The organism is Gilvimarinus sp. DA14, from assembly GCF_024204685.1.
In the GTDB taxonomy this organism is placed as follows: domain Bacteria; phylum Pseudomonadota; class Gammaproteobacteria; order Pseudomonadales; family Cellvibrionaceae; genus Gilvimarinus.
The window spans coordinates 864,153-921,823 of record NZ_CP100350.1; the positions used below are offsets into that span (position 1 = coordinate 864,153).

56 protein-coding genes (2 of these 56 cut by a window edge) are annotated in these 57,671 nt (G+C 54.3%); 15 read left to right on the forward strand and 41 right to left on the reverse strand.

Annotation, left to right across the window (positions count from 1 at the left end; all coding sequences use genetic code 11):
* From uvrC to NHM04_RS03730, 10 genes are all read right to left on the reverse strand, one after another.
* Window positions 1-821 carry the 5' portion of an excinuclease ABC subunit UvrC gene (gene uvrC, locus NHM04_RS03685; protein ID WP_254265699.1) on the reverse strand. Its footprint begins 1,006 nt before the window's first position, so only the first 821 of its 1,827 coding nucleotides appear in the window; the start codon lies at window positions 819-821; its stop codon lies off the left edge, out of view.
* A gap of 39 nt (window positions 822-860) precedes the next feature.
* On the reverse strand, window positions 861-1,511 hold the full coding sequence (locus NHM04_RS03690; RefSeq protein WP_254265700.1) for a response regulator: 651 nt from the start codon (window positions 1,509-1,511) through the stop codon (window positions 861-863).
* A 119-nt stretch (window positions 1,512-1,630) separates the two neighbouring features.
* Window positions 1,631-2,206 carry an alpha-ketoglutarate-dependent dioxygenase AlkB gene (locus NHM04_RS03695; protein ID WP_254265701.1) on the reverse strand — a complete coding sequence of 192 codons (576 nt, stop codon included), beginning with the start codon at window positions 2,204-2,206 and terminating at the stop codon, window positions 1,631-1,633.
* A 38-nt stretch (window positions 2,207-2,244) separates the two neighbouring features.
* Window positions 2,245-3,294 (reverse strand): UDP-N-acetylmuramate dehydrogenase, encoded by a 1,050-nt coding sequence (gene murB / locus NHM04_RS03700; protein WP_254265702.1) that lies wholly within the window; start codon window positions 3,292-3,294, stop codon window positions 2,245-2,247.
* 2 nt (window positions 3,295-3,296) lie between these two features.
* Window positions 3,297-3,776: a low molecular weight protein-tyrosine-phosphatase gene (locus NHM04_RS03705; RefSeq protein WP_254265703.1), complete on the reverse strand. Its 480-nt coding sequence runs from the start codon at window positions 3,774-3,776 to the stop codon at window positions 3,297-3,299.
* A 6-nt stretch (window positions 3,777-3,782) separates the two neighbouring features.
* A complete protein-coding gene (gene kdsB, locus NHM04_RS03710) occupies window positions 3,783-4,568 on the reverse strand; it encodes a 3-deoxy-manno-octulosonate cytidylyltransferase (protein WP_254265704.1) in 786 nt (261 codons plus the stop codon).
* Window positions 4,565-5,626, reverse strand: a complete 1,062-nt coding sequence (gene lpxK / locus NHM04_RS03715) for a tetraacyldisaccharide 4'-kinase (protein WP_254265705.1) — start codon at window positions 5,624-5,626, stop codon at window positions 4,565-4,567. Before lpxK ends, kdsB begins: the two co-directional genes overlap by 4 nt.
* A 3-nt stretch (window positions 5,627-5,629) precedes the next feature.
* Entirely contained in the window at window positions 5,630-6,055 is a 426-nt protein-coding gene (locus tag NHM04_RS03720) for a biopolymer transporter ExbD (protein ID WP_254265706.1), read from the reverse strand.
* A gap of 13 nt (window positions 6,056-6,068) precedes the next feature.
* Complete coding sequence (locus NHM04_RS03725; protein WP_254266591.1) at window positions 6,069-6,698, reverse strand: MotA/TolQ/ExbB proton channel family protein; 630 nt, start codon at window positions 6,696-6,698, stop codon at window positions 6,069-6,071.
* A gap of 107 nt (window positions 6,699-6,805) precedes the next feature.
* Entirely contained in the window at window positions 6,806-9,094 is a 2,289-nt protein-coding gene (locus NHM04_RS03730) for a DNA internalization-related competence protein ComEC/Rec2 (RefSeq protein WP_254265707.1), read from the reverse strand.
* Between the two features lie 169 nt (window positions 9,095-9,263).
* Here NHM04_RS03730 and NHM04_RS03735 point away from each other — a divergent pair, with 169 nt between their 5' ends.
* Window positions 9,264-9,797, forward strand: coding sequence for a DUF2062 domain-containing protein (locus tag NHM04_RS03735; RefSeq protein ID WP_254265708.1), 534 nt, complete (start codon window positions 9,264-9,266; stop codon window positions 9,795-9,797).
* A 6-nt stretch (window positions 9,798-9,803) separates the two neighbouring features.
* On the opposite strand, the gene NHM04_RS03740 is transcribed toward NHM04_RS03735, so the two are convergent.
* The 3 genes from NHM04_RS03740 to NHM04_RS03750 are packed head-to-tail and all read right to left on the reverse strand — an operon-like array spanning window position 9,804 to window position 12,980.
* Window positions 9,804-11,036 carry a lipoprotein-releasing ABC transporter permease subunit gene (locus NHM04_RS03740; RefSeq protein WP_254265709.1) on the reverse strand — a complete coding sequence of 411 codons (1,233 nt, stop codon included), beginning with the start codon at window positions 11,034-11,036 and terminating at the stop codon, window positions 9,804-9,806.
* Window positions 11,036-11,734 (reverse strand): lipoprotein-releasing ABC transporter ATP-binding protein LolD, encoded by a 699-nt coding sequence (gene lolD / locus NHM04_RS03745; protein WP_254265710.1) that lies wholly within the window; start codon window positions 11,732-11,734, stop codon window positions 11,036-11,038. The genes NHM04_RS03740 and lolD overlap by 1 nt, the downstream gene beginning before the upstream one ends.
* Window positions 11,727-12,980: a lipoprotein-releasing ABC transporter permease subunit gene (locus NHM04_RS03750; RefSeq protein ID WP_254265711.1), complete on the reverse strand. Its 1,254-nt coding sequence runs from the start codon at window positions 12,978-12,980 to the stop codon at window positions 11,727-11,729. The genes lolD and NHM04_RS03750 overlap by 8 nt, the downstream gene beginning before the upstream one ends.
* 89 nt (window positions 12,981-13,069) lie before the next feature.
* Here NHM04_RS03750 and NHM04_RS03755 point away from each other — a divergent pair, with 89 nt between their 5' ends.
* The gene (locus NHM04_RS03755; protein WP_254265712.1) at window positions 13,070-13,624 is read left to right on the forward strand and encodes a PilZ domain-containing protein; all 555 of its coding nucleotides are present in this window, start codon (window positions 13,070-13,072) and stop codon (window positions 13,622-13,624) included.
* A gap of 53 nt (window positions 13,625-13,677) precedes the next feature.
* The gene (locus NHM04_RS03760; RefSeq protein WP_254265713.1) at window positions 13,678-13,971 is read left to right on the forward strand and encodes a hypothetical protein; all 294 of its coding nucleotides are present in this window, start codon (window positions 13,678-13,680) and stop codon (window positions 13,969-13,971) included.
* Window positions 13,972-13,989: 18 nt separating this feature from the next.
* Here NHM04_RS03760 and NHM04_RS03765 read toward each other — a convergent pair whose 3' ends face one another.
* From NHM04_RS03765 to NHM04_RS03810, 10 genes are all read right to left on the reverse strand, one after another.
* A complete protein-coding gene (locus NHM04_RS03765; protein WP_254265714.1) occupies window positions 13,990-14,382 on the reverse strand; it encodes a hypothetical protein in 393 nt (130 codons plus the stop codon).
* Between the two features lie 203 nt (window positions 14,383-14,585).
* Window positions 14,586-15,986 (reverse strand): Si-specific NAD(P)(+) transhydrogenase, encoded by a 1,401-nt coding sequence (sthA, locus tag NHM04_RS03770; protein WP_254265715.1) that lies wholly within the window; start codon window positions 15,984-15,986, stop codon window positions 14,586-14,588.
* A 164-nt stretch (window positions 15,987-16,150) separates the two neighbouring features.
* Window positions 16,151-16,405, reverse strand: a complete 255-nt coding sequence (gene nqrM / locus NHM04_RS03775; RefSeq protein WP_254265716.1) for a (Na+)-NQR maturation NqrM — start codon at window positions 16,403-16,405, stop codon at window positions 16,151-16,153.
* A 15-nt stretch (window positions 16,406-16,420) separates the two neighbouring features.
* Window positions 16,421-17,497, reverse strand: coding sequence for an FAD:protein FMN transferase (locus NHM04_RS03780; protein ID WP_371872577.1), 1,077 nt, complete (start codon window positions 17,495-17,497; stop codon window positions 16,421-16,423).
* Window positions 17,481-18,701, reverse strand: a complete 1,221-nt coding sequence (nqrF, locus tag NHM04_RS03785; protein WP_254265718.1) for an NADH:ubiquinone reductase (Na(+)-transporting) subunit F — start codon at window positions 18,699-18,701, stop codon at window positions 17,481-17,483. Before nqrF ends, NHM04_RS03780 begins: the two co-directional genes overlap by 17 nt.
* A gap of 15 nt (window positions 18,702-18,716) precedes the next feature.
* Window positions 18,717-19,325, reverse strand: coding sequence for an NADH:ubiquinone reductase (Na(+)-transporting) subunit E (gene nqrE, locus NHM04_RS03790; protein WP_020210382.1), 609 nt, complete (start codon window positions 19,323-19,325; stop codon window positions 18,717-18,719).
* A gap of 2 nt (window positions 19,326-19,327) precedes the next feature.
* Window positions 19,328-19,990, reverse strand: a complete 663-nt coding sequence (locus NHM04_RS03795; protein ID WP_020210383.1) for an NADH:ubiquinone reductase (Na(+)-transporting) subunit D — start codon at window positions 19,988-19,990, stop codon at window positions 19,328-19,330.
* Between the two features lie 4 nt (window positions 19,991-19,994).
* A complete protein-coding gene (locus tag NHM04_RS03800) occupies window positions 19,995-20,777 on the reverse strand; it encodes a Na(+)-translocating NADH-quinone reductase subunit C (protein ID WP_020210384.1) in 783 nt (260 codons plus the stop codon).
* A complete protein-coding gene (locus tag NHM04_RS03805) occupies window positions 20,770-21,975 on the reverse strand; it encodes an NADH:ubiquinone reductase (Na(+)-transporting) subunit B (RefSeq protein WP_254265719.1) in 1,206 nt (401 codons plus the stop codon). Before NHM04_RS03805 ends, NHM04_RS03800 begins: the two co-directional genes overlap by 8 nt.
* 3 nt (window positions 21,976-21,978) lie before the next feature.
* Complete coding sequence (locus NHM04_RS03810; RefSeq protein ID WP_254265720.1) at window positions 21,979-23,322, reverse strand: Na(+)-translocating NADH-quinone reductase subunit A; 1,344 nt, start codon at window positions 23,320-23,322, stop codon at window positions 21,979-21,981.
* A 443-nt stretch (window positions 23,323-23,765) separates the two neighbouring features.
* On the opposite strand from NHM04_RS03810, the gene mfd reads away from it, so the two are divergent.
* Window positions 23,766-27,212, forward strand: a complete 3,447-nt coding sequence (gene mfd, locus NHM04_RS03815) for a transcription-repair coupling factor (protein ID WP_254265721.1) — start codon at window positions 23,766-23,768, stop codon at window positions 27,210-27,212.
* Window positions 27,213-27,252: 40 nt separating this feature from the next.
* A complete protein-coding gene (locus NHM04_RS03820; protein WP_254265722.1) occupies window positions 27,253-28,239 on the forward strand; it encodes a CsiV family protein in 987 nt (328 codons plus the stop codon).
* A 27-nt stretch (window positions 28,240-28,266) separates the two neighbouring features.
* Here the strand turns inward: NHM04_RS03820 and NHM04_RS03825 are convergent, their stop codons facing one another.
* From NHM04_RS03825 to NHM04_RS03835, 3 genes are all read right to left on the reverse strand, one after another.
* Window positions 28,267-28,479 (reverse strand): cold-shock protein, encoded by a 213-nt coding sequence (locus NHM04_RS03825; protein WP_254265723.1) that lies wholly within the window; start codon window positions 28,477-28,479, stop codon window positions 28,267-28,269.
* Window positions 28,480-28,638: 159 nt separating this feature from the next.
* Complete coding sequence (locus tag NHM04_RS03830) at window positions 28,639-29,154, reverse strand: hypoxanthine-guanine phosphoribosyltransferase (protein WP_254265724.1); 516 nt, start codon at window positions 29,152-29,154, stop codon at window positions 28,639-28,641.
* Window positions 29,151-30,254 carry a mechanosensitive ion channel family protein gene (locus NHM04_RS03835; protein WP_254265725.1) on the reverse strand — a complete coding sequence of 368 codons (1,104 nt, stop codon included), beginning with the start codon at window positions 30,252-30,254 and terminating at the stop codon, window positions 29,151-29,153. The genes NHM04_RS03830 and NHM04_RS03835 overlap by 4 nt, the downstream gene beginning before the upstream one ends.
* Before the next feature lie 247 nt (window positions 30,255-30,501).
* On the opposite strand from NHM04_RS03835, the gene lexA reads away from it, so the two are divergent.
* Both lexA and NHM04_RS03845 read left to right on the forward strand, forming a co-directional pair.
* Window positions 30,502-31,104 carry a transcriptional repressor LexA gene (gene lexA, locus NHM04_RS03840; protein WP_254265726.1) on the forward strand — a complete coding sequence of 201 codons (603 nt, stop codon included), beginning with the start codon at window positions 30,502-30,504 and terminating at the stop codon, window positions 31,102-31,104.
* The gene (locus NHM04_RS03845) at window positions 31,097-31,492 is read left to right on the forward strand and encodes a cell division inhibitor SulA (RefSeq protein WP_254265727.1); all 396 of its coding nucleotides are present in this window, start codon (window positions 31,097-31,099) and stop codon (window positions 31,490-31,492) included. The genes lexA and NHM04_RS03845 overlap by 8 nt, the downstream gene beginning before the upstream one ends.
* Before the next feature lie 89 nt (window positions 31,493-31,581).
* On the opposite strand, the gene NHM04_RS03850 is transcribed toward NHM04_RS03845, so the two are convergent.
* The 3 genes from NHM04_RS03850 to topA form a co-directional block, all read right to left on the reverse strand.
* Window positions 31,582-31,845, reverse strand: coding sequence for a hypothetical protein (locus tag NHM04_RS03850; protein WP_254265728.1), 264 nt, complete (start codon window positions 31,843-31,845; stop codon window positions 31,582-31,584).
* A 157-nt stretch (window positions 31,846-32,002) separates the two neighbouring features.
* The gene (locus NHM04_RS03855) at window positions 32,003-32,491 is read right to left on the reverse strand and encodes a DUF6586 family protein (protein WP_254265729.1); all 489 of its coding nucleotides are present in this window, start codon (window positions 32,489-32,491) and stop codon (window positions 32,003-32,005) included.
* Window positions 32,492-32,499: 8 nt separating this feature from the next.
* Entirely contained in the window at window positions 32,500-35,124 is a 2,625-nt protein-coding gene (topA, locus tag NHM04_RS03860; RefSeq protein WP_254265730.1) for a type I DNA topoisomerase, read from the reverse strand.
* A 343-nt stretch (window positions 35,125-35,467) separates the two neighbouring features.
* On the opposite strand from topA, the gene NHM04_RS03865 reads away from it, so the two are divergent.
* Window positions 35,468-36,196, forward strand: a complete 729-nt coding sequence (locus NHM04_RS03865) for a hypothetical protein (protein WP_254265731.1) — start codon at window positions 35,468-35,470, stop codon at window positions 36,194-36,196.
* Window positions 36,197-36,213: 17 nt separating this feature from the next.
* Here NHM04_RS03865 and NHM04_RS03870 read toward each other — a convergent pair whose 3' ends face one another.
* The gene (locus NHM04_RS03870; RefSeq protein WP_254265732.1) at window positions 36,214-36,774 is read right to left on the reverse strand and encodes a hypothetical protein; all 561 of its coding nucleotides are present in this window, start codon (window positions 36,772-36,774) and stop codon (window positions 36,214-36,216) included.
* Window positions 36,775-36,870: 96 nt separating this feature from the next.
* Between NHM04_RS03870 and NHM04_RS03875 the strand changes: the two genes are divergently transcribed.
* Entirely contained in the window at window positions 36,871-37,311 is a 441-nt protein-coding gene (locus tag NHM04_RS03875) for a universal stress protein (RefSeq protein WP_254265733.1), read from the forward strand.
* Here NHM04_RS03875 and NHM04_RS03880 read toward each other — a convergent pair.
* On the reverse strand, window positions 37,308-39,218 hold the full coding sequence (locus NHM04_RS03880; RefSeq protein ID WP_254265734.1) for an ATP-binding cassette domain-containing protein: 1,911 nt from the start codon (window positions 39,216-39,218) through the stop codon (window positions 37,308-37,310). The genes NHM04_RS03875 and NHM04_RS03880 overlap by 4 nt on opposite strands.
* 342 nt (window positions 39,219-39,560) lie before the next feature.
* On the opposite strand from NHM04_RS03880, the gene NHM04_RS03885 reads away from it, so the two are divergent.
* Window positions 39,561-41,480 (forward strand): transglycosylase SLT domain-containing protein, encoded by a 1,920-nt coding sequence (locus NHM04_RS03885; RefSeq protein WP_254265735.1) that lies wholly within the window; start codon window positions 39,561-39,563, stop codon window positions 41,478-41,480.
* 56 nt (window positions 41,481-41,536) lie between these two features.
* Here the strand turns inward: NHM04_RS03885 and NHM04_RS03890 are convergent, their stop codons facing one another.
* Window positions 41,537-42,475 carry a chemotaxis protein CheV gene (locus NHM04_RS03890; RefSeq protein WP_254265736.1) on the reverse strand — a complete coding sequence of 313 codons (939 nt, stop codon included), beginning with the start codon at window positions 42,473-42,475 and terminating at the stop codon, window positions 41,537-41,539.
* A 157-nt stretch (window positions 42,476-42,632) separates the two neighbouring features.
* On the opposite strand from NHM04_RS03890, the gene NHM04_RS03895 reads away from it, so the two are divergent.
* Window positions 42,633-43,877 carry an EAL and HDOD domain-containing protein gene (locus NHM04_RS03895; RefSeq protein ID WP_254265737.1) on the forward strand — a complete coding sequence of 415 codons (1,245 nt, stop codon included), beginning with the start codon at window positions 42,633-42,635 and terminating at the stop codon, window positions 43,875-43,877.
* 13 nt (window positions 43,878-43,890) lie between these two features.
* Here NHM04_RS03895 and NHM04_RS03900 read toward each other — a convergent pair whose 3' ends face one another.
* The 5 genes from NHM04_RS03900 to NHM04_RS03920 form a co-directional block, all read right to left on the reverse strand.
* The gene (locus NHM04_RS03900) at window positions 43,891-44,127 is read right to left on the reverse strand and encodes a glutaredoxin family protein (RefSeq protein ID WP_254265738.1); all 237 of its coding nucleotides are present in this window, start codon (window positions 44,125-44,127) and stop codon (window positions 43,891-43,893) included.
* 37 nt (window positions 44,128-44,164) lie between these two features.
* Window positions 44,165-45,274 carry a DUF5610 domain-containing protein gene (locus tag NHM04_RS03905; protein WP_254265739.1) on the reverse strand — a complete coding sequence of 370 codons (1,110 nt, stop codon included), beginning with the start codon at window positions 45,272-45,274 and terminating at the stop codon, window positions 44,165-44,167.
* 57 nt (window positions 45,275-45,331) lie between these two features.
* Entirely contained in the window at window positions 45,332-46,195 is an 864-nt protein-coding gene (locus NHM04_RS03910) for an FHA domain-containing protein (RefSeq protein WP_254265740.1), read from the reverse strand.
* 132 nt (window positions 46,196-46,327) lie between these two features.
* A complete protein-coding gene (locus tag NHM04_RS03915) occupies window positions 46,328-47,944 on the reverse strand; it encodes a response regulator (protein ID WP_254265741.1) in 1,617 nt (538 codons plus the stop codon).
* Between the two features lie 58 nt (window positions 47,945-48,002).
* Window positions 48,003-49,772 (reverse strand): bifunctional diguanylate cyclase/phosphodiesterase, encoded by a 1,770-nt coding sequence (locus tag NHM04_RS03920; protein ID WP_254265742.1) that lies wholly within the window; start codon window positions 49,770-49,772, stop codon window positions 48,003-48,005.
* Between the two features lie 169 nt (window positions 49,773-49,941).
* Here NHM04_RS03920 and cmoB point away from each other — a divergent pair, with 169 nt between their 5' ends.
* Window positions 49,942-50,910 carry a tRNA 5-methoxyuridine(34)/uridine 5-oxyacetic acid(34) synthase CmoB gene (gene cmoB / locus NHM04_RS03925; protein WP_254265743.1) on the forward strand — a complete coding sequence of 323 codons (969 nt, stop codon included), beginning with the start codon at window positions 49,942-49,944 and terminating at the stop codon, window positions 50,908-50,910.
* 74 nt (window positions 50,911-50,984) lie between these two features.
* Here the strand turns inward: cmoB and NHM04_RS03930 are convergent, their stop codons facing one another.
* Entirely contained in the window at window positions 50,985-51,518 is a 534-nt protein-coding gene (locus tag NHM04_RS03930; protein ID WP_254265744.1) for a flavodoxin, read from the reverse strand.
* Window positions 51,519-51,750: 232 nt separating this feature from the next.
* Between NHM04_RS03930 and NHM04_RS03935 the strand changes: the two genes are divergently transcribed.
* From NHM04_RS03935 to NHM04_RS03945, 3 genes are all read left to right on the forward strand, one after another.
* Window positions 51,751-52,476 (forward strand): response regulator transcription factor, encoded by a 726-nt coding sequence (locus NHM04_RS03935; protein WP_254265745.1) that lies wholly within the window; start codon window positions 51,751-51,753, stop codon window positions 52,474-52,476.
* Window positions 52,477-52,499: 23 nt separating this feature from the next.
* Entirely contained in the window at window positions 52,500-53,864 is a 1,365-nt protein-coding gene (locus NHM04_RS03940; RefSeq protein ID WP_254265746.1) for an ATP-binding protein, read from the forward strand.
* Between the two features lie 230 nt (window positions 53,865-54,094).
* Window positions 54,095-55,039, forward strand: a complete 945-nt coding sequence (locus tag NHM04_RS03945; protein ID WP_254265747.1) for a GGDEF domain-containing protein — start codon at window positions 54,095-54,097, stop codon at window positions 55,037-55,039.
* On the opposite strand, the gene NHM04_RS03950 is transcribed toward NHM04_RS03945, so the two are convergent.
* The 3 genes in view from NHM04_RS03950 to NHM04_RS03960 are tightly spaced (at most 16 nt apart) and all read right to left on the reverse strand, a layout consistent with a single transcriptional unit that may run on beyond the window.
* Entirely contained in the window at window positions 55,036-55,947 is a 912-nt protein-coding gene (locus tag NHM04_RS03950; protein ID WP_254265748.1) for a pseudouridine synthase, read from the reverse strand. The genes NHM04_RS03945 and NHM04_RS03950 overlap by 4 nt on opposite strands.
* Window positions 55,948-55,963: 16 nt before the next feature.
* Complete coding sequence (gene scpB / locus NHM04_RS17345; RefSeq protein ID WP_305881958.1) at window positions 55,964-56,866, reverse strand: SMC-Scp complex subunit ScpB; 903 nt, start codon at window positions 56,864-56,866, stop codon at window positions 55,964-55,966.
* A gap of 12 nt (window positions 56,867-56,878) precedes the next feature.
* A protein-coding gene (locus NHM04_RS03960) for a ScpA family protein (RefSeq protein WP_254265749.1) crosses the window boundary here: on the reverse strand, window positions 56,879-57,671 show its 3' portion. Its footprint extends 56 nt past the window's final position; the window shows 793 of its 849 coding nt (coding positions 57-849); its start codon lies off the right edge, out of view; its stop codon occupies window positions 56,879-56,881.

Sequence of the window (57,671 nt, forward strand, 5' to 3'; positions counted from 1 at the left end):
TGGCGAATAAAAAGTGTGTGCACGCAGGCATTCGCGCTTTGCAAAGCGACGGCCACTATGTCCATATCGCCACTGCCCTCTTCCACACTCTGCTGCGCCTGCACCTGACGTAGCGCGCCAATTTGATCGCGAAGCTCGGCGGCGCGCTCAAACTCCAGCGCCGTGGAAGCGGCTTCCATGTCGTCGGCCAGCTCTTTTAACAACTGCTGATTTTTACCCAGCAAAAACAGCCGGGTATGGTGTACGTCTTTGGCGTAATCCTCGGGGCTGATTAAGTCCACACAGGGGCCGGTACAGCGATCAATCTGGTATTGCAAACACGGGCGCGAGCGGTTTTTAAAAACGCTGTCTTCACACTGGCGCACCTTAAAGGTCTTTTGCAAAAAGTTCAGGCTGTCGCGCACCGCCCCCACGTTCGGGTAGGGGCCATAGTAGTCGCCGCGCTTTTTCTTGGCGCCGCGATGCAAGGCCAACCGCGGGTAAGGCTCGCCGGAGGAGGCGAAAACATAGGGGTAAGATTTATCGTCCCGCAGCAAGATGTTGTACGGTGGGCGATTGGCCTTAATCAGGTTTTGCTCAAGAATAAGCGCTTCGCTTTCGCTGCCGGTAATGGTCACTTCGATGCGTGCAATACGCGACACCAGCGCTTCGGTTTTAGGAGTTAAACCGGTGCGGCGAAAATAGCTCGCGAGGCGCTTTTTTAAATTTTTCGCCTTACCCACATAGAGAATGTCGCCCTTGGCATCGAACATTTGATAAACGCCCGGGGCCTGGGTCTGGTTGGCTAAAAATTGTTTGGAGTTGAATTGAGTTTCTGCCATGAGCGAGAGTATAACGCCAAACACCCAAAGTTTAGGGCTTTATACCACCGCTTCGGGGTCTAACAGGTTGTATTTAACCGCCAGCAGCGCCAGCTCAACATCGGAGTTAATGCTGAGCTTTTCAAAAATGCGATAGCGGTAACTGTTGACGGTTTTAGGGCTCACGGAAAAAGTATTCGCAATGTCCTGCGCTTTGTGCCCGCCCGCAATAAGCATGGCGGTTTCCAGCTCGCGCTGGGACAGACGTTCGAAGGGAGAGCGATCGCTCGCACCGCTGATGGTGCGCAGCGCCAGCTGCTGGGCAATGGTGCTGCTCATAAACTGGCGGCCGGACATTACCGTGTCAATGGCCTCAGTAATATCGGTAAAGCCTGTACCTTTAGTCACATAGCCTCGGGCCCCGGCTTGCAGCAGGCGCGACGGATACACGCTATCGTCACAGGCGGTAACGGCGATGATTTTTACCCCGGGGCGGGCCGCGAGCATTTTGCGGGTGGCTTCTAAACCCCCTATGCCGGGCATTTTGACATCCATAAGAACTACATCGGGGGAGAGTTCGCGGGCTTTACGAACGGCTTCTTCGCCGCTTTTGGCGTCGCCGATTACCTCGTAACCGCTTACGTCGTTGAGCATACGAACTATGCCCATTCGCACCAGGTCATGATCATCTACGACCAGAATTCTTGTCACCCAACCCCCTCGAGCAAGAGATTAATCTCACTCTAATACCACTTGTGCACCTCTAAAGTGCCGTAAAATCTGATTATTTTCAGTCAATATTAGCAGCATTTAAACCCTGCGTGGTACCACTAACTTTTGGGGTATACCCAGCGAAAGGTTAAATTGATCCGAGGTCTGTGAGCCGAACGGGTTTTAGCAAGCTGGTGGACCCAGTTTTTTTGCAGTGCGCCGGTCATCAGGAGTAGATCGCCATGGGCGAGATCCAATGCCACCTGCTGCTTATCACGCTTATGCTTCAGGGTGAAGCGGCGGGTCTGGCCTAAGCTGACCGAAGCGATGGCGGGCTCGGGGCCAAGCTCCGGCTCATCGTCACTGTGCCAGGCAACACTGTCATTGCCGTCACGATACAAATTGGCAAGTACGCTGTTAAAGCGGCAATGACTAAATCTTTCTAACTGCTGTTTTAATGCAAAAAGCTCTGGTGTCCAGGGAAAGGGGGTGAAGCTTGCGCCCGAGTACTGATAGCGGCTGCCGGCATCGCCATACCAGGCGTTTAAACGGGGAATGGGCACAGTCTTGCCGTACATGCTAATCAGGTTCTGCTCCCACCTTAGGGTATCGCGCAGCACGTCAAAATAGTTACTCGCCTCATGGTCCGGTAACCACTGCCCAAAGTGCACCGCCCTGCCGTCGCGATCGATCACACACGCTGGGCCTTGCGAGCTAAAAAGGTCTGCCTGGCTCACGGCGCTGCCGCTGAGTCATCTGAGGGATAAACACGCGGTTCGATTTCCAGCGCCACCCCATAGAGCTCGTTGACTGTTGCGCTAATCTCGCGAGCCAACTCAAGCACATAGCGGGCGCTTTGTTTGCCCGGGTTAGTCAACACCAGTGCCTGGTCTTTATGCACGGCGGCGCTTTTGCGAGTAGCACCTTTAAACCCCGCCCGATCTATCAACCAGCCAGCCGCCAGTTTTACCTGGCCCGAGGCTGAATCCGGGTAGCCGACAATGTCCGGATATTGCTGTTGCAAGGCAGCAAACTGTGCCTGGGGCACCATGGGGTTTTTAAAAAAACTGCCAGCGTTAGGAGTTTGCGCGGGGTCGGGCAGCTTTTCACGGCGGATAGCCGTTACCGCAGCGCTCACCTGCTGGGGGGTTATCTCTGTTTCTGGGATGTCGGCCAAGCGCTCGGCCAGCGCGGGGTAACCGAGCACCAGCTGCGGCGTTTTTTGTAGTTTAAAGGTGACATCGCAAATAATGTACTGATCTTTCAGGCGGTTTTTGAAAACACTGTCGCGGTAGGCAAAGCCGCAGCTGTCGCGAGTAAAGGTGACGGCCAGCTGTGAGCTGAGCTCAATGGCGCTGAGCTCTGCGAATACCGACTCCAGCTCTACACCGTAGGCGCCAATATTTTGAATGGGCGCCGCCCCTACCGAACCCGGTATCAGGGATAAATTCTCCAGCCCATACCAGCCCATATTCAAACAGTACTGCACAAACTCATGCCAGTTTTCCCCCGCCTGGGCTCGCACCCATACCTCACTGTCGGACTCGTCCACCAGCTCAATGCCGCGCAAATTCAGGTGCACCACCAAGGCGTTCAAATTGGCAGCCAGCACCAAGTTGCTGCCCCCGCCTAACGGCAAAACCGGCAGCTTGTACTCTTTGGCATAACCGATGGCCTCTGCCACCTCTTCGCGACTGGCAACACTGGTATAGGCCCAGGCGGTAACCGGAGAGGCCAGAGTGTTGAGGCGGGCGAGGTTAAACTCGGGCAGGATTAAAGGCATAACTAAGACAGATGCTGCTGGCGAATATCGTTCAGCAAACCGGCAGCGGCCTGCTCCACTAAGTTCAGCACATGTTCAAAACCTTCTGCACCACCGTAATAGGGATCGGGCACCTCGCGCTCGGGGCTCTGGGGCGCGTAATCCAAAAACAAGGCCAAGGTGCCCTTGAATCCGGCCGGCTGCATAGCCTGCAAGTCCATAAGGTTGGATTCATCCATGGCGACGATATAATCAAAAGTTTCGAAATCGGCAGTATCCACCTGCCTCGCTCGCAGGGTACTGATATCGATACCTCGCTCGGCGGCAGCGGCAATTGCGCGACGGTCGGGCGCTTTACCGACATGCCAGGCACCGGTGCCGGCAGAATCGGTAGCCACTTTATCCACCAGTTGCCGCTTAGCCAGCTCAGCGCGAAACAAACCTTCGGCGGTAGGGGAACGGCAAATATTGCCGAGACAGACAAACAGTACTTTTACCGGCATCTGGTGTTACTCCTTGGGTGCAAGTTGCTCGCTGCAGGTAAGTTGCTCGCGCACGCGGTCCAGGTCGGCCTGGGTATCTACCCCACCGGGCACGGCGCGGCAGGCTTCGGCCAGATGAATGCGCTCACCATAGGCCAGTACGCGCAACTGCTCCAGCGATTCTATTTGCTCCAACGCCGCTGGCGCCCAGTGCACAAACCGGTTAAGCAAAGACACCCGATAGGCGTATAAACCAATATGCCGGCGCGCGGCAAAGTCTGACGGCAGCGGTTGATCGGTCAATACCTGGGCGTCATCGCGCGGCCAGGGAATGGGCGCGCGGGAAAAATACAACGCCATACCCGTTTGATCGGCGACGGCTTTGACAATATTAGGGTCGCGAAAATCGCGATAGCTTGCCAATGGCTCGCACAAGGTAGCGACACTGGCGGATGTATTGGCCGCCAGGTTTTGCGCCACCTGATCAATCACCTGGGCGGGTATCAAGGGCTCGTCGCCCTGAACATTCACCACGATTTCGTCTTCGCCAAGATTTAACTGGGTCGCTACTTCCTGTAGTCGATCGGTGCCTGACACATGATCATCGCGGGTCATGATCACCTCACCGCCAAAGCTTGTTACCGCTTCCGCAACTCGGGTGTCATCGGTGGCGACAATGACTCGCGATGCCGAACTTTTGCTCGCGGCACGGTATACATGTTCGATCATGGGCCGGCCGTTTATATCGGCCAGAGGCTTACCCGGTAGGCGGCTGGAGCCGTAGCGGGCGGGAATAACAACCAAATAACTCATGGGTTTGTATCACTCTTACAAGGCGTTGATTCGACGGGCGCAAGACTGTCCAGCGCCCTGTCCAACTGCGGCCAAAAACGCTTATCCAGCACCGCGTCAACTTCTAATGCCAGCCAGTCGGGCTTGGCAAAAGCCTGACACTTTACCGCATCTTTGCTGGTCATCACGATGGGCAGCGGCGCCTTAAAGGTAAAGTTGGCAGGGGTAAATTGATGATGATCGCGATAAATATGGCACTCTGGGCGCAGTCCCAATCGGGTTAAGGTATCGAAAAACCGCTGCGGGTTGCCAATACCTGCCACCGCATGCACGGCCGAACCCGCAGGTATCGTCTCCAGCGGCAGCGGCTGTAAGTCCGCCACCCGGTACCAATGCAGAGGCTGCAAGCGCATATTAAAGCTTTGCACTTCGGCGGGCAGAACAGGCGCGGTGTCGCCCTGCAACTGGGTTTGATTGGTTATCACAAAGTCGACCTGACGCAGGCGCGAAGCGGACTCACGCAGTGGCCCCACCGGCAGGCAAAAACCATTGCCCATCCCGCGGGCGGCATCGAGCACCGCAATTTCAATATCACGGCCCAGGCGGTAGTGCTGCAGGCCATCATCTGCAAGTATCAGATCACACCCCGAGCGCACCAGCGTTTGCGCCGCGGCGACCCTATTGGCGTCAATGCACACCGCGCAGTGGGTGGCCCGCCAAATGGATAAAGGCTCATCGCCTGCCTGCTGGGCTGTAGAGGCTGCAGAAATAACATAGGGATACTCGGGCGCTTGCGAGCCGTAACCGCGGCTTACCACGCCCACGGTGTAACCGCGTTGCTGCAGGTATTTAACCAGCGCGATAATCACCGGAGTCTTGCCCGTGCCGCCCACCGATAAATTGCCCACAATAATTACGGGCACGGGCAAACGGGTTTGGCAGAAACGTTCGAGCCACCAGCGCCGGGCTTTGCTGACAAGATAAAACAACCCCGCCAGCGGCAACAGCCAGTACACCCAGCGTTTGCCTTCGTACCAGGCAGTTAGCCAGCGGGTTTCGCGCTCGGCGTTATCAGACATAGGTTATTCGGCCTGGCCCTCGGGACGGCGGGTGGTAATGCTTAAATTGACAAACCCCAGCTGCCCGGCGGCGTCCATCACTCGCACTACCGCCTCGTGGGGGGCTTTAGCATCGGCCGTAATAATCAAAGGCTGATCGGTATTTTCGCCGGCAAGCTCGGTAATGGCTGCTTTTAAGGTAGCCGACTGGTTATTCACCAGCGATTTACCATCGATGGCGTAATTGCCTTCGACATTGACGACAATCTCCAAAGGCTCGGGGGTGTCGGTCGACGCCTCACCCACGGCCTCGGGCAAGTCGATTTCCAAATGGGTTTCTTTGGTAAAGGTGGTGGACACCATAAAAAAGATCAGCAGCAGAAACACCACGTCAATCAAGGGCGTGAGGTTAATGCTGTCTTCTTCGCGCGACTGTCTACGAAACTGCACGGTCTGCCCTCACCTAGCGCTTGGCTTTTACATCGACGCGGCGATCGCTGTGCAGGGCGTCCACCAATTTAATGGCTTCCTCCTCCATGGTGACCACCAAGTAATCGATGTGACGCTGGAAGTAGCGATGCACGATCATCGCTGGAATGGCCACACACAGACCCGCAGCGGTTGTGATAAGCGCCTGAGAAATGCCACCTGCCAATACGCCGGCATTGCCTGAGCCTTTGAGCATAATGGCGTTAAACACTTCGATCATGCCAAACACGGTACCCAGCAAACCGAGCAACGGCGTCACCGCAGCGATGGTGCCCAACACCCCGACAAAACGCTCTAAATCGTGGATCACTTTATTGGCGGCTTCTTCGATGGAGTCTTTCATAATTTCGCGGCCGTAGCGCGAATTGGAAAGACCGGCAGAGAGAATCTCACCCAAGGGTGAAGACTGCTTTAACTCTTTTAAGCGCTCGGCGTTAAGCTCGTTGTTTTTTATCCAACCCCACACCTGCGCCAGCAAATGGCGCGGAGCAATTTTGTTGGGATTTAAACTCCAATAGCGCTCGGCGCTGATTGCCAGTACGGCGACTGAACACAAAATAATCGGCAGCATTAACCAACCGCCAGCGGCAATCACTTCAAACACACACTCATCCTCTTCTGACAGGCTTTTTATGGATCGGGAAACGCGCATAAGACTACCACAGACCTGCAATTTTGGGTGAGCGCCAGAAATATTAACTGTGACAGAGCTCAATCACGCCAGTAGCGTTGACGCTTCTCCCTCCAGGAAATAACCCTGCCTGGGCCCACCGCTGGAAACACAAACTCTAAGGCGCCATCTTCTGCGGTATTGAATAAAGTACTACCTAGTTTGCGATAGCGAGCCACTACATCCGGGTGCGGATGGCCATGACGGTTTTTAAAACCTGCCGAGAATACCGCGTAGCCCGGCCTTACCGAACTCAACAAAGACCAACTGGACGATGACGCACTGCCGTGATGTGGCGCCAGCAACACATCAACGGGATCGAGCTGAGAAACCAATAACGCTTCTGTTTGCTTTTCAATATCCCCCGGCAGCAGCAGTGTCTTGCCCAGGCCGTGAACGGCTAAAACACACGATGCGTTATTGCCCTCAGAACGGCCCCGCCCAGGAGCGGATAAAAACTCAAATCTCACTCCCTGCCACTCCCAATCAGGCGAGGTGTGACAATTTTGGTATTGGGAAATTTCCAAGGATTCAATGGGCTCGCCGGCATACACCTGGTTAACCGACAGGGATTCCATCAGACCTTGCACACCGCCGGCGTGATCACTATGCGAGTGAGAGACTACCAACGCATCGACCTGCGTCCGTCCCTGGGACAGCAAATAAGGCGCGATAATGTCCGCCCCGGCATTAAAGCCTTCGCCAAACCAGGGGCCTGTGTCGTACACCAGAGTTTTACTTTCGGTCATCACCACCGCCGCTAATCCCTGTCCGACATCCAACACAATTAAACGCAAAGGCGGCGCGGGTACCGCCGGCAAACTGCAGGCACTGATCACCAACACACAGCCCAGTGGACGCAACCGCAGCGCTGGGGGTAACAGCAAGAGAATGCAGGCCAGCCCCAGTAGCCAGGGAGCCAAACCGTGCAAATAGATACTCGCCTGCACTGGCAGGCTGAGTGCCTCGGCCGTGTTTAGTAGAAGATCCAACCACCACCAAAGCAAGTTCAAGCCCTGGTCAGCCAAGTACAAACACAGTGCTGCCACGAAGGGCAGCACAGCAGATGAAAGCGCGGCGGCAAACAGCCAGGGCACAACCCATACACTCACTAAGGTAATAGCGATAATGTTGGCCAGTGGCGAGACAATAGACCAGTGATTAAAGAACAGCGCCAAAGGCAGCAATAGCGCGATAAACGCCACCCATTGAGGTCGCCATAACAAGCGCCAAGAGCTGCTTTTACGCAGTGACACCACACCGCTAAACACCATCACCAGCGCACCCACGGCGAGAAAAGACAGCCAGAAGCCCGCATCAAGCACACTGAGCGGCTCCAGGGTTAACACCACCACCGCCGCGAGCAGCAAAATACCCGCACCTCCGGTCAGGCGGCCAGTGCCTCTGGCAAGGTAAAACAACAGCAGCATAGCCAGAGCGCGCTGGGTAGGCAGCGCAAACCCGGCCAAGGCCGCATAGGCCCAGGCAGATAGAGCCCCCAGCAGCATCGCCCAGATCACGGCGGGAACGGGCCACAGCAAAATCAGCCCGCGCCCTAGCAACAACCCCAGGGCGTACCCCAAACCGGCCGCCAAACCAATGTGCAAGCCGGATATGGCGATTAAATGGCTGGTGCCAGTGGCACGAAACAGCTGCCACTGAGAATCGGTAATGAGGTCTCTTTCGCCCAACAGCAGTGCCCGTAATATCGCTAAGTTATTCGGCTTGGCCTCTGCCAGCCACTGACGCAATTGCCCGCGCAGGCTTTTCTTATCGGCCCGGGCCAACAACTCTTGCGGACCATCACTGCGCACATAGCCGGTGGCCCCGACACCTCGGCGCAGCTGCCACAGACGGTAGTCAAACCCTGTCGGGTTGATAAAGCTGCGCGGCCTTTTGAGCCGTACACGAACCGAGATGGTATCGCCCTCTTTTAGCTGCCTTGCCCAATCCGGCGACCCATACCAGCTGAGCTGTAAGCGCGATGGCAATTCCTGCAAGCCAGGCTGTGGCGCCAGTAGAAAACGCAGGCGGCGAGAACTGCTTGAATCAACGTCGGACACCGCCCCGCGCACCTGAATATCCTTCCCGACAAGCGCGCCTGGCAGCAGTTCGGCCACCAGCATTTCACCATAATAAGTCGCCCAGGCGAGCCCCGAACAAAAAGCGACAGCCCCGAACAACAGATGTTTGACACGGCGGGAGCGGTGCACAAATGCCAGTGCCACGGCAAGCAGCTGCGCCGCAAAAATCAGCCACAAAGACAACAGTGAGGGTAAAAAGCCCGGCAAAGCCAAGCCGGCGAGAACAGCGAAAAGCAAATAAAGCATTATCGTCCCTGATCTTATTTGCGCCATAGCTAAACGGGGTATCCACGGCGTTTGCAAAAGTGTAGCAGTTTGCTCACCCTGTCTGCTGTAACCATGAATCTTGACATGGTGCCGGGGCGCATTTGCCGGTAGAATGCGCCACATCTTGCAGTAGCGATGTAATGTCCGAATGGCTCGTAAAGTAATCCGACGCTTTCTCCCAGACGCCGCTGCCGTGAAAGAAAAACCGGCGTTACAGTTTTTAGGTGATTTACTGCACGACCCGAATCTGTTTCACCTGAACCGACACTCGGTGTCGCTGGCCTTCTTTTTCGGCATCTTCTTCGCTTTTCTGCCTCTTCCGGGGCAGATGGTGTTGGCGACCCTGTGTGCCCTGTGGGTACGCTGCAACCTGCCTATTACCCTCGCACTTGTTTGGATTACCAACCCACTCACCTACGCCCCCATATTTTTTGCCACCTATCAGCTGGGGCGCTGGATACTGGACGTACCCGGCCTCGCTTCTTCCAGCGAGCATAACTGGGCCTGGGTAATGGAGGAGTTCGGTCAGATCTGGAAACCGCTCTTGCTGGGCTCGGTGCTGACGGGTGTAGTGGTCGGCGGCTTGGGTTATATCACCATGCAGCTATTTTGGCGCTGGCATGTGGTGCGCGCCTGGGAAAAACGCAAGAGAGAGCGCGAAGAGCGCAGCGATGGCCAGTAACCGGCCCTACTCAAAACGCAGAGCTTCCGCCGGAGGAATACGTGCGGCGCGCCAGGCCGGATAAAGGCTGGCACAAAAGCTAAGCCCCAGGGCCACAACGACAATTAAGCCAACGTCGGCCCATAACAGTTGCGAAGGTAAATAGCTCACCGGGTAGACATCTGAATGCAAAAACTGCACTCCCAAGCCGCGCTCTAGCAACGCCACTGCAGGCGTCACCGTGTAGGACATTAACACCCCAGCAGCAACGCCAATAGCCGTTCCCACCAGGCCGATAATACCGCCCTGCACCAGAAAAATACCCAGAATATCCCCGGTGCTGGCTCCCTGTGTGCGCAAAATAGCGATATCGGCTTCTTTATCGACGACCACCATAATCAGGGTGGTAACCAGGTTAAACGCAGCGATGCCAATTAATAGCAGCAGCAGCAACCCCACCAAGCGTTTCGACATATGGATCGCCTGATACAAGTTGCCGTGGGTGCGCGACCAATCTTTGCCGTAGTAACCGGGCGGCAATAATCCCGCCAGCTCGTAAACAGTGCGCGAGGCGGCAAACAAATCATCCACCTTCAGGCGTATGCCCGACACCCGGCCGGGATAATCCGACAGCTCGGATGCGAGCGTCAGGTTGAGCAGCGCAAAGTTGTTGTCGATCTCTGTGCCACTATCGAGTAAATCTATTACCTCAAGGGTTTGCACCGCCGGCGATGCCCGCCCATCGCCGTGGGGAATGATCAGGCGCAAATGCTCGCCAATGTCCACTTTCAGGCTCTGTGCCAGGGCCGCCCCCAGAATAATGGCTTGGGGCTTTTTAGCTAACTGGTCCAGAGCGCCTCGGCGCAGATACTGGGACGCGCCGGACACTTCCTGCTCCAGTGCCGGCTCAATACCAAATAAAGCCACTGGCGACACTTCGCCACGGTAGGACAAGAGCCCCTGTAAATTGACATAAGGCGCAGCGGACAACACCTGTGGATGTTGGCGCAACTGGCTGATAATTTCGCTGGGGTTGGTAATCCCATCGCGCTTGTAAATGGTGGCCTGTGGCATAACCTGCAAAATGCGCTCGCGCAACTCGCGGTCAAAACCGTTCATGATGGACATAACCAGTATCAGCAGCGCCACGGAAATAATGAGCCCCAGCACCGACATACGCGAGATAAAACTCACCAGGTGGCTGCCTTTTGCCGCCAGTGCATAACGTTTGCCCACTTGACGGCTGAAACGACTAAACACTAAACGTCCTCATCTGTAAGCTCGGTCAATACGCCATCGCTAAGATGTAAAGTGCGATCCATTTTGCGGGCCAAAGCCAAATCATGAGTAACCACCACAAAGCTGGTACCGATACTCTGATTCAGCTCGGCCATCAGAGCCTGGATGTCAGCCGCCGTGTGAGTATCCAGATTACCCGTGGGTTCATCCATCAGCACGCAGGCGGGCTCTGTCACCAAAGCGCGGGCAATAGCGACTCGTTGACGCTCACCACCGGATAACTCAGAAGGTTTGTGACTTATGCGCGGTGCAAGCCCCACCCGCGCCAGCATTTGCTCGGCCCGCGTTTTGGCCTGCTCGGGGCTTTGTTTACCGATCAGCAAAGGCATAGCAACATTTTCCAGTGCGCTAAACTCAGCCAGCAAATGGTGAAACTGGTATACAAAACCCAGGCTTTTGTTGCGCAACCGGCCGCGCGCATCGGCGCTTAAACTGGACAAAGCCTGGCCTGCAACTTCCACCTTGCCACTGTCGGGAGTATCCAGCCCACCGAGAATATTCAGCAAGGTCGATTTGCCCGAGCCGGAGGCCCCGATAATCGCCAGACTCTCGCCTTTTGCAACAGCAAGCTCAACCCCACGCAGCACTTGTACCGCCTCCGGGCCCTGACGGTAAGCCTTTACTACCTGATGGCACACCAGCACCTGTGAATCACTCATAACGCAACGCCTCCGCTGGTTCCACCTTGCCCGCGCGCCAGGCGGGATAAAGCGTGGCAATAAAACTCAACACCACCGCCAATGTGCAAATCACCGCCACATCCTGCCAGTAAAGCTCGGAGGGTAATTGGCTAATGAAATACACATTGGGATCAAAAATAACCTGCCCCGAAAGGGACTCGAAAAACGCCACCAGCGAGCTGATATTCAGCGCAATCAGCACACCGGCGAGCGAGCCTGCGAGCACGCCGATAAGCCCAACTCCGCAGCCCTGCACCATAAATATGCCCATCACCTGCCGCGAGGCAAGCCCCAGGGTACGCAGTACGGCAATATCCGAACGTTTATCCGCCACCATCAACACCAGCGACGAAACAATATTAAACGCCGCCACCGCGATAATAATGCTCAGTAGCACACCGATAACCAGCTTTTCCATTTTTACCGCTTGAAACAAGCTGCCCTGGGTCTGGCTCCAGTCGCGAACCTGAAACTCCGGCCCTAATAGCGCTTGCGCCTCGGCGAGTATCGGTGCCGCTTGATAGATATCTGGCACCTTTACTTGTAACCCGTGGACTTGTAGCCCCAGAGCACCACTTAGGCGCAGCAACCGAGCGGCATCATCCAGGTGAATAAGCGCTAATTGCTGATCCACTGGCGCGCCCACTTCAAACACACCACTGACGGTAAAGCGCTTCACTCGAGGATAGACACCAGCCGGGGTAATGCGGATTTGTGGCAAAGTTAAAGTCACCCGGTCACCGGTCGCCACACCCAGCTGACGGGCGAGTAACGAGCCGAGCACAATATTAAACTTTCCGGCCTGCAAACTACTGAGCTCGCCAAGCATCATGCTATTCGCCACCGCCGACACCTTGGGCTGTTCGGCCGGGTCGATGCCGGAAAACTGCACGCCTTCAATATTGTTGCGGTAGCCCAGCAAGGCGAAGCCACCTATGTAAGGCGCCGCTGCTTGAATGTCGGGCAGAGCCCTCAGGCTGTCTGCTACCGACTGCCAATTTGGCATGCCACCTTGCTGGTCGATAAAGCCGTGGGGAACCACCTTTAAAATGCGTGCTTTCATCTCCCGGTCGAAGCCGTTCATCACCGACATCACCACAATCAACGACATAACCCCAAGGGCCATTCCCAACAGGGAAAAGCCGCTGACGAAAGAGATAAACTGATTGCGACGCTTAGCGCGGATGTAACGCAGGCCGATCATAAGGGGGATGTTTTTCAGCATTCGCGCATTTAACCCCAACCGTCTTACAACCACAAGCGCGGGCTGTGCTATTGTAGATTGCATCAGCCACAATAAAGAACAAACTGCAAATGGATGAGAGACGCGAATACTTCCGCATAGACGTTGAGGCCCGTATCGACCTGGCAATAACGCAGGACTCTGCGCGCCAGCAGGATCCCGCCAGTTATTTTTCTCAAAGCGGTGTACTGCACACTCTGGCCGAACTTAAAAAGCTGGACGGCGAAGGCCTGCAGGTGCAGCAACAAATTAAAGACAACGATCGCGCCCTGGGAGAGTACTTGCATTTACTATCGCGCAAAGTCGATATTCTCGCGCTCTATTGTTTAAGCAGCAGCGCCGAATCATTAGGTGACACGCAAACAGTCACTATCAGTGAAGGCGGTCTCGATTTTACCTACCCACAGCAAGTGGATGCCGGCAGCCCGGTGGCTTTGATGCTGGTTTTCACCCAGCCGCCCATGGCAATTGCCCTGCACGCCCGGGCAGTACGGTGTGAACCAGATCCCACCACAGGTTTTACCATTGCGGCAGAATTCCACTATCAAAACAGCGCTCAACGCCAGCAGATAAGCCAGCAGATTATGCGCGCGCAGATGGAATCTATTCGCAGCAGCAAATCTTGAGCGGAACTTGAGCAACAAAAACCACCGGACAAACGAAACCCACAGGAAGCACCATGTCAAAAATCGTTGTAGCAATCGCTCTAGTCTTTGCCACCCACCTGAGCATGGCAGACACCCTGCGCGTGCCTTTGGGCCAACAAGGTGAGGCAAGCCTGCCTACCCCAACAACTGGCCTGACTAAAGCCAAGGTGCGGGCAGAATACGGTGAGCCACAACAAGAGTCGGGCCCCGTGGGCGACCCCGCTATTTATCGCTGGGACTACAGTGATTTTGTGGTTTATTTTGAAAAGGATCGGGTGATTCACTCGGTGATGAAATTTGAACCCAAGGTCGCTGGCGAGAATTAATAACCAACCGCGCTACCCTTATTTAGGCCGGCGATGCTGCCGCTGCAAGCGCTCACAGGCATCAGCCAGCTCCCGGTCACTATCTGGTATAACACCATTTAACCTAGCCTTAGCCAGACACTCTGCGGCCTTCAAGCTGTCGCCGTCTACCCACGCTTGACGCGCTTGGCGCAAATACTTATCCCGGCGCTGAGCGAACAATCGGGTGGTTTCTCCACCCGAAAACAAAGTACTGGCTACCGTAAACCCAAACAGCAGCAAAAAACCCACGACAATCCAGCCTGGGCTGCGATTTAAAATCGCGTAGCCGATAGACATCAACAAAGCCAGAACACCGATCAAGCCTAAGCTGTTGTTGCCTCCCGAGCCTTTACCCCCAAACTCGCCGCCGTAACGTTTGAAACCCTTCACTTGCCGTTTCGCTCGCTAAATAGGGTTGCTTACAGGTAGGACATTAAAGCGCGAAAACACAACGAACCAGCGAAAGCGGCGCGGTTTTATCAGCTTGCTAAAGAGTTTCTGTTCACAGAAGAAAAAGCACAAAAAAGAGGAACAGTGGGAGGAGCAGACGGCCAGAAAAATTTTACTTTCTGGCCGTCGGGCCGCTTGAGCGGTTAGCGGCGACTGGTACGATTAGTGCCGTCAATGGCGGCCAATCGATAGGCCTCGGCCATGGTCGGATAATTAAAGGTGGTATTGAGGAAAAAGTTAATATTATTCCCCTCGCCCGGCTGGCTCATAATCGCCTGACCGATGTGAATAATTTCCGCCGCCTCGGCGCCAAAACAATGCACACCCAGCAGTTGGCCGGTATCCACATGGAACAGCAACTTCAGCATACCCACATCTTCACCGCTGATTTGACCGCGCGCAGTGTTTTTAAACAGGCAGCGACCCACTTCGTAGGGAACCTTGGCCTCGGTCAGTTCGCGCTCAGTTTTACCGATGGAGCTGATTTCCGGCAGGGTATAAATACCGGTGGGCACACCGGCAACCTCTTGATAGGGTTTACCCAAAATAGCCGCCGCCAAAGCGCGGCCCTGATCAAACGAGGCGCTGGCAAGGCTGGGCCAGCCAACTACATCGCCCACGGCGTAAACATTTTCTACCGCTGTCTGGTACTGCTCGTTTACGGTTAAATTGCCACGATGATCCGGCTCCAAGCCAATGGCCTGTAAATTGAGCTTATCGGTATTACCGCTGCGGCCGTTACACCATAAAAGTGCATCGGCGGTAATGCGTTTACCTGACTCCAGGTAAATCGTTACGCCACGCTCATTCGCTTCGATTTTCTCGTAAGTTTCGCTGTGGCGCACCCGCACGCCGTTATCGCGCAGGTGATAACTGAGTGCGTCGGAGATTTCATCATCCAGAAATGATAACAGTCGATCACGGCTGTTAATCAGATCGACCTTGACCCCAAGACCCGAGAAAATAGACGCATACTCACAGCCGATAACGCCGGCGCCGTAAATAATCAAATGACGCGGGGAGTGGGCCATTTCCAAAATAGTGTCCGAGTCATACACCCGGGGATGAGAGAAATCGATGTCCGCAGGGCGATAGGGGCGCGAGCCTGTAGCGATAATGATTTTGTCCGCGCTGATAATTTCCTCGCGCGAGCCATCCAGCAAATCGATAGCCACGGTGTTCTCGTCAATAAAGCGCGCAAAGCCCGAGTAAAGCTTGACTCGATTACGCACATAGAAGTCTGTGTGCAGCTCAACCTGTTTGGGAATCACCGCATTGGCAGCCGCCAGCACACGCGGATAAGTCAAACGCCAGGTTTCGCCTGTTTCGCGAAACAGATTGCCTGTCTTAAATTGGATAATCTGTTTCACAGCATGGCGCAAAGATTTGGAGGGAATGGTCCCCTTGTGCGCGCAGTTGCCGCCTACCAAAGCGCGACCCTCCACTACGGCCACTTTTTTGCCGGCCTTCGCCGACGCCATGGCGGCACTCTCCCCTGCGGGCCCAGAACCGATAATCAGTACATCTACATCGTATTTCGCCACTCGTATTCCCCTATTACATCGATGAGCGGTGCGGGTATTCTTCGCTACCTCTAAGCACCTATAAGTGAAGCTATAACTGGTTTCTCCCCGGCATTTTATGCGTGCCTGTTCCAACGGGTTTGCCCTAGAACAGAAAAAGGCGCCGCAGCGCCTTGATGGGTATGCTAATTAACTTTTTTTGCGGCCGCGTCCACCGCTAAGTCTGTGCGGGCTTGGGTAGCTGTGCCATCTTCGCTGTTGAGACTTTCACACTTGGCCTCATCACCGCCGCACAATTCGCAGGTATAGTCTTTTTCACCTAGCGCCTGGCCCACACCACCGCACGAGCCCGATAATGGCTTGCGGCCAAAGATAACCCCCACAGCCATACCAGTAACCACCAGCAGCATAACGCACAACGCAACAACAAACATCGCCATATAAACCTCCCGCCCTTAAGGCGCGTATTGCGAAAAAGTGACCGAACGCAAATCGGTAAAACCGTCATTGTCTTTGACGATCATATACACCGCAAGTTGCTCGGCATTAGCCAGCGCCAAGCCTTTTTCCGGCCCCAGTACATTTAATGCTGTGGCCCAGGCGTCAGCATGTGCCGCTGTATCGGCAATCACGGTTACAGAAGCCAAATTATGGGTAATGGGACGACCTGTGGCCGGATCGATGGTATGAGAGTAACGCACCCCATCCACCTCAAAGTAATTGCGATAATCGCCCGACGTGGCCACTGCCTTGCCATCCAGCTCTAGCGCCAACCGGGCACTGCCGCCCAGCGCGGTGGGTTGCTCTACTGCGATTCGCCAGGGCGAACCGCGTGGGCTCACCCCAGAGACTTTCACCTCGCCGCCAATTTCCACCATAAAATTGGTAAAACCGCGCTCTCGTAGCACCTTGGCAACCCAATCGACACCATAGCCTTTGCCCACCGCAGACAAATCCACAAAGATGGGTGCCGTGCGGCGTGCGCGGGTTACGTCCAGCTGCAGCTTATCGTGGCCGGTTAGGGCTAAAGCCTCAGCCAATTGGTCATCACTGGGCACCACCTCGGGGCGCATTTCGGGGCCAAAACCCCATAAATTCACCAGAGGCCCAACGGTAATGTCAAAAGCACCTTCCGAGCGCTGGCTGACATCCTCGCTGATATTAAGCACATGCATTAGCGGCTCGGACAATTCCACCCACTCATCGACAGGCGCCCGATTGAAGCGCATCAACTCTGAGTCTTCAATGTAGGTGGACATTACCTGATTAATAATTTCCAGCTCGTCATCGACTGTTTTCTGCAGCTCTTCGCGGTCAAAGCCAAAGCTCTCACCCGCCTCGGCCACCAGGGTAATGTGATAACTGGTGCCCATGGTGGGGCCTGACAGAGTGACACTTTCGCGCGACGAATCCGCCTGGCCACAGCCGAATAAAATACTACCTATAAACAAAAACGAGGCTAGTAACACCAGCCTCGTTTTTATTTTTGCTATTGGGGCAAAGACCATTACTTGATTAACCACCAAAGTCATCGAGCATGATATTTTCGTCTTCCACACCCAAATCGTGCAGCAGTTTAATAACCGCAGCGTTCATCATTGGTGGCCCACACATGTAGAACTCACAGTCTTCCGGCGCTGGGTGATCCTTCAGATACTCTTCATAGAGCACATTGTGGATAAACCCGGTTAAGCCTTCCCAGTTATCTTCCGGCTGGGGATCGGACATTGCCACATGCCATTCGAAGTTGTCGTTCTCTTCGGCCAGCTGGTCGTACTCGTCTTGGTAGAACAGCTCTTTGAGTGAGCGTGCACCATACCAGAAAGAGATTTTGCGTTTACTGTTCAAACGCTTCAGCTGATCGAAAATGTGCGAACGCATAGGCGCCATACCCGCACCACCACCGACAAAGATCATTTCAGCGTCAGTGTCTTTGGCGAAGAACTCACCGAAGGGCCCGAACACGGTAATCTTATCGCCCGGCTTCAGGTTAAAGACATAGGTGGACATAATGCCCGGCGGAATGTCCTTTGAACCCGGAGGCGGAGTGGCAATACGAATGTTGAACTTAACCAGACCTTTCTCTTCTGGATAGTTCGCCATAGAGTAAGCGCGCTGCACGGTTTCGGTGTTTTTGGCTTTAATGTTAAAGAAGCCAAAACGCTCCCAGTCACCGCGGAATTGCTCTTCGATATCAAAATCAGAGAAGCTGATATCGTAGGGCGGACACTCCAGCTGCACATAACCACCGGCGCGGAAGTCTACGTTCTCGCCTTCCGGCAGCTTTAGGGTCAGCTCTTTAATAAAGGTGGCCACGTTGGGGTTGGACTCGACGGTACACTCCCACTGCTTAACCCCGAATACGTCTTCAGGCACTTCAACTTTCATGTCCTGCTTCACCGGCGTTTGGCAAGACAGGCGCCAGCCTTCTTTGGCCTCACGCTTGGTAAAGTGGCTCTCTTCGGTGGGCAGCATAGAGCCGCCGCCCTCACTCACGACGCAGCGACACTGGGCACAGGTACCACCGCCGCCACAGGCCGAAGGCAAAAACAAACCTGCATTCGACAGGGTGCCCAGCAGCTTGCCGCCAGCGGGTACTGTCATGGTTTTTTCGCCGTTAATATCGATAGTCACGTCACCCGACGCCACCAGTTTTGCACGCGCACTCAGGATCACAAACACCAGCGCGAGCACGATGACTGTGAACATGACTACACCAAGAATAATCTCGCTCATGTGTATCCTCGCTGATTACAGATCAATACCGCCGAAGGACATAAAGCCCAGCGACATGAGTCCTACGGTGATGAAAGTAATGCCCAGACCGCGCAGGCCGTCGGGAACATCGGAGTACTTCATCTTCTCGCGAATACCCGCCAAGGCGGTAATGGCCAGCGCCCAGCCCACACCGGAGCCCGCGCCGAACACCACACTCTCGGCAAAGTTGTAGTCGCGCTCTACCATAAACAGAGAGCCACCCAAGATGGCGCAGTTTACGGTAATCAGCGGCAGGAACACGCCCAGCGCGTTGTAGAGCGCGGGAACGTATTTATCCAGAACCATCTCCAGAATCTGCACCAGAGCGGCAATTACACCAATGTAGGTGATCAGGCCCAAAAAGCTCAGATCCACATTGGGCAAGCCGGCCCAAGCCAGTGCGCCATCGGCCAGTACATAGGTGTACAGCAGGTTATTGACCGGCACGGTAATGGTCTGCACCACAACCACGGCAATACCCAAGCCAAAAGCGGCGCCAATCTTTTTAGAGATGGCCAAAAAGGTACACATGCCCAGGAAGAAAGCCAGGGCCATGTTGTCGATAAAAATCGACCGAATAAACAGGCTTAAATAAGCTTCCACGGTTAGGCCTCCTTCGGCAGTGGCTTGGTGTTAGGTGCCATTTTGTAGTCGACCTCTTCCACTTGGTCTTTTTTCCAGGCGCGGATGCCCCAGATAAACAGACCGATCAAGAAGAAGGCGCTGGGTGGCAACAGCAACATACCGTTGGGGACGTACCAGCCGCCCTCGGTAGCCAGCGGCAAGATCTGGTAACCATACAGACTACCGGTGCCAAACAGCTCGCGGATAAATGCCAGACCCAGCAAAATGGCGCTGTAACCAAAACCGTTACCCACACCGTCTAAAAAGCTCGGCAGGGGTGGGTTTTTCATGGCGAAAGCTTCGGCGCGGCCCATTACGATACAGTTCGTAATAATCAGGCCCACGAACACTGACAACTGCTTGCTGATTTCGTAGGCGTAAGCCTTGAGCACCTGATCCACCACAATCACCAATGAGGCGATAATGGTCATCTGGATAATAATCCGGATATTACCCGGGGCGTGGTTGCGCACCAGCGAGACAAACAGGTTCGAGAAAGCCGTCACCGTGGTCAGCGCGATACACATAACAACGGTCACTTTCAAACTGCTGGTCACCGCCAAAGCCGAACAGATACCCAGAATTTGCAGCGCAATTGGGTTGTTCGAGAAAATTGGCGCGAATAAAAGCTCTTTTACTTTCATGGTCTTAGGCCTCCCCCTTCTTGAGGTTGGTCAAAAATGGCATGTAGCCCTCTTCACCTAACCAGAATTGAACCAGGTTAGCAACGCCACGGCTGGTCAAGGTAGCACCCGACAAACCGTCAACCTTGTGCTCGGCATCTTTGGTATCTGGGCCGACGGCACCTTTAATCACTGTCAGCTGAGCATTACCCTCTTCGTCGTAAACTTCTTTACCTTCCCACAGCGATTTCCAGTTGGGATTGTCCACTTCGCCGCCCAAGCCTGGGGTTTCACCATGCTCGTAAAAACCCAAACCTTTCACAGTGTTCAAGTCTTTTTCCAGGGCGACAAAGCCGTAAAGAGTTGACCAAAGGCCGTAACCGCGCACCGGCAGGACAATGGTTTCCAGACCATTGTCACCTTCAATCAGGTACACCAAGGCCACGTCTTCGCGACGACCGATTTTGGCAATATCCTGATCGGCGCTTAAGTCTTCCGACATGGAAGGATCTTTAGCCGCTTTACGCTGCTCGTAATCGGCAGGATCCACCTCGTCTGTGTAGGTGCCGGAATCCAGATCCACAGCGCGGGTAGTAACTCGCTCGCTGAACACTTCTTCAACGCTCTTGCCGTTCAGCTGGTCGGTCAGACCGGCGGCGGCAAGGATATTGCGTTTAAAGTCCAGCGATTTATTCACTTCCTGCACAGGGCGCAGGTACACGGCGGCGGTAGAAACCACCACCGAGCAGACGATGCACAGCAAAATGGTGACTATGAGCGTCTTTTTGATGGAATCGTTATTAGCCACGTGCCAACCTCCGCTTGATGTTTGCTCGTACAACCAGGTAATCAATCAGCGGGGCAAACAGGTTGGCAAACAAGATTGCCAGCATCATACCTTCTGGGAAGGCGGGGTTTACCACACGGATAATAATCACCATAAAGCCGATCAGGGCACCGAACCAATATTTACCGGTATCGGTCATAGACGCGGATACGGGGTCGGTCGCCATAAAGATCATGCCAAAGGCGAAGCCACCGATCACCATGTGCCAATACCAGGGCAAGGCAGTTGCCGGGTTGCTGGAGGCATCGCCAGTGACATTAAGCAGCAGCGTAGTGGCAATCATACCCAGCATTACGCCGGCTACAATGCGCCAGGAAGCAATGCCCATTACCAGCAGCACTGCGCCACCGATAAAGATTGCCAGGGTTGACGTCTCGCCGATACTGCCCTGAATGTTACCCAGGAACGCATCCATCCAGGTGAACTGGCTGGTGATCGCGTCCACACCGCCTTGCGCGGCTACCGACAGCGCCGTTGCGCCGGTGTAGCCATCCACAGCAGTCCACACACCATCGCCCGACATGCTGGCGGGATAAGCGAAGAACAAAAACGCACGGCCGGTCAGCGCCGGGTTCAAGAAGTTTTTACCGGTACCACCGAAGACTTCTTTACCCAGTACCACACCAAAGCTGATACCGAGAGCGGCGTACAGCAGCGGCAAATCCGGCGGGCAAATCAGCGCAAACAGCACCGAGGTCACAAAGAAACCTTCGTTGACTTCGTGACCGCGCACCGAGGCAAACAACACCTCCCAGAAACCGCCGACAATAAACACAACGGCATAAATGGGCAGGAAGTAAGCGGCGCCGTGTACCAGGCAGTCCCAGATGCTGTTGGGATCAAAGCCGGCAATCGCGCTGATCAGCGCAATGCGCCAGCCTTCACCGGCACCTGAGCCCATCTCGGCCAGAATAGTGTTGGCCTGATGACCGACGTTGTACATACCGAAGAACATCGCCGGAAAGGTACAAATCCACACGGTAATCATGATGCGCTTCAGGTCGAGACCGTCGCGCACATGGCTGGTGGTTTTAGTCACATTGGCGGGACGGAACAAGCCGGTATCGATCGCCTCGTACAGCGAGTACCACTTTTCCAGTTTGCCGCCTTTGTGAAAGTTCGGCTCGATTTTATCGAGATAATTACGCAAAAATTTCATACCTTAACCCTCCAGCTCGATACGGGTGAGGTTGTCGCGCAAAATCGGGCCGTATTCGTACTTACCCGGGCAGACAAACGTACACAGAGCCAGATCATCTTCGTCCAACTCAAGGCAGCCAAGCTGCTGAGCGGTTTCAGTGTCGCCCACAATTAACGCGCGCAGCAACTGAGTGGGAAGGATATCCAGCGGCATGACTTTCTCGTAAGCGCCAACCGGCACCATAGCGCGCTCACTACCAAAGGTGGTGGTGGTGAAGTTAAAGCGCTTGGACGGCATCAACTTAGACAGATAGATGTTCATTACCGAGAAGAAGTCGGTACCGGCGCGCAGGTAGTGCAGCATGGGACGATCGTCGCCCTCTTCCAGTACACTTACCTGAGTGTGATAGCGACCCAAGAAGGCGTAGGGGCCGTTAGCGGTACGACCGCCGAACACCGAACCGGAAATAACGCGGTTGTGATCGCCCTTCAGCTTACCGGCGGTCAGCTCATCAAGGCTGGCACCGACACAGGTGCGCACCAGCGCAGGCTCGTTAACCTGAGGCCCGGCAAGAGAAATAACACGCGAGGTTTCCAAGCGCCCTTCGCTGAACAAAATGCCCACGGCCACAACGTCTTGGTAGTTGATGGTCCAGACAAATTTGGTCGCGTTGACAGGGTCTAGGTGATGAATGTGCGTACCGGCGTTACCTGCGGGGTGAACACCACCGAACTCGTGCACTTCAATCTGGCCTTCAGCTTTGGCGGGAATATCCGCACCACCGGCTTTACAGACAAATACTTTGCCTTCGGTCAGGCGCGTCAACACTTTCAAGCCTTTGGCAAACGCGTCTTCCTGACCCTTCAAAACCACTTGCGGGTCGGCCGCCAGTGGATTGGTGTCTATCGCCGTGACGAAGATTGAATGGGGTTTGGCATCCAGTGCCGGAACCTTGCTGTAGGGGCGCGAGCGCAACGCTGTCCACAAACCCGCTGCATTTAGCTGGTCGCGAACCGCTTGGCCGTCCAGCGAGCCGAGCTCACTGTCGCTGTAACTTTGAAAGCTCTCGCTGTCATCGCCTTCTACATCGATAACAACAGACTGCAGCATGCGGCGCTCACCACGGTTAATGGCGGCAACGGTGCCTGCTGCAGGAGCGGTATATCTTACCCCTTCGGTTTTTTTATCGGTAAACAGAAGCTGTCCGAGCTTGACCTTATCACCCACGGCTACTTCCATGGTCGGCTTCATGCCGTGATAATCTGGGCCAATGACTGCCACAGAGCGAGCCTTGGGCCCATCTTTGATAGTCTGCTCGGGCGCACCGGATATAGGTAAATCCAATCCCCGACGAATCTTTATCATACGTCTCTGCCTAATCACTCGTTGGATTAATGACTTTGCACGGCCTGGTTGTAAGGCCGCAGTGTTGCGCTGGTGTCGTTCCAGCTGCTTCTATTGGGTTGAAGCTCAATCAATCGACGGCCGGGCGGTGGGATAGCGCAAAAACTCTACACAAGAACCCGAACTTTGGGGCATAACACCGAAAAAAACCAAGCTTGGTGGGCATTTTTCAGACGCAAAGTGTCCAACCGGCAAAAAAATCGCGGCAATTATAAAGATCGACGCCACTAAAGACCAGTGGCCCGGCACTTTTTTAGTGCCCTGGCACGTCTCACACAGCCCTGCATTTTTCCGAAAGCCGTCCGCGCCCTGCAAACTGAGCAGCCAAACTACAGGCGCGGGCCAAACAAAGGTACAATCGCGGCCTTTAGTTTTATGCCTACCCAGGGACTTACCGCCGAACCATGACACTTGCCGACCCTTTCGCCCCCGAGATCACCGCCCGCGCAGGCGAGCGCCGCCAGTGGGGGCAGCTGCCGGGAGGCGCCGCAGCGCTCACTCTCGCCAATGCCGCCAAGCGCCACAGTGGACTAAGTTTAGTCGTAACCAGCGATACAGCCAGTGCCCAGCGCCTGGAATCTGAATTGGCTTTTTTTTCCGGCAAAGATTTGCAAATTCTCCATCTGGCCGACTGGGAAACCCTGCCTTACGACAGCATATCGCCCCATCAAGACATTATTTCGCAAAGATTGCGCACCTTGTATCAATTGCCGAGTGTCACTCAAGGCATTTTAGTGGTGCCCGTCACCAGCCTGCTGCAAAGGCTGATGCCCAAAACCTACCTGATGGGCGGCAGCCTTATGTTAAAAGTCGGGGAAGCGCTTAACCCCGACACCCTGCGAGCCAATCTAACCCAGGCCGGCTACCGCACGGTAGATACTGTTTATGAGCACGGCGAGTACGCCGTGCGCGGCTCGCTGATCGACATTTTCCCGATGGGCAGCGAACAACCACTGCGTATCGATTTATTCGACGACGAAATCGACACTCTGCGTACCTTTGATCCAGACACGCAAATGACCGCAGATAAAATCGAAGCGCTTGAGTTGCTGCCCGCGCGCGAGTTCCCGCTGGATAAAAATGGCATTAGCGCGTTCAAGCAGCGCTGGCATCAGCGCTTTGACACAGATCCCAGCGCCTGCAGCGTTTACCGCGACGTGGGGGACGGCATCGCACCTCCTGGTATTGAGTACTATCTGCCGCTGTTTTTCGATCACTGTGACACGCTGTTTGACTACCTACCCCAAAATACCGTCGCCTACACGCTAGGTGATATCAACCAGGCATCCGAACGTTTTCTCAGCGAGCTGAAATCGCGCTACGACTCGCGCGGCGTAGACCCTACCCGCCCGCTGCTAAAACCAGAGGAGATTTACCTGCGCGAAGAAGAGCTGTTCGCAGGGCTCAAAGGTATCAGTCGCACCGCGCTGGCGAGCCATCCACTGGATGATGCCGCCGGCAATCGAAACTTCAGTTTTACACCACCGCCGTCACTGCCAGTGCAAGCGCAAAGCGAACACCCGTTAACGGCGCTGGAAGCGTTTCTAATGGAGTTTGACGGCCGGGTACTGTTCTGTGCCGAATCCGCCGGGCGCCGAGAAACCCTGCTGGAATTGTTATCTCGCATCCGCGTAAAACCCACAGAATTAGATAGCTGGCAAAGTTTTAGCGCGGGCAGCGAAACCCTGGCTATTACCGTAGGCGGTATTGATCAGGGACTCATTTGCACCTCTCCCAATCTGGCTTTAATTACCGAGAGCCAGTTATTTGGTGAGCGGGTACAGCAAACCCGCCGACGCCGCCAGAGCCAGGAAAACGCCGACAACGTCGTCAAAAACCTTACCGAGCTGCAAGTGGGCGCGCCTGTAGTGCATATCGACCACGGCGTAGGCCGGTATCGCGGCCTTGAAACCATTACCATCGAAAACGAAACCAACGAATTTTTAATGCTGGAGTACGCCGACGAGGCGAAGCTCTACGTGCCCGTTACCAGCTTGCACTTAATCAGCCGCTACAGCGGGGCCGATGAAAACGTCGCGCCCCTGCACAAGCTGGGCTCGGAGGCCTGGGGCAAAGCCAAGCGCAAAGCTGCCGAGCAAGTGCGCGATACCGCCGCAGAACTGCTCGACATTTACGCCAAGCGAGCGGCCCGCAAAGGCCTCGCCTTTGACGACCCCAAAGCCGATTATTTGGCCTTTTCAGCGGGCTTCCCCTTTGAAGAAACGCCCGATCAGCAGCTTGCCATTGATGCGGTGGTCAAAGACATGCTCTCACCGCAACCAATGGACCGACTGGTCTGTGGCGATGTGGGTTTTGGCAAAACCGAAGTCGCCATGCGCGCCGCCTTTGTCGCCGCCCACGGGGGTAAACAAGTCGCCATTCTCGCCCCCACCACCCTCCTGGCACAGCAGCATTTTGAATCGCTCAAAGATCGATTTGCCAGCTGGCCCTTTACCATCGAGGTAATGTCGCGGTTTCGCACCAGCAAAGAAGTCGATGCGGTGAAGGAGCGCCTAGCCGAAGGCAAGATTGATATCGTGGTAGGCACGCACAAGCTGATTCAGCCAGATATCAAGTACAAAGACCTGGGGCTACTAATCATCGATGAAGAGCACCGCTTTGGCGTGCGCCAAAAAGACCAGTTAAAAAAACTGCGCGCCGAGATTGATATTCTGACCCTCACCGCCACCCCGATTCCGCGCACATTAAACATGTCTATGGCGGGTATTCGCGATTTATCCATTATCGCCACCCCGCCGGCGCGGCGCTTAAGCGTCAAAACATTCGTACGCCAGCACGACGATGCGACGATCAAAGAAGCGATTCTGCGGGAGATTTTACGTGGCGGTCAGGTGTACTACCTGCATAACGAAGTAAAAAGCATTGAGCGCACCGCGCGCGCCTTGCAAGAGCTGGTGCCCGAGGCACGCATCGGCATAGGCCATGGCCAGATGCGCGAGCGCGAGCTGGAAAAAGTCATGTCGGATTTTTACCATAAGCGCTTCAACGTCATGGTGTGCAGTACCATTATTGAAACTGGCATCGATATACCCAGCGCTAACACCATTATTATTCACCGCGCCGACAAGTTTGGCCTGGCGCAGCTGCATCAGTTGCGCGGGCGCGTGGGCCGCTCCCACCACCAGGCCTACGCCTATTTGCTGACCCCCGAACGCCGCGCCATGACCAGTGATGCCATTAAGCGCTTGGAAGCCATTGCCAGCGCTGAAGACCTTGGGGCAGGTTTTACCCTGGCCACCCACGATATGGAAATACGCGGTGCCGGGGAGTTATTAGGCGACGAACAATCCGGACAGATTCAGACCGTGGGCTTTTCCATGTATATGGATATGCTGGATCGAGCCGTTAAAGCCCTGCGCTCTGGCAAGCAACCCAATATCGATGCACCTCTAGCCGACAACATTGACGTAAACCTGCGCATACCCGCGCTGATCCCCGACGATTATTTACCCGATGTACACACCCGCTTGGTGCTGTACAAACGCATAGCCGGTGCCGATAGCCAGGAGGCATTGCGCGAGCTGCAGGTAGAGATGATCGACCGTTTTGGTCTGCTACCGGAGCAGACCAAAAACCTGCTGCGAGTCACGGAAATCAAACTCGCCGCCGAAAAGTTGGGCATTGTTAAGCTCGAGGCATCCGCAGGCGGCGGCAAAGTCGAGTTTGGCCCTGAAGCACCAATAGACCCACTAAAGATTGTGCAAATGGTACAGAGCCAGCCACAGGTATTTTCACTGGCCGGCGCCAGCGGTCTGAGCTTTAGGATCCCTATGCCCGACGCCGAAGACCGCTTACAAAGAGTGAACGACCTTTTGGCCAGCCTGCATTAAATCGGGTTAGACTTGCCCATCGGCAAATAGGAAGACATTTATGATCGAGGTGAAAAAACTGGCCCGCGCCCTTGCCACCGCTATGGCAGCCATAACCATGACGGCGCCACACTGGACTCAAGCGCAAAGCAATCACGAGGGCTGGTATCAGGTAGAGATTATTGTTTACTCCCGCCCGCTGGACACCAGTGCAGAAACCTGGCCCGCTGACATCACCCTGGACTACCCGGTTAACTGGCAAGAACTGCGCGCCCCAGAGGCGGAAATGGCACGGCGCGAAGAGCGAGCCCGCAAACGACAAACCGAAGCACAAAACCCACAGACGAATTATTTCGGTGACGACAGCGCTACCGGCCAGCAAGCCACTGCAACAGCGATTGACGCACAGCAACCTCTCGCCGTTGAACCTGTCGATTTAGCCCGCGACGCCTTTTTCGAGCTGCCCGCCGACCAGCGTGGACTGAACGCCGTAGCCAACCGCGTTGCAGCCCAACCCGGCTTTGACATTCTGTTTCACGAAGCCTGGCGCCAGCGGGTAACCGCCGAAGCTTCGGCGCCCTGGGTACTCATTTCCGGGGGAGAGGCTTTTGGTGAGCACTTTGAGCTGGAAGGCAGCATTAATATCAATGTTTCTCGCTATCTACACGTTTTTACCGATTTGTGGTTTACCGAGTTTCAAATCAATACCGGGCAAAGTCGCAACCAGTGGCCCAGCCTGCCATTGAGCCCAGTGAAACGACTGCAACAATTAGAAGCGCAAAGCGCTGTGGATATTGACTACTCCAACCTGATGGCCGATGCGGTGCAAACCCGCCCTGAAGATACCTTAATGGAGTTTTTAGAGGCGCCCTATCTGCCCGCGCGAATTGTTAAACTGGAGCAGCAGCGGCGTATGCGCAGTAGCGAATTGCACCACCTGGATCACCCGCGCTTGGGTATGCTGGTAAAAATCACGCCTTACGAGCGCCCTGCAGAGTCGACAGCAGCGCCTAAGGAAAGCAATGAGCCATCGCCAGCCGGGCCCTAGAGCCCGGCACAGACTAAAGCAGAATTTTTAAAGCTGAATCACATCATCGGCCTGCAGACCTTTATCGCCCTGCTGCACCGAAAACTCCACATTCTGACCTTCAGACAGAGAGCGGTAACCCTCGCCGCGAATATTGCGGTAGTGGACGAACACATCCTCGCTGCCCTCACCACGGGTAATAAACCCGTAGCCGCGCGCGTTATTAAACCATTTAACCGTACCGGATAGACGATCAGACATATTTCAACCTCATTATTTTTATGTACAGCGACTCCTGTCGGAGCGCGGCCCCCACAGCCGCAGTACGAATTTGTACTGCATTGAGCGCAAATTGTCCACTTTGTCGACGCCAGCGCCGAATAAATTGCTCAATAATCAGAAAATTCGCACACTTATGCGTTAGAGGGCAAATATACCAGGTGCATTGCGATCCCGCTCAGCGTTGTCCATACCAAAGCCGTACACATAGCGGTCGGGAACCTGTAAGCCCAGGTAATCTGCGGCTACCAGCGCCGGCTGCGGCAGCTGCTTATGAGCCAAGACGGCGGTGGCGACGCTTGAGGCCTGACACTCAAGGCAGTACTTGACCACCTCGCGCAAGGTTATCCCCTGATCCAGAATATCATCCACGATCAGCAGATCGCGGCCGGACAAATCCGTTTGGGGTTTAGCCAGCCAGCGAAGTTGATCGGCGGCGCTGTTGTCGCGATAACGGCTCGCATGCAGGTAATCTACCTCAACCGGCACCGTTAATTTGGGCAGTAATGCCCCGGCAGTAACCAGTGCGCCCTTTAACAGCACCAGCACAAGTAAAGGTTGTAATTGATCAGCGTAATCGGCGTTAATCTGGGCGGCCATGGAATCGAGCGCCGCATCGATCTCTGCCAAGTTGTATAAACACTCGGGCTGACTCATGAACTCTCCGATTGAGCGGCACCAACTTGTGGTAGCTGTTGCGCAGCAGCCAAATGCAAAGTGCGTGTTGGAAAGGCGCATTCTGCACCATGCTGCTCCACAATCTGAATAATACGCAGCAATACATCCTGCTTTACTTTGTGAAAGTGCACCCAATTAATAGTCTTGGTAAAGGTGTAGACAAAAAAGTTTAACGACGAATCGGCAAACTCATTAAAGTTTACAATCAAGGTTTGATCGGTATCGATCTCTTCGTGGCTCTGCAGCATTTCACGCACATCATCCACAATCGCCGGCAGCTTACCGGCATCCTCATAACGAACTCCGATAGTCTCGTAGATCCGGCGGTTTAGCATGCGCGACGGGTTCTCAACCGAAATATGGGTAAAGGTCTGGTTTGGCACGTACAGCGGACGCTTGTCGAAGGTACGAATGCGGGTCAAGCGCAGGCCAATTTCTTCTACAGTGCCTTCGATATTCTGATCTGGCGAACGAACCCAGTCTCCCACTTTGAAGGGTCTGTCGAGATAAATCATTAAGCTGCCAAAAAAATTGGCCAGCAGATCCTTCGCCGCGAAACCTACAGCAATACCACCAATACCGCCAAATGCCAGAACCCCGGAGACGCTGTACCCCAAAGATTGCAACAGCACCAGCGCTGCGGTGATTACAATGGAAATACGCAGCAACTTCCCTACCGCCATCACCGTGGTAGGATCGGCAGGTTTACCGTCGTCGGGGGCGAGGAAGTTCTGCTCGCCATATTTAACTAAACGAACTAAAAACCAGGTAAGCAGGACAATAATACCGATGCGCAACACCTGGTCGGCGTATTCCAACAGTGAATCCTCGGTCACATCGTGCGCCAGCTCTGCCGCCCACGACAAACCCACCAGCCATATCAACCAGCGCAGCGGTGCTATGGCAGCCTCTACCAGGGTGTCATCCCAGCGGGTGTGAGTTTTATGGGCGTGCTTAAGCAGGGTATTGAGAATACTGCGGACAAAAGTCGCCAAGACCAAGGTCGCTAAAACAACGGCGAAAACCTGCACCAACCACAAACTCTCACTTCTCGACAGACCTGAAATCCAAGCTTCCATAACGACTTGTGTTCCTCTACGACTTAACCCAACCAGGGCTTGTATTGTTTTTGCAGTCGCGGTGACTACGCTCGATTTTGCAGGCAGAAGTATACATGCCGTCAGGCGCAGCAGCGAGACTATCGGCAGCCTCGCTGATCTTTGGCCATACCTCGCGAGAAAACTGTTGCACGCACCAAACAACTGTATATAATCACAGACACTGTATAACCAAACAGTACACCCAGACAGGACACAGGGAACCGCTATGCAAAATCTAACCAACCGGCAGCAACAGGTATTAGAACTGATAAAAAGCTATGCCGACGAGACAGGTTACCCCCCTACCCGAGCCGAGATTGCCCGTATGTTGGGTTATAAATCGGCCAATGCCGCTGAAGAACACATTAAAGCTCTGGCCCGCAAAGGCGCCATTGAGCTGATTCCCGGCGCCTCCCGCGGTATCCGCCTACCCGAAGCCCAGGCGGGGCTGCCAATTGTGGGGCGCGTCGCTGCCGGTAACCCGATACTCGCGCAGGAACATATTGAAGATTACTGCAATATTCCGGCTAATTTCTTTCACCCACAGGCGCATTTTTTCCTCAGCGTTAAAGGCATGAGCATGAAAGATGCCGGCATTTTGGATGGTGACCTGCTGGCCGTACACAGAACCGACCAAGTTCACAACGGCCAGATTGTAGTAGCCCGGATTGACGATGAAGTAACCGTAAAGCGGTTTAAGCGTGAAGGTAATCGAGCACAGGTTGAGCTGTTACCGGAAAACCCGGATTTTGACGTGATTCATGTGGATTTGCGCGATCAAAGCTTTGCCATCGAAGGGCTCAGTGTAGGAGTGATACGCCGTGACTAAATTTAATACCGTTCAACCTATCGCCCAACCAGATAGCGGCCTGACCGAGCTGGTACTGACACAGGGAGCCGGCCAGTCCTGGCACATGGTGCTGCCCATGATCGCCCACCTCAGCCATCAATGTGACCAGCGCTGGTTGACCTGGGTGACCCGCGAACCCGTACCCAGCCATCTGCTGGCACAGTTTAACGTCGATACTTCACACCTGCGCCTGGTGCACTGCAAAGACGACGAGCAGCAATTGTGGGTCAGCTGGGACGCCCTGGCACTGGGCAATAGCCATACAGTGATCGCAAGCCCGGGGAAACTTAACAGACAGGAATTTGCGCAATTGGAAAGAGCCGCTCAACTCGGCGCATGCCAGGGTTTACTGATTCGCGAGCGCTGACCCGAAGCGACCAACTCCCGCAGCTTTGTTCATGCACTAAAGATATAAATAAGAGAACAGAGGCCAAGAAACTCTGATGAGCGGCGAAGTTAATGGAGTGTGCGCTTATTGTAAACGTCAACTTGGCCCTCTTCGGCCATGGATTCCTCAGGTTCGGCATCGGCTAAATCACCAGCCGCTTCCATACCCGCCTCAATCATGGCCTTGGCAATATCAAATTTGCCTTCGCGCATAAAAGACAATGACTCGGTAGAGAATTTTATACACAGCAGCGGCTCGCCCTCTTCGTCGGCACGCTGTAATACCACGTCGCCATTGGCTAATTCGACAATTTCATACAGGGATGCTGACATACGATCTCCGCCCGCGCTCACTCCGGGTCTGCAATTCAAACTCAAGCCCACCAGTTTAACAGCATTTTGCGGCACAATAAATGCACAATTTAACGCTGTAGAAAATATGAGCAGGGGTTTCGCACAGGCGGCCCGATCAAAAAAGCCCGTTGCGGGGTTAGCACTCCAGGCTGTTATCGCGCTGGCGCTCAATCAAAGCCTGAAACTCACTGCAGAGGCAGGCTAGACTGTCTAGGGTTAATTCGCCCAGCTGTGGCGCATCTAGGTTAGCAAGTGGAATCATGCCTGGTTCCTGCTCTTTTTCAGGCAGCGCCCAGACAGCTTGATAATGCCCTTTCAGCTCGTAGAGCCAACTCCCCTTGCTGGTAACTAAATTACTCAGCTCTTGTAATTCGGCCGACGTTTTACCCTGTTGGGAGAGCGCCTGAATAGCTGTGGCCTCGTCCTCCAATGCCGCCAGGTTTTTTACCCCGTAGGTGTTGCTCAGCTCGCGAACATAATGGTGGTAACCGCACATTAAATGAAACAAGCAGGCATCTATTAAGGCTTTGTGATGCACTTGGTTACGACTACTGGGGGCATCTTGCAACAGCGCCCGGCAGCAAGCCAGGCGCTGATTAACCAGAGATACCAGTGAAACTGCCATAGATTGTCCTATTTATTCGGCATCCACTTACCGCCAGTGTAAAAAGCCTTCCAACCGGTGGCTTTGCCATCCACTTCAGACTGCACATACTGCTCTTTGGTCTTGCGGCTGAAACGGACCACCGTGGGCACACCGTCCGGATCTTCTGTGGGAGCGGAAAACAAAAAGGTGTATTTGGGATCAATCTCTTTTTTGTGAGGCAATAACTCGCTGACCAAGGGGGCGCGGGTTTCGCGGTTTTTGGGGAAGCCACTGGCGGCCAAAAACAAGCCCGAAGCACCGTCGCGCAGTACGTAGGTGTCGTCCACCTTCTGGCACTGCAACTCCGGCATAGGCACAGGGTCCATTTTCGGTGGCGCGGCCTCGCCATTTTTAAGCAGTTTGCGGGTGTTTTTACACTCTTCGTTAGTGCAGCCAAAGTATTTGCCAAAGCGCCCAGTTTTTAGCTGCATCTCACTGCCGCATTTGTCGCACTCAAGGGTTGGTCCCTCATAGCCTTTAAGCTTGAAAGTGCCCTGCTCCACTTCGTAGCCGGGGCAATCTGGATTATTCCCGCAGATATGTAATTTGCGTTTCTCATCCAGTAAATAGCTGTCCATGGCGCTATTACACAACTTGCAACGACGCTTGGAGCGCAATTGCCGGGATTCGGCTTCTTCGTCCGCCTCCACATCTACCGCTTCGTCGCCCGAGACCAGGTTCATGGTATTTTTGCAGCGCTCTTTCGGCGGTAAGGCATAACCAGAGCAACCTAAAAACACTCCCGTAGAGCCGGTGCGAATCTGCATCGGACGCCCGCATTTGTTGCACTCAATGTCTGTATCGGTAGGCGCGTTGGTACGCATGCCGCCGCGCTCTTTGCTCTGCGCCTGCTGCAACTTTTTAATAAAGTCAGCGTAGAACTCGTCCAGCAAATCGCGCCAGTTTTTGCCGCCTTCGGCCACCACATCCAGAGATTGCTCCATGCTGGCGGTAAACCCATAGTCCATTAAATCTTCAAAGCTTTCATTCAAGCGTTCGGTGACAATATCACCCATTTTCTCGGCGTAAAAACGGCGGTTCTCTACCCGCACATAGCCGCGATCTTGAATCGTAGAGATAATAGACGCGTAAGTTGAAGGTCGGCCTATGCCGCGTTTTTCCAGCTCTTTTACCAGGCTCGCCTCACTGTAGCGAGCCGGCGGCTTAGTAAAGTGCTGCGATGGGTCGAGCTTTTGCAGTGGCAGCAAATCACCCACCGCAACCTCCGGCAATACCACATCTTCATCTTTTTTGCTGATAGAGGGCATCACCTTGGTAAAACCGTCAAAGCGGATAACTCTACCGCGAGTGCGCAACTCATAGTCACCTGCCACAACGGTAATATTGGTGCTGGTGTACTGCGCCGGACTCATCTGACAGGCCACAAACTGCGCCCAAATTAGGGCGTATAGCCGCTCGGCATCGCGGTCCATATTCTGCAGCTGCGTGGGCATTACCGTAACACTGGAGGGGCGTATAGCTTCGTGAGCCTCCTGCGCCCCCTCTTTGCTGGAATACACATTGGGCGATTCGGGCAGATATTTTTTGCCAAACTCCTCAGCAATATAATCGCGACATGAGGCTACAGCCTCCTGACTCAAGTTGGTGGAGTCAGTACGCATGTAAGTGATGTAGCCGGCCTCGTACAAGCGCTGCGCCAGCATCATGGTTTTTTTCACCCCGAAGCTCAGGCGAGTACTGGCGGCCTGCTGCAGGGTGGAGGTGATAAACGGTGCTGACGGTTTAGACTGAGTTGGCTTATCTTCCCGCGCCTTGACCTCATAACTGGCGTCTTTGAGATCGCTCACCGCGGCCATGGCGTCGGTTTCATTGCCGGGACGGAAGACCTCTCCGCCTTTCTTTTTTACCTCAAAACGAACGTTATCGCCGCTTTTTGCCGCCAAGTCAGCAAAAATGTTCCAGTATTCCTCGGGAATAAATGCGCGAATTTCACGTTCGCGCTCCACCACCAACTTGGCAGCCACAGATTGAACGCGCCCGGCAGAAAGACCGCGGGCAATTTTTTCCCACAGCAGTGGCGACACCATATAGCCCACTACGCGATCGAGGAAGCGACGCGCCTGCTGAGCATTGACTCGATCCTGATCAATAGGCCCTGGAGCTTTAAAGGCATTTTGAATGGCTGACTTGGTGATTTCGTTAAACACCACCCGGCGAAAACGCTCGTCATCACCGCCAATAGCCTCGCGCAAGTGCCAGGCAATAGCCTCTCCTTCGCGGTCCAAATCCGTTGCTAAGTACACGGTATCGGCCTTTTCGGCCAACTGTTTCAGTTCGCTAACGACCTTTTCTTTGCCCGGCAGGATCTCGTAATGCGCATCCCAGCCGTGCTCCGGGTCTATCCCCATACGATTAATCAGCTGCTTGTGCGCTTTTTCGGCCTGGTACTTTGCTTTCTCATCCGGCGACATTTTGCGGGTTTTGGCCGCCTGCTTGGCTCGCTCTTTAGGATCGGTTTTTTTAGCGCTGCCACTGGTGGGCAAATCGCGAATATGACCTACGCTGGACTTGACGATAAAATCCCGGCCGAGATATTTGTTGATGGTTTTCGCTTTGGCTGGCGACTCTACAATTACCAGAGATTTACCCATATGCGCTCAATATTCCTTGTCTCATTCGGTCAGAAGTTGCGCTTTTGCGTCTAAAGCGTAGGCGGTGCTCAGGCCTTCAACAAGCCAAACGGCCGCCGCGAGGTGGGCATATATAAGTCCTGCGAGAGCCAGGGTCAAGCGAGCAGCGATGAATTTTTTCTCCCTGCAGGTGAAAAAATGGTATTTTATACGCCATATAAGCGGGACTTTTGCCACCGCCGCAACAAAGGGTATTGAAGCCCTATCCCACTGAAATACATATAATTTCTGCAATCAATTGAGCGAGCCAAGCGAGCCCATTGAGATTAAAAATGAAAAAAGCGCAATTTTTTAGGAATTTTCAATGACTGCACTGGCGCTCATTGCACTTATCACCATTGCACTAGTGGCGCTCGCAGCGGTTAACGCAATTAATGTTCGCCAGCAGCAGCTCAAGCAATTGGCGCGTCGGCGCGAGCAGCTTTATCAAACTCTGGAACAGACCGAAGAAGCCCTGGAAGCCTGTTTGCAAGCCGTGGAAAGCACCGCTACATGCAGCGAGATTGCGCGTGAAAAATGCGCGCTTCTGGAAGCGCTGCTAGAGACTGAACAACAAAACCCGGAACCTCTGAAAACGCGCCTGGCGAAAGCTCAGGCGCAACTGCAGCAGCTGAGCTCTGGACTTTCCGAGCGCGAGCTAAACCGTTTGTGCCACAGCGACTCCGAAATCAAAATGCTTCAGGGCAAACTCCTGCACGCCTTGCGCCACATACAACGCCGCCACGCAGAGAACCACTTAACACCTGAAAAATACCTGGAACACTGCAATCAGATCGAGTGGGCGAGGCTGATGATAAGCGTATTATCGCTGGTGGGAGCAGGCTACTTGGCCAGAGATAATGAGCAGCAAATCAGTGCTATCAATTACTTTCGCAAGGCCCAGGAGCTACTACAGGGCTCGCAGCACCCAGACTCCAGACGCCTACCTCTGATTCGCGAAATAAGCCAGCTGATGCAACAGAATATTCTTTATCTTAGCGACGAATTCTTTCCCGAGTACACCAGCGAGCTCACCGAGCAAGTCGCAGAGTAAGCGACCGCCGGAAGCTGTTAACCCCGGATTAACTCGGCATTTTCGGCCTTCGCCAAAGCCGTTAAAAAGCCCCTTAAACTGTCAACATCCGCCTCTGCAAAGCTCTCATGCCAAGCCACGGAGAGCTCCCCCGATGCACTGGTAACGGCTGCCACCCGCTTAGACAAGGTGGGTAAATAAGCGCATAGAAAGTCCTCCGTCGCGCTGGCAGCGCGCCCCTGGGTAAAGTGCCAGTATTGCGCCAAGTGGGATTCGTGGCTAAAAGGCGCGCGCCGCAGCGCCCACGCCTCCCCGTTTTTAACTTTTACCGAGTAGGTCGGCAACAGTGGCGGCTCTTCCAGGTCGGTTGCGATTCGCGGCACGCGTCTGACGCTGACGCCGAGCCCTTGCTTGAAGGCATAGGCGCGAATCGCTTCACGTTTTTTTTGCGCTGGCGATGGCCGCATCATCGCCACAGGCCCGATAACCATTGCTGCGACCAGAAGCATAATAATGATTGTGATTGTATTCATATTCAGGCTAAATCTTTTTGGTAAATTCTTGTTGCCAAGTGAAGTGGCGAGGCTGAACTCAAACACGCCGAGCTATTTTAGTCAGTTCGGCGATCAATAAGGCTGGCGATTTGTCCCAGAATCATCCAAAATTTTAATAATCCGCAGCGAAAGGAGAATGTTATGACCGCCTACCAACACATTCTGGTGGGGCTGGACTTAACCGAAGAGTGCCCCCAAATTCTGCAAAAAGCCGCGGCTTTGGCCCAGGTTTGCGGCGCAAAGCTGACGGTGGCCCATGTGATTGAGCCACTTACCTTTGCCTACGGCGGCGATATGCCCATCGATCTTTCTGAAGTGCAGGACCAATTGCAAATTAAGGCCGAGCAAGAACTTATGCGCCTAATTCGCAATGCCGATTGCACGGTAGAGCAAGAGCACGTTCTGGTGGGCCAAGCCGCCACAGAGCTGCATCACCTGGCCAAGCAAATCAACGCCGATCTAATCGCGGTGGGCAGCCACGGGCGTAAAGGTTTTGCCTTGCTTCTAGGCTCTACCTCCAACAGTGTGCTGCACGGCGCTGGCTGCGATGTGCTGGCCATTCGCGTCAGCGGCAACGACTAACCGCCCATATCTTCAAGCTCCGCCCAGCGCTCGTAGCAGTTGTCGAGCGCCTCTTGAGTGGCGGCCATAGACTGCATATGAGCCTCAATGGCCACTGGATCGCCACTGTAAAAAGCATCGCCACTGGCGGTAGCTTGCAGGGCTTCCAGTTCAGTTTCTAAACGCTCGATTTCATCGGGAAGCGCGTCGAATTCGCGCTGCAGTTTATAGGAAAGCTTCTTTTTCTCTTTGCCTTTGGCAATAGTGGTTGCCGGTATTTGCACTTCTTGCTGCTCGAACTTTGCGGCGGCTTGTGTTTGCGGTTCACGCCACTTACCGCCCTGACGCAGCCAATCGTCGTAACCACCGACATACTCACGTACCTGACCACCACCTTCAAAGGCGATAGTGCTGGTAACTAGGTTATTGAGAAAAGCCCGATCATGACTGACCAGCAACACAGTGCCGCTAAATTGTGTCAAAACCTCTTCCAACAGTTCCAGGGTTTCTACATCCAGGTCGTTGGTAGGTTCATCCAGCACCAGAATATTGGCAGACTTACTGAACAGCTTGGCCAGCAAAACACGGTTCCGCTCTCCCCCAGACAGGGCCTTAACCGGCGTACGAGCCCGTTCGCCAGAGAACAAAAAATCGCTTAAATAAGAAATAATATGTTTGGATTTACCGGCTAGCTCAATGGTATCGCGCCCCTCAGATACATTATCCACGGCGCTTTTCTCTAAATCCAACTGATCGCGCAACTGATCAAAATAGGCCACGGTTAAATTTGTACCTAGCTTAATGCGCCCCGCATCCGGCTCCAATTGCCCCAGAATCAGCTTAAGCAAGGTACTCTTACCCGCACCATTGGGACCGATAAGACCGATGCGATCGCCGCGTAAAATGCGGCAACTAAAGTCAGAGACGATAGGTTTGTCTTGATAAGAGAAGCTCACCCCATCTAGCTCAGCCACCAGCTTGCCCGACAGCCCCGCCTCGGCCAGTTCAAAGTTGGCGTTACCCTGCTGCACCCGGCGCGCCTTGTGCTCTTCGCGCATCGCTTTGAGCGCCCTTACCCGCCCCTCGTTGCGGGTGCGCCTGGCTTTGATGCCCTGGCGAATCCACACTTCTTCCTGGGCGAGCTTTTTGTCAAACAGCTCATTATGTCGAGCCTCTTCAGCAAGCACCCGCTCGCGGTACTCGAGAAAGCTGCGGTAATCCCCTTTCCAGGTGCGCAGGTGGCCACGATCCAGCTCGGCAATATGCGTCGCCACCTTTTGCAGTAATGCCCGGTCGTGGGTAATAAAGACGATGGCTCCGGCGAAATTAATCAGCTCGTTTTCCAGCCACTCGATAGCGGCAACGTCCAGATGGTTGGTGGGCTCATCCAGCATAAGCACATCCGGCTCAATTACCAGTGCTTGCGCCAATGCTACCCGGCGGCGCCAGCCCCCGGACAGAGCCGACATGGGCGTAGCGCCGTTTAAGTCCAGACGCGTTAGCACCGTTTCCACCCGCGTTTGCAGGCTCCAGCCGTCTACCGCCTCCAGCTCACTTTGTACGCGGGCCAGTTTTTCTACCCAGTCGTCACCGCGCTCCGACTCACTTACTTCGGTGAGGTGGTAATAGCGGCTTAGCAGCTCGCCCGCCTCGGGCAGCCCCGAGGCCACCACATCAAACACACTTTGGCCATTGGCATCGGGCAAATCTTGCGCCAAACGGGCAATTCGCACGCCGCGGTCAACAATGACCGCCCCGCCATCCAGGCTCACCTCACCGTCAAGCACCTTTAAAAAGCTCGATTTACCTGCGCCGTTGCGGCCAATAAGACACCAGCGCTCGCCCCGTTCAAGGGCGAAGTCCACCTTATCCAGAAGTATCTGTAAGCCGTAGTTCAACTCGGCTTTATCTACCGTCAAAAGAGCCATATCACCTCTATGTTTGCACCGGAATCGACCGACTGGTTATAACCAAAAATCAATCGTTTAGAAGATGTTGCTGAAGTGAGCTATATCACTTAATAAAGTTTGCATTCAGCATAAAAAAAGTGGCAGCATATTACCGTTAATTAGCCTTTGCAGACAGCCTGCAGGCGACATTTAAAGTCAGTGCACCGCCTTTAATAACAATAAACTCACAGCACTTAAGGGCCACAACCGGCTCTTCACAGTCGTTGATGCATCACGCACGAGGTAAATATGCGGCTATTCAACCCAGGACGCCATAATCGCCTAAGGACATATCGGCTCAGCTCATATATCGGCACCTGTGTGCTCGGTTTTGCCCTGTCTGTCACCCTAGCATCGGCGACAGAGGCACCACCAAGCGCCATTAGTGATAAATCCGAACAGCGTAAAACCTATGCTGAGGCGCAGCAGGCACTGGGTCAAAGTCGCTATAGCGAATACCGTAATTTGGTGCAGCAGCTTGAGCACTACCCGCTCAAACCCTATCTGGAATACCGGTATATCACCCGGCGTTTATCGCGTGTGAGTAACAACGAAATCGATCAGTTTTTGGCAGAATATCCAGGCTCTTACCTGGCCGACAAGCTGGAGCGGCTGTGGGTGGAAAAATTGGCAGAAAACCGCCAGTGGGACGATGTGATTCGCTACTACCGCGCCGACAACAGCACCACGTCGCTGCAGTGCTTGGCCCTTCGTGCGCGCCTTAATACCGGTGATAAAAGCGCTTTGGAAGAAGTCGCCCCGCTTTGGAACGTATCGCGCTCGCAGCCCAACGAGTGCGATCCGGTATTCGCCGCTTGGATGGACGCCGGCTTACTGGACGACGCAATAGCCTGGCAGAGATTTGAAAAAACCATGCAGGCGCGCCAGCGCTCGCTGGCGCGCTACATCAGCCGACAGATGACCCCCGCCGTACAAAAACAGGCCGATCTCTACTACGACGTAGACGCGAACCCCCGCCTGTTAAAGGATATGACACGCTTTAGCGAGCAGAGCGAGCGCATGCAGAGCATTATCCTAAACGGCCTGCAACGTCTGTCCCTGCGCGACGCCAAGCTGGCCATTGAGCTGTGGCACAAATACGACGCGCAGCAGTTATTTGCCGATCAGGCGCGCATCGACACGCAGCGCTATATTGCCGTGCGTTTACTGCGTCAGGGATACACAGACGATGCCGAAGCGTTACTTGCCTCTACACCAGCGCTCAGTACTGAAACCGTCACCGAATGGTTGATCCGTGATGCCCTGCGTAAACAGGATTGGCCGCGAGTACAAAAGTGGATTGCGCAACTGCCCAGCGACGAGCAAAACAGTGAGCGCTGGCGCTACTGGCAAGCGCGCGCCCTCTTACAAACCAGCGATGATACAGACAAAGCCCAGCAGCTTTACACCCAGGTTGCACAAACGCGCTCCTTTTACGGCTTTTTAGCCGCCGACATCCTTAAACAGGACTATGAGCTGGTCGACAAACCCGTGCAAATCGCCCCACCCGTGACCGAACTGGTCGCGGAAAATCCGGGTGTTGTACGGGCCAAAGAGCTGTTTATTATCGGCGAAAACCTGAACGCGCGGCGCGAGTGGTACCACACTACCCGCTCTATGAGCGAACCCGAGGTTATCGCCGCTGGCAAGCTGGCCGAGAGCTGGGGCTGGCATCGCAATGGTATTCAGGCCATGATTCAAGCGAGCTACTGGGACGATTTACAAACCCGCTTCCCCATCGCCTATCGTGAGCATGTGGACATCACAGCCAAAGAAACGGCGATTGCGCCACACCTTCTGTACGCTATTGCCCGCCAGGAGAGCGCATTTACCCCAGATGCCCGCTCTTCCGCTGGTGCTCTGGGCTTAATGCAGCTGCTGCCCTCAACAGCCAAACAAACTGCGCATCGCTCGGGGATGAGCTTTTCAACCTACGACCTACTAAAGCCGGAAACCAATATCGCCCTGGGAGGGCGCTATTTAGGCCAACTGCTTAACGAGTTTAACGGCAATCGCATTCTCGCCGCCGCGGCATACAACGCTGGCCCCAACCGGGTGAAAAAATGGTTAAACAAGGATCAGGCAACGCAACTGCCTTTTGATATTTGGATTGAGACCATTCCCTACCGCGAAACGCGCGGCTACGTGCAGAATGTCTTGGCCTACTCTGTGATTTACGGCTATCGGCTGGGAGAAAAGCTCCCTTTCATTACCCCGGGCGAAGCGGATAAATCTCTGTAACCAATTGCCATGCCGGTGGCGTGAAGCCACTGGCACAATTTCCCTGCCCTGCAGCGTCAGGCGTTAAGAAACTCACGCAAGCGCTGCAATACTAACTGCGCCAATTCATCCGGGGCAAACTTTGATAAGAAGCCATCGCAACCGACTTTTTTCACCATCGCCTGATTAAAACTTCCGCTTAGCGACGTATGCATAATCACATGTAAAGACGCCAATTGCGGGTTGGCGCGAACTTCCGCCGTTAGACGATAACCGTCCATTTCCGGCATTTCGGCGTCAGTCACCAGTAACAAATATTCATCAGTCACCGTCACGCCTCGCGCTACTACCGACTGCAGACGCTGCAGCGCCTGCAGGCCATCTTGCGCCGCCTCCACCGCAATACCAAGTTCAGCCAATGTTTCGCGCACCTGACCTAAAGCAGTGGCAGAATCTTCGGCCACCAGCGCCTTTAACCTTAACGCGCGGGCGCGCTCTATCAACTCGCTGTCCAGCATCTGTGTCGACACGCTGGTGTTCATTGGGGCGATATCGGCGAGAACGCGCTCCACGTCGAGAATTTCCACGATATCTTTGTCGACACGGGTAATTGCTGTCAGGTAGTGCTGGCGCCCGGTTCCCTTGGGCGGCGGTAAAATATCTTCCCAATTTAGATTGACGATTGTTTCAATTGCGCCGATTAAAAACGCCTGCACAGTGCGGTTATACTCAGCCACTATAAGACTGGCATTGTCGAGATCGCGGGTCTTCCCCAGGCCTATGGCGAGTGCCAAATCAATAACCGGTACCGCCTTGCCACGCAATTGGGCCACTCCGCACACGTGGGGATGGCTATGAGGCACCGGGCGCAGCTTGGGTAACTTAACCACCTCCTGAACTTTAAACACATTAATAGCAAAGCGCTGACCTCTCCCCAAACGGAAAATCAATAACTCCAAGCGGTTTTGCCCCACCAGGTTTGTGCGTTGATCCACCGAGTTGAGAATACCTGTCATCTGTCGCCCCTGTTTCCCGTTTTCGTTACCCTAGTAACGCTTAACATTTCCTAGAGTAAACGCCTCTTAGGTAGAACAAAAGAAAATTTACCCGCCAAGGCTAATTTACCCTACAATCGTGATTAAAGATAAGTACAGAGCCAGGCCCGAGTCACTAATGCCTCACGAACATCCACTGTTGGCGCGCCAACCCATCTTCAATCGAAATATGGAGGTGGTGGCCTATGAGCTGCTTTACCGCACCGACCAACAAAACCGCGCCGAAGTGCTCGACGGCGATATCGCCAGCACCCAAGTACTGCTCAACACCTTTACCGAACTCTCTATTGAAAAAGTGGTGGGTAAACATCGCGCCTTTATCAATTTTACCGGCGCACTTATGGATGCTCATCTGCCATTCGATGTTTCACAGCTAGTCGTCGAAGTACTAGAAACCGAAGAGCTCGATGCCAGCCTACTGCACCGGCTGAAAACACTAAGAGATAAACGCTTTACCATTGCCCTGGATGACTTTGAGCTGAGCTCGGAAAATGAATCTCTCTTACCCTACGCCGACATCGTAAAACTCGACGTACTGTGTTTGACGCAAAACGATCTTGATCGACACGTCAAAAAGCTAAAAGCTCTGGGAATACAGGTTCTAGCCGAAAAAATTGAAACCTTTGCCATGCTCGAATATTGCAAAGCCATTGGCTGCGACATGTTTCAGGGCTACTTTCTGGAAAAACCCCAAATCATCACCGGGCAACGGCTCAGCGAAAGCAAACAGGCCGTGCTGCAACTGCTGGCAAAACTGAACGATAAAAACGCTAAATTTGAAGATATCGAAGACATCATTTCGCGCGATCCGGTGCTGAGCTTTAAACTGCTAAAGCTGGTTAACTCAGCAGCTTTCGGATTACCTCGCACCATTGAATCCCTGCGCCAGGCCCTGACACTGCTAGGACTGAAGATCATCAAGAACTGGATCGGCTTACTGGCGATGGCGAAACTCGGCAACAAGCCGGCCGAACTGTCAGTAAAGGCCCTATCCCGCGCCAAAATGTGTGAGTTAATCGCGGCCACGCGACAACCGCTTAGCCAGTGCGATTCGTACTTTACTGCCGGTTTATTATCAATGCTGGACGCCTTTATGGATGCCCCGCTGGAAAAGGTGCTGCGAGATATTCAACTCAGCCCTTCGCTACGCAGTGCATTGCTTGAGCATAAAGGTGAAGAGGGAAAGCTACTACAAACCGTAATCGCCTATGAACACGGCGAATGGGAGGCCATTGACTGGGACTACCTGAGTACATACGGTCTGAATCCCAGCTCGTTGTCCGCCTTGTATTTACAAACCCTCAGCTGGGTTGATGAAACTCAGCAAACCTTGCGAGCTGAAGTTAAAAGCGGCTTGGCCTAGCGCGACGACAGCATTACCCGGCAGAGCCAAACAGTTTTAGAATATCCGCGGATGAAAACGGCCACTGCAGCTCTCTGCCGTCGTCAGTTTTGATTACGGGAATTTTTTCGCCGTAACGCTCAATCATTTGATCATCACAAGCAATATCAAATTCGGTCACACGAATATCAACAGCCGCAGCATGCAACTCAGCCCGGGCATTATCACAAAGATGGCACCCAACCGTGGTCAACAACAAAACCTTATGCACAACAACCTCATTAATTATGGCAAGAGGCTATTGTAAATCATAACTCGGTGTTTACCCCGGACTCACCTGCCTCACCAACAACAGCGGGCTGGGCGAGAAGATCCCGTACAAAATCAGCAAAGCGCCGTCCCTTTGGATCGGGCTGCTCGTCCTGCGGCAGGTACATGGCGTCGATTATCGATTGCAGAACATCTATTGGCTCGGCAAACACTGAAGCCTTATCGAGCGCCTGTTGGGTATCCTTGATAAAGCGACCCACAGGTTCCAGCTGCTCGGCCAATCCGGATGTGGCGCCCTCGCCATAGCTCGCGCCTACACGCTGATACTCAACTTGGGTCAGCCTGAGGGCAAAGCCGCTGATTTGATTTGAGTCATAACCTAAGTTTTGTGCGTAAGAAAAAGCGCTATCCAGATTGCCGGTGAAAAATTCCTCGGCCAAGTGATCAACCTTATCGAGAAGATCGGCAAGTGACTGGCGCTCCTGCTCGCTGAGCTCGCCTTCAATCGTCAGGCTGTAGCGGCTGCTGGAAACTTCAGCGTAGGCAAATTCGGCAGCGTTATCAGCGCTGCGAAAACTGGCGCTGGCGCCAGTCGCCGACTGCGCTGCCACGGTTATGGTATCGCCTTCGCGAGTGCGTACGACAAATTGAAAACTCTGCGCCCCGGCATAATCGTATGATGCCGCAAGCGGCGCTGACATCTCCTTCGCCGCCTGACTCAACGCCACCTTGGTACTGGCATTTGGCGTGTATTGCTCGGCCAGCTTATCCACACCGGAGGTCACCAGATCGTAGGTTTTACCTATATCGGCTTGCACTCGCTCATTGAGCATATTAAGTGCCGACAGTCGCTCCTCGGCCTCGGCAAAACCCTTTTTGAAACCTTGCAGACCGGCCTGTAAGCGGCTTTGCAACTCACTTTCACTGGCGCCATCGGCCACGTCGCGCTGCAACTGGCGCTCGATAAAGCCAAGAATATTACCCGCTGCTTGCTCGGCAGTGAGCGGCTTAAAGCCTTTGGGCTGCGGTTCGGAAGATTCCACATAAGCCAGCGCGCGCTCACTCAGTAACGTAAAGTGGCGCGGGGTGTTGGCAGATAGCGCATTTTGCGCGGTGGGCAAAATATCGGACGTTTGCTTGGTAAACATACCGGGCCTCCGGAAGTAAATCGTCTCCTGAGGCTTACGGCCGTATATGGGAAAACTTTAGCCGCGGGTCAGAAAAAGCGCCGCCACCACCACCGCGGTCAACACAATCAAGACCGCGAGACCAGCACTGCCGTAGCGAGGCTTTTGCGCCGGGGTATCGACAGCCCCAAGGCTCGTGGCCGGGCGCGCCTGGGCTTGAGGGGCACTGGGTCGACTAGGTGCAGTACGCGCGGGCTTCGCGCTGCTCGGCCTGCCTACCGCTCTGACGGTGGTTTTGGCCATGTCGTCCGCCGGGCCAATAACACCAAAGCTCAAGGTATCGAACCGCAGTTCATCGCCACGCTTCACCCGCGCCTCTGTAACAGGCTTGCCATTGAGATAAGTGCCATTAGCCGAGCCCAAATCACGCACGTACAGCACGCCTTCAACGACGTTTAACTGTGCATGACGTCGGGATAAGTGGGCCGCCGCCAGAGAGATGTCACAATCGCTTGAGCGCCCCACTAAATTGTTGGATTTAAGCGGGTAGACCCGATTGCCAAGCGCGGTGTGATTGGCTTTGAGTGCCCAGCCGGTGGTTTTTGGCGTGCGGGGGTTAGTTTGGGAGCGCTGGGCGGGAGCAGCGGTCGACTCATCTTTGGGGTCGATAATTTCAAGCTCGATTCCCGCCAGAGAAATGGTATCGCGAGCCGACAGTGCTTGGCCCTCACTTACCGCCTGGCCATTGACCTTTACCTCCGAGCCAGGCACCAGGTTTATCAAGCGCAGATTTTCATGCTCCGCTTCAATCACCAAATGCTTATCGGCGATGTTGGGTGCGCTCACCACCAGCTCATTAGCTCTATGCCGCCCGATACTGATGCTAGGCTCAACGAGCCAAACCGCACTGTACTTTTTATTTTTGAAGCGGATTTTCAGCATCAAAGCGTCCTTTTTGCAATCGTTTAACGGCACCTGATAATGCAACACTGGTACCGAGTTTTCAAGATAACCCGCGCACCTCGGACGCGCCTGCAGAGGTAAACTTGCAGCGCGACACAGTTTACACCTTCCTCAGTTCATGCCGGCCCACTGCTGACGCAAGCGGTTAAATCGATCGCGCTGGTCGATATCCAGCTCCCCCCCTTGCTGCAGCCTCTCAATCAACACCTGCCCCCGGCGCCGATGAGGTTCTTTTTCCTCAGCCACCCCCAGGGCCGCCACAATTGTCTGCAGTAAGTTCAAAGCCACACCGCTGTGACGAGGGAACTCGCACATTGCCTGCTCAAAACATACTAGTGCCTGGGGATAGTTCTTGGACTCGTAAAGGCCAATACCCTGTTTGTTTAAGCTCGCCAGGCGTTCGCGTTTTTTACGGCTGAGAGGCTCCGCGAGCAGTACATCAACTTTTTCCAGCACGGCCTGATCCTGACAGTGGTGCTGACGCAGTTGCTCAAGTAATTCATCCCGCAGAGCCAGCTCCTGTAAATAGTCAGCCGCACTGGCCAAATCGAGCAAAATGGTTACCGGTAAGGAAATCAGCTCATGTTCGGCCTGCATTTGTTGCATCAGCTGCCGCGAATAGACGGCATCGCCACCGATTGCGTTAAAGGCACACGCCACCGATCGCAACTCGAGCTGTTGTTCTGGCTCTTGAGTAAAACGACTGTCGAACTCTTCCAACACACGCTTTGCATCTTTATAAAAGCTCTGCCCTTTTTCCCGGTCGGTGTATCCAAGCTCGGCACACGAGCGCACAAAGGCCAAGTGCACATCCGGATTGTCATAACAAGAGTGCAACCCGAGCCTCACTGCCTGGCGCAGAGCGTTCGCGGCTAACAATAGCTGGCGATTATCTAGCGCCTGTTGCCCCAGCAACTGTTGTCGCACGACTGACAGTGGCGACAATTCGACCGCCTGCTGCAACACTGCTTGGCGAGCTTGAGGGTCGCCGGTAGCGGCCTGCATCTCGGCCAATAAATCGAGTGCCGGCAAGCAATTCTCATTACTAACCAGCGCCTGCTCCAGCCAATGCTCTGCCCTCTGCCAATCGTTTTGCGCGGCATAAACACGCGCTATTCCCAGCTGGGCCCAATCCCACTCGCGCTCAGTCATTACCTGGCGGTAAAAAGCTTCGGCGCTGTCGTAGCGCTTTTCCTCCAGTAACAGCTGGCCCAATAGCTTTTGCACCTGATTCTGGTAGCGACCTTGAGCCTGCGACAAAACCTGGCAAATCTCGATCGCTTTGGCCCTGTCACCGGCGTTGAGTGCAGACCAATAAGGCGCCATGGCTCGACGCTGCTGTAGCAATCGGGCAAGACGATCTCGCAGGGTTTTGGTGGACACAGGCTTGGTAAGAAAGGCATCGGGCTCAGCATCGGCGGCCGCCAGCACTAGCGCTTTGCTGAATTCATCGGAAAGTAAAACGAAAATAGCGCCTGGTTTTAACTGCCCCTCTTTTCGCAATTGCTCTAACAACTGCAGGCCGTTTTTGCCCTGCCCCAGGCTGAAATCACAGAGCACTAAGTCATATTGCAAGTTGCGACACTTGCGCAGCGCATCGAGGCCGTTGACGGCGGTATCCACATGCTCGCACCCCAACTGCTGCAATAAACGCATCACCGCCATGCGAAAATTATCAAAGTTATCGACCAGCAACACTCTGGCACTAACGATATCGCTTAATCCCATCACCCTTCCAGACTGCTTATTCCGCTCCAGCATAGCCGAAAGCGGCGACTAGGGAAATCTAGGCTGGTTGAGGCCGGGTATTAGAGTCGGGAGTACGGCGGCGGGATAAAAACACCTGCTGACCACCAAGTGCCTTGGCACGATGCTTAGCTTCGGCCAACAACAGCGCCACCTGATGATGGGTAAGACAATGATCTGGGTCCGGATGGACGCAGCCAATGGCAATACTGAGTGGGCCAAAACGACGCCGTTGACCGTGCCGATCCTCCGTGCAGTAATCCAATTGCGCCGGCGGCATTCGCTCTACAATGGCCCGGCTGAAACTCTCGATCAGAGATTCGCAGCGCTCACGCCAATCGCGGCTTTTAAACACCACCACAAAGTCGTCGCCCCCTACATGCCCGACAAAATCTACCTCTGGCTGGACCGTTTGCCGCAGTAGTTGTCCGAGCAAAATAATAACGTCATCGCCACTGCTGTAACCAAACGCATCATTGAAGGGCTTAAAGTGATTAATATCGCAGTAAGCCACAATAAAGTCCGCCTTTTGACACAACAGCCGATCAATCCACTCGTACAACGGAACATTGCCCGGCAGCGCGGTAAGCGGGTTAGAGTGGCGAGCCGCGCGCAGCTTTTCATCGGCAATACTGCGCAAAATACTGCGCACTTTGGCCACACCCACGTAGCGCCCTGCCTCGCTGACAATAATATCCACACTCAGGTTTTGTGCTGGGTCTTCTGTCACCAGCCGCCCGGCCGAATTCAGATCGCTGTTGATGTCCATAATCAAGCTACGCGGGCTGATAAAACCAGCCACAGGTTTGTTGGCATGCAGCTCGTACGAATAGCGCCAGGAAAAAGTATTTAACAGCTCCGAGCGGCTGATCACCCCCATGGGGGTGTGATCTTCTGCGACTACCGGCAGGCAGGTCAGGCGCACATCCGAGCGAAACATTTTGACCACATCACCAGCGGTCGTATGGGGTGGGATACCTGGCTCGGCTACGGTTACCTCGCGCAAAGTGTGGTAGAAAGTATCGCGCGACTGAGGCATCGCCGTAGCCCTCACTTCATTTAAATGAGCGGGCAATTCGGTAAGCGGTTCACGGCTGGGGCGGGCGATGTAGAACCCCTGCATGTATTCAACCCCCATAGATACTAGGGTTTTAAACTCCTCGGCGGTTTCAATACCTTCTGCAATCACCTTGTTGCCGATGCGGTTGGCGATATCCATCATAAAGCGCACAAACTCGCGCTTGACCGCGCTGCGCTCTATGCCGCTAACAAAGTGGCGATCGATTTTTACGTAGTCCGGGTTGAGCTCACTCCAGATACGCAAACCCGCGTAACCGGCCCCTAAATCATCGATAGCTACCGCAAAGCCCTGGCGCTGAAAGTGCTCACAGGCGCTGCTCAGTAGATCGTACTCTTCCATTGGTTGTTTTTCGGTAAGCTCAAATACGACCCGCTCCGGGTCCAACTTGAGCTTACGCAGTATCGCCATGGTTACGCCGTCGCGGTATTGGCTGTCGGTAAACGACAGAGGTGTCATATTGAGGAATAATTGCCCGGGCAGGCGCTGGGCCATAAACGCCTGGCAGGCAACCTCACGGCAGGTGTATTCCAAACGCGCGAGCAGGCCCGAGCTGGCAGCGGCAGAAAAAAGCTGATCGGGGCGCTCGAGCCCAGAGCCCTCTGGCCCGCGAATCAGAGCCTCAAACCCCGCAATGGTGCCATTAATCACATTGATAATGGGCTGAAAAACAGGATAGAGCTGAGCACGCTCAATCACTTCCTGCAGTTGCAATTGGAGGTGCTGCGTCACAGCGTCCTCCTTATTGATGTGGGAAAAGTAAAACGGCTTCAAGCAGCATGGCGCAATTGTCCACGCGAAATGTGACATTACAATGACAGGACACTTATTGAGCGCAAAGGCAATCGCCGCTAGAATGCACCGCCCTTAACACCCACTCCGAGCCAGGCGCTGCCAGCTAATGATCGACTATCAAGCACTGACGGAATTTCTCACCGGCCATCCACGGCTGCACAGGTGGTGCGAGCAACTGGAAGATGACATTCATCAGGGCCTTAGCCCGCAAAGGTTTGGCGATTTGCCAGCCTGGCTTGAAGCCCTGCAACGGCTCCCGCACATTGAGCCGCAGACGCTACAGTTAGCAGACGAAGTATCAGTTAGCGGTATCTGTGACGAGCAAACCCGAGAGCAGGCACGTGCCGCTTTGCAGGCGCTGATACCTTGGCGCAAGGGACCTTACACGCTGCACGATATCCACATTGATACCGAGTGGCGCTCAGACTGGAAGTGGGAGCGTATCCGCCACAAGATCGCCCCGCTGCACAACCGCTTGGTTTTGGATGTAGGCTGCGGCAATGGCTATCACGGCTGGCGCATGCTGGGCGATGGCGCAGCTAGGGTTATAGGGATAGATCCCTCGCCTAGATTTGTCGTGCAGTTTGCGGCTATTAAACACTTTTTAGGCCGCTCGCAGCCTATCGATGTACTACCCATAGGCATCGAAAAGCTACCCAGCGAGCTACGCGCTTTCGACACTACGTTTTCTATGGGTGTGTTCTACCACCGCCGTTCCCCGATGGATCATCTGCGCGAGCTGAAAGATACCCTGCGAGCCGGTGGACAACTGGTGCTGGAAACGCTGGTCATAGAAGGTGGCGAAGGCGAGGTGTTAGTGCCTAAGGGCCGCTATGCGATGATGAATAATGTCTGGTTTATCCCAACCCCTGACACGCTGATAAGCTGGATGCGTAAGTGCGGATTTAACAATGCCAGACTGGTAGACCTATGCCCCACCACAGTTGAAGAGCAACGAGCGACCGAGTGGATGAAATTTCACTCGCTGGAGAACTTTCTCGACCCACAAGACCCCGGCAAAACGATCGAGGGTTACCCGGGGCCAATTCGCGCAACGCTGGTCGCCGAAGCTTAAATAATCGAACGGCAAATGCGAAAAGAACGCACTGAAGTGTCGCCCCTGCGCGACCGTAAAAAGAATTTGTCCGCTTAGTCAGCGCTAAGCAGCGGTGTATCCAAGCCAAACTCGCGATGTATTTGTTCGCACCAAGCATCCAGGCGCTCGGCAGTCATATCTTCCTGCTGGTCTTCGTCAATGGCAAGCCCGACAAACTGGCCGTCGCGCTCGGCCTTCGACGCCTCGTACTCATAACCCTGCGTGGGCCAAAAGCCGACGCGCACGGGATTTGATGCCTCGATGACATCGTGCAGCATACCCATGGCATCGAGAAAGTAATCACCATAGCCAAACTGATCGCCCAGACCAAAAAGGGCAACGGTCTTACCGCTGAAATCGACCTGTTCTAGATCGTCCCAAAACTCTTCCCAGTCGGATTGAATTTGGCCAAAGTCCCAAGTGGGAATTCCCAGAATGATGTTCTCGTAGTCGGTAAACTCCAGCTGAGTCACATCGGCAATATCGTGTAGATCCACTACATCTTCGCCAAGGCGCGCCCGAATACGCTGTGCCACCTGCTCTGTATTGCCTTCATCACTGCCGAAAAATAAACCGATCTTGGCCACTGTTTACCTTACCCTATTCACCAAAGTACACGCTCGGGGACGAGAGATCTGAGCCGATTACCCGAGAGCGCGAATTCTCCCAGCAAAAACCCATAGGCGCAAGCGACTGCATGCTATGCTGACAGTAGTTAAGAAAGGTTAACCGATACCGGATTGCCATGACAGGCGTGCGCCCGTGATGCAAACTTGGCGCACTTTGCCAACTACAAAGCAAACAACAACAGAGGTCGGGATGGCTGATATTTTACTTATCGACGACGATAGAGAACTGTCGGAACTCTTGCAGGAATACCTGATCAGCGAGGGGTTTTCCGTATCCGTTGCCTTCGACGGCTCTGAAGCCCTGGATATGGCGCGTAACAACCAGTACACCGCGATGATTCTCGACGTGATGCTGCCGCGCCACAGTGGTTTTGACGTTCTCAAACAATTGCGCCAACAGCCCGAACTCGGCCAGCAGGACACCCCGGTGATTATGCTCACCGCCAAAGGCGATACCATAGACAGGGTTATTGGGCTTGAGATCGGCGCCGATGACTATTTGCCAAAACCCTGCGATCCGCGCGAACTGGTGGCCCGTTTACGCGCGGTACTGCGGCGCACCAGCGTCAATCAAAAGGCCTCCCCTGAGGCAGACACCCTGCAAGTGGATAGCCTGCTGTTGCAAATGGGAAGCCGGGCCGCCTACTGGCAGCAAAACCTTCTACCCTTAACCGGCACCGAATTCAGCGTTCTGGAATTGTTGGTTCGTCAAGCCGGCCAGGTTATCAGCAAGGACGAGCTCACCGAGCAGGCGCTGGGACGTAAGCTGACCCCCTATGACCGCAGCATTGATGTCCATGTCAGCAATATTCGTAAAAAACTGTCCGCCGCCGGCGCAAGCAAAGAGCAAATCATTAACGTGCGCGGCGCGGGCTATATGCTGACCCGTGCCAGCGAGGCTCCCGCCGCCCAATGACCCGGCTTTATTTACGGGTCTTTTTGACCTTCTGGTGCATTACCGCCGTCATTATTGTCACCTCAAACGTCATTGTTCACTGGCGCGATATTAATCCAGACAATAACCTACAGCGTCTGCGCGACGATCGCGACTACGAGCCGGCGCTGCGCTTTCTTTACCAAATCGTCGGCTCAGCGATTAACCGCAATTCCGCCCAGGTATTGGCGGATATGCGCAGCATGCCCGAGTGGTCTACACGCCACTTTTATATTGTCGACTCCACCAACCGCGACCTGCTGGACCGCCCCCTACCAGCAGGAGTTCATCACTTGGTGCCCAAGCTTAACCCCAGCCACCCCTTTGACAAAGTAATTCTCGATGAAGAAAAAACCTGGGGTCGACACGTCACCCTGAACGATGGCAAAAGCGTAAAAATTTTTACCATTGCCACCAGCGCCGGCGACAACCGCTCGGGCAACATCGTCTGGCAATTATTTATTAATAATATCTGGCCGCTGCTGCTGACCTCTATTTTGGTCAGCGGTACCGCCTGCTTCTTTCTCGCCCGACACCTGGCACGTGGTTTATCCACTCTGCAGCGGGCCACGCGCTCAATCGCCAAAGGGGATTTAAGTGTGCGCATCAGTGACCGCTTTGATACCAGGCGCGATGAGATCGCCTCCTTGGCACATGATTTTGATCATATGACCGAGCGCCTGGAAAAGGCCATGGCGGAACAAAAACGACTGATTAAAGATGTCTCTCATGAGCTGCGCACCCCGCTCGCACGCCTGCAAGTAGCATTGGCCCTCGCCCAACAGCGCAGCCAGGGCACGGTTGATAAAGAATTGGATCGTATCCGCCAGGCAGCCGATTACCTAGGCGACATCATCTCCGACATTCTCGCCCTTCCCGTATTGGATGACGGCGGCTGGACCCTAGATGACACCATGGATTTAAGTGCACTACTCGAAGCCTTAAATCAGGGGCTGGAGAGTGAAGCGGCGCGCAAAAACATCACCTTAAAGCTGGACAACCCGTTAAGCGAGGCACTGTTAGCCACCCACGGTAATATGCTTTACGGCGTATTCGACAATGTCTTACGCAACGCCCTGCGTTACACCCCCACAGGAGGCACCATAACCACATCGCTGCGACAAGAGGCTGGAAATTACCATATCGACGTCGCAGACACAGGTCCGGGCGTGCCCGAGGCTCAACTTGCGGATATTTTCGAACCCTTTTACCGCACCGACCAGGCCCGCGACCGCGAGAGTGGAGGTTATGGTCTGGGCTTGGCTATTGCCCAACGCACAGTCGCCCTGCACGGCGGCAGCATAAAAGCTCGCAACCGCCAGCAGGGAGGGCTTGAAGTCTCGATCACATTACCGCGTAACGGCGACTGACAAACTTTTGACTAGCGGCAGTAATTTTCCGCTCGGCCGCTATATTAAGGTCATCACTTTGACTCTTTAGGCTTGAACAGCTTACAAGAAAACATCCTAACCCACTGATAATATTAAATATTTACACTCAAAACAGATAGGTGGCACAGAAATCGCTAAGCTCTAAATAAGACCCACTGTTGCATCCGTGATAACAGGCCGGTACCGGCAAAACCAAGAGCAGCGATACTATGCAAGACCTTTCACCAACGGCAACTGCCAATACAGCTGAGGCATTACGCAGCGGCATCTTTACCGATGCCTCTACTACTAGCGCCCTGCTTGAGGCACGCGCTCGCCTTGCTCACGCCCTACAAACCAGTCTCGATGCCGCAGAGCTACTTCCGCTTTTTTATCGCCACTCACGCGGGCTTATCGACTATTCAGGCCTGACATACAATGACGCCGACGGCAACGTCATGCAACTGGGCCATAAATCAGTACACAGCTGCCGCTATAACCTCACACTGCCGGACGCCGATTTAGGCAGCATTTCTTTTTTCCGTAAACAGCGCTTTAGCGAGTCGGAGCAACAGTGCATGGAAACTCTGCTGGCATCGCTCGCCTTCCCATTGCGCAACGCGCAGCGCTACCAAAATGCTCTGCGTATGGCGCTGATCGACCCCCTAACACAGGTGGGTAATCGCGCCGCATTGGACAGAGCCTTGGAGCGTGAACATCAGTTGTTGCAACGCAGCGGCCAACCCTTTGCCCTGCTGATGATTGATATAGATCACTTCAAACAAATTAACGACCGCTACGGGCACGGTGTGGGGGACAAAATTATCGCCAGTGTCGCCAGTACTATCGATGAGGTGAGCAGAGGCACAGACATGACGTTTCGCTTCGGCGGGGAGGAGTTTGCGTTGATACTAAGCGCGACTGGCGCTGCCGGGGCTCTGATCACGGCCGAGAGACTGCGCCGCGCAGTAGAGAAAGTTCGCCTGCTGCATGATGGTCACAGTATATGCGCCACAGCCAGTATCGGCGTAAGCGCCTGCGCGGAGCCCGGCGAGGCCGTGTCACAGCTTATTGAACGCGCCGACGCGGCGCTTTATAAAGCCAAACGCGCCGGGCGCAACCGCTCCTGCTGCGAAGCGCCGTATCAGTCGGCATCGCAGGCCGCGAAAAGCTAAGACTTAGCGGGGCCTCGCGGCCGAACATTTCTTTTACCGCGCCCGGCGCGTCCGGCACGTAGTTTTCGCTCATGACGCTCGCGCTGCTTTTTCTCGTCTGGCAATGCAGGGGCTGTACGCTCAACATCCAGCCCGGCTGTCAAACATAAATCGGCAATTTCTTTGTCGTTCAGTTCAAGCCATTGCCCGACCCGCACGTGAGAGGGAATGAAAATATTACCGTAGCGCACACGCTTCAAGCGGCTGACTCGAACCCCCTGCGACTCCCACAGGCGACGCACTTCACGGTTGCGCCCTTCCATCACCACACAGTAAAACCAGCGGTTACGGGACTCGCCCGCACCATCCACAATATCGGTAAAACGGGCCAGCCCATCATCGAGCAATACGCCATCCAGCAGGCGCTTTTTCATATCTTCGTCGACATCGCCCTGAATACGTACTAGGTATTCGCGATCAATCACCGACGAGGGGTGCATCAACTTATTGGCAAGATCGCCGTCGTTGGTAAAAAGCAACAAGCCGCTGGTGTTAAAGTCCAAGCGCCCTACCGAAATCCACCTCTCGCCAGACAATTTAGGCAAAGCGGCATAGACGGTACGACGACCTTCCGGGTCTTGGCGGGAGCAAATTTCACCCTCGGGTTTATTGTATAAAATAACGCGACGACGAGACTTTTGCCCCTTCTCTTTGAGCTCTTTACCGCGAAATACAATGGTGTCTTCGGGGCTGACACGATCACCCAAGGTGGCGAGCTTACCGTTTACTTGAACCTCTCCGGCGACAATCGCACGCTCCATTTCTCGGCGCGAGCCGCAGCCCGCCCGAGCGAGCACTTTTTGCAGTTTTTCATCGGTCGCGTCGTCAGGCGCGTCCGCAGTTTCATTAATTCGGGTTTTCTTTACCATAATGTTGGCGGCGTTTTCACACGCTGCGCTCTGCCTCTTCGACCGCTGGGGTCTCTGGGTTATCGGATTGTTCGGGTTCGGCGGCGCTCCACTCGGCGTGACCGAGTGATTCTTCCTGCGCAACCTCATGCTCTGCCTGTTCGGCCTGCGCATCAGTGCCAGAAGCTTCGGGCTCGGTATGTTCGGAGTCATGCGAATCAGCGTCCGCGGCACTCTCGCCCTCGATGTCACTTTCAACGTCACTGTCACTGTCACTGTCACTGTCACTGTCACTGTGGTCAGTTTCAGTGACGACACTGGCTTCGACCGCTTCAGACTGACCGCTATTTTCCGCATCAGCACCCTCTGGGGCCTCTGAGCCATCGCCGAGATCGAGCGCGTTGTTTAACTCGTCAAAATCGCGAATTTCACTCAGGGTGGGCAGCTCATCCAGACTTTTCAGATTAAAGTAATCCAAAAACTGGCGCGTTGTCGCATAGAGTGAGGGCCGGCCGGGCACGTCACGCTGCCCCACCACTTTAACCCAGTCGCGCTCGGTAAGCGTTTTGATAATGTGCGAGCTGACGGCCACACCGCGGATCTCTTCAATATCACCGCGAGTGATCGGCTGGCGATACGCGATCAATGCCAGAGTTTCCAGCAGGGCGCGTGAGTATTTTTGCGGCTTTTCTTCCCACAGGCGATTGACCCAGGGCGCCAAATCCTCGCGCACCTGTAAACGCCAACCGCTGGCGACCTCTTTGAGTTCAAAACCACGCTCTTCACAGGCCTCTGCAATGGCCGCGAGCGCCTGATTGAAATCCTCTTTAGCGGGCAGTTCATCCTCTTCGAACAAGGTCTCTAATCGCTTTAACGACAGAGGCTCTCCCGCAGCCAGCAAGGCACCTTCGACAATCGCTTGTAGTTGTTTTATTTGCATAAATAAAATTCGTTACTGTGTTTTAGCCTTAACGTGAATCGGGCCAAAAGATTCGCTTTGGACGATCTCCACCAAGGACTCTTTAATCAACTCCATCACCGCCAAAAAGGTTACCACTACTCCGAGGCGCCCTTCTTCTACGGTAAACAGACTGACAAAAGGCATAAACTTTTTCCCCGCTAACCTATCGAGCACCTGAGCCATACGCTCACGGGTCGAAAGACGTTCTTTTTCCACATGATGGCTCTCAAACATATCGGCGCGGCGCAACACCTCAGACAGAGCTAACAGCAGCTCTTTTAACTCCACCTCGGGCTCTGGCCGGGTAAGGTTGCGATCGGGGGCCTCGGCAGTGGCCTGGAAAACGTCCCGCCCCACCCTGGGCAACTCGTCGATATCTTCGGCGGCGTGCTTAAAGCGCTCGTATTCCTGCAAACGCCGAATCAGCGAGGCGCGGGGATCCTCGCCTTCTTCTTCCTCTTCGACGGTGCGCGGCAAGAGCATGCGCGACTTGATTTCCGCCAACATCGCCGCCATCACCAAATACTCGGCGGCTAGTTCAAAGTGCGCGGCATCCATTAGCTCGACATAGGCCATGTACTGACTGGTAATTTCCGAAACATCGATTTCCAGAATATCCAGATTCTGCCGTCGAATCAGATACAGCAGTAAATCTAACGGCCCTTCAAACGCCTCTAAAAACACCTCCAGCGCATCCGGCGGAATGTACAAGTCTTTCGGAAGCTCGGTATAGGCCTTGCCCTGCACCATAGCGAAGGGCATTTCACCCTGCTCCGGACGCGTC

Excerpts from the sequence above, each read along its gene's own strand:
- murB (WP_254265702.1), bottom strand. The coding sequence starts at position 3,294 with ATGCCTTTAATCCTGCCCGAGTTTAACCTCGCCCGCCTCAACACTCTG.
- NHM04_RS03705 (WP_254265703.1), bottom strand. The coding sequence starts at position 3,776 with ATGCCGGTAAAAGTACTGTTTGTCTGTCTCGGCAATATTTGCCGTTCC.
- kdsB (WP_254265704.1), bottom strand. The coding sequence starts at position 4,568 with ATGAGTTATTTGGTTGTTATTCCCGCCCGCTACGGCTCCAGCCGCCTA.
- lpxK (WP_254265705.1), bottom strand. The coding sequence starts at position 5,626 with ATGTCTGATAACGCCGAGCGCGAAACCCGCTGGCTAACTGCCTGGTAC.
- NHM04_RS03730 (WP_254265707.1), bottom strand. The coding sequence starts at position 9,094 with ATGCTTTATTTGCTTTTCGCTGTTCTCGCCGGCTTGGCTTTGCCGGGC.
- NHM04_RS03735 (WP_254265708.1), top strand. The coding sequence starts at position 9,264 with ATGGCTCGTAAAGTAATCCGACGCTTTCTCCCAGACGCCGCTGCCGTG.
- lolD (WP_254265710.1), bottom strand. The coding sequence starts at position 11,734 with ATGAGTGATTCACAGGTGCTGGTGTGCCATCAGGTAGTAAAGGCTTAC.
- NHM04_RS03750 (WP_254265711.1), bottom strand. The coding sequence starts at position 12,980 with ATGCTGAAAAACATCCCCCTTATGATCGGCCTGCGTTACATCCGCGCT.
- NHM04_RS03755 (WP_254265712.1), top strand. The coding sequence starts at position 13,070 with ATGGATGAGAGACGCGAATACTTCCGCATAGACGTTGAGGCCCGTATC.
- NHM04_RS03760 (WP_254265713.1), top strand. The coding sequence starts at position 13,678 with ATGTCAAAAATCGTTGTAGCAATCGCTCTAGTCTTTGCCACCCACCTG.
- nqrM (WP_254265716.1), bottom strand. The coding sequence starts at position 16,405 with ATGGCGATGTTTGTTGTTGCGTTGTGCGTTATGCTGCTGGTGGTTACT.
- NHM04_RS03780 (WP_371872577.1), bottom strand. The coding sequence starts at position 17,497 with ATGACTTTGGTGGTTAATCAAGTAATGGTCTTTGCCCCAATAGCAAAA.
- nqrF (WP_254265718.1), bottom strand. The coding sequence starts at position 18,701 with ATGAGCGAGATTATTCTTGGTGTAGTCATGTTCACAGTCATCGTGCTC.
- NHM04_RS03795 (WP_020210383.1), bottom strand. The coding sequence starts at position 19,990 with ATGAAAGTAAAAGAGCTTTTATTCGCGCCAATTTTCTCGAACAACCCA.
- NHM04_RS03805 (WP_254265719.1), bottom strand. The coding sequence starts at position 21,975 with ATGAAATTTTTGCGTAATTATCTCGATAAAATCGAGCCGAACTTTCAC.
- NHM04_RS03810 (WP_254265720.1), bottom strand. The coding sequence starts at position 23,322 with ATGATAAAGATTCGTCGGGGATTGGATTTACCTATATCCGGTGCGCCC.
- mfd (WP_254265721.1), top strand. The coding sequence starts at position 23,766 with ATGACACTTGCCGACCCTTTCGCCCCCGAGATCACCGCCCGCGCAGGC.
- NHM04_RS03820 (WP_254265722.1), top strand. The coding sequence starts at position 27,253 with ATGATCGAGGTGAAAAAACTGGCCCGCGCCCTTGCCACCGCTATGGCA.
- NHM04_RS03825 (WP_254265723.1), bottom strand. The coding sequence starts at position 28,479 with ATGTCTGATCGTCTATCCGGTACGGTTAAATGGTTTAATAACGCGCGC.
- NHM04_RS03830 (WP_254265724.1), bottom strand. The coding sequence starts at position 29,154 with ATGAGTCAGCCCGAGTGTTTATACAACTTGGCAGAGATCGATGCGGCG.
- NHM04_RS03835 (WP_254265725.1), bottom strand. The coding sequence starts at position 30,254 with ATGGAAGCTTGGATTTCAGGTCTGTCGAGAAGTGAGAGTTTGTGGTTG.
- lexA (WP_254265726.1), top strand. The coding sequence starts at position 30,502 with ATGCAAAATCTAACCAACCGGCAGCAACAGGTATTAGAACTGATAAAA.
- NHM04_RS03850 (WP_254265728.1), bottom strand. The coding sequence starts at position 31,845 with ATGTCAGCATCCCTGTATGAAATTGTCGAATTAGCCAATGGCGACGTG.
- NHM04_RS03855 (WP_254265729.1), bottom strand. The coding sequence starts at position 32,491 with ATGGCAGTTTCACTGGTATCTCTGGTTAATCAGCGCCTGGCTTGCTGC.
- topA (WP_254265730.1), bottom strand. The coding sequence starts at position 35,124 with ATGGGTAAATCTCTGGTAATTGTAGAGTCGCCAGCCAAAGCGAAAACC.
- NHM04_RS03865 (WP_254265731.1), top strand. The coding sequence starts at position 35,468 with ATGACTGCACTGGCGCTCATTGCACTTATCACCATTGCACTAGTGGCG.
- NHM04_RS03875 (WP_254265733.1), top strand. The coding sequence starts at position 36,871 with ATGACCGCCTACCAACACATTCTGGTGGGGCTGGACTTAACCGAAGAG.
- NHM04_RS03880 (WP_254265734.1), bottom strand. The coding sequence starts at position 39,218 with ATGGCTCTTTTGACGGTAGATAAAGCCGAGTTGAACTACGGCTTACAG.
- NHM04_RS03890 (WP_254265736.1), bottom strand. The coding sequence starts at position 42,475 with ATGACAGGTATTCTCAACTCGGTGGATCAACGCACAAACCTGGTGGGG.
- NHM04_RS03895 (WP_254265737.1), top strand. The coding sequence starts at position 42,633 with ATGCCTCACGAACATCCACTGTTGGCGCGCCAACCCATCTTCAATCGA.
- NHM04_RS03905 (WP_254265739.1), bottom strand. The coding sequence starts at position 45,274 with ATGTTTACCAAGCAAACGTCCGATATTTTGCCCACCGCGCAAAATGCG.
- NHM04_RS03910 (WP_254265740.1), bottom strand. The coding sequence starts at position 46,195 with ATGCTGAAAATCCGCTTCAAAAATAAAAAGTACAGTGCGGTTTGGCTC.
- NHM04_RS03915 (WP_254265741.1), bottom strand. The coding sequence starts at position 47,944 with ATGGGATTAAGCGATATCGTTAGTGCCAGAGTGTTGCTGGTCGATAAC.
- cmoB (WP_254265743.1), top strand. The coding sequence starts at position 49,942 with ATGATCGACTATCAAGCACTGACGGAATTTCTCACCGGCCATCCACGG.
- NHM04_RS03935 (WP_254265745.1), top strand. The coding sequence starts at position 51,751 with ATGGCTGATATTTTACTTATCGACGACGATAGAGAACTGTCGGAACTC.
- NHM04_RS03945 (WP_254265747.1), top strand. The coding sequence starts at position 54,095 with ATGCAAGACCTTTCACCAACGGCAACTGCCAATACAGCTGAGGCATTA.
- NHM04_RS03950 (WP_254265748.1), bottom strand. The coding sequence starts at position 55,947 with ATGGTAAAGAAAACCCGAATTAATGAAACTGCGGACGCGCCTGACGAC.
- scpB (WP_305881958.1), bottom strand. The coding sequence starts at position 56,866 with ATGCAAATAAAACAACTACAAGCGATTGTCGAAGGTGCCTTGCTGGCT.